We start from the raw sequence: 55,123 nt of genomic DNA on the forward strand, positions 1-55,123 counted from the left end.
GAGGGCCGACCAGCAGCACGCCGCGCGGAATGCGGCCGCCGAGACGCTGGAACTTGCCGGGGTCACGGAGGAATTCGACGATTTCCTGCAGATCCTGCTTGGCCTCGTCGACGCCGGCGACGTCCTCGAACGTCACGCGGCCATGCGCCTCGGTCAGCATCTTGGCGCGCGACTTGCCGAAGCCCATCGCCTTGCCGGCGCCGCCCTGCATCTGGCGCGACAGGAAGATCCACACGCCGATCAGCGCGATGAAGGGCAGCCAGGAGACCAGCAGCGACACGAACCACGGCACGTTGTCGCCGGGCGGCTTCGCGGTGATCTGGACCTTGCTGTCATAGAGGCGCTTGACCAGCGTCGGGTCGCTGGGCGCGTAGGTCTGGAAGCTCGAACCGTTGGTGAAGGTACCGTGGATCTCCGGGCCCTGGATCACGACGTCGCGGACGTTGCCGCGGTCGACCTCGCTCAGGAGCTGCGAGAAGGCGATATCCTGGGAGGAGGCGCGCTGACCTGGATTCTGGAAGAGCGTGAACAACGCCAATAGCAGCAAGACAATGATGACCCAGAGGGCGAAATTGCGCAGATTGGCGTTCATCGATCTTCCTTCGTGGTCGCGCGGATCGCGGCCCTGGTCCTTCGGACGTTACTTGGGCAGTTACTTGGGCAACGCGAGGAAATCCCCAAGGAATCCTCTCGGTTAGGTGCATACAATCTAGGTGCCGCCCGGGTCGCTGCCAAGGGAACGAGATGGGACTATTTATCCCATCTTAGGGCGATTCCGGCTGAAATAATGGCGACGGAATCGGGGTTTTTCCCGCCTGGTTAAGGTGGTCTGACGCCATCGTTCGAAGAGCCGGTGTCATGATCCGCCGCTTCGACCGCCCTTCATCCTTCCTTGCGCCGCCGGACCGGCGCCGGCACGACGTGGATACGCCCACCGGCAAGGCTGATCAAGGCTCCCGCAAGCGTCTGCTTCAGGACCGGCCGGCCATTCGCGGCCGCGCGCGCCCCCCGGGAAATGGCCTGGTCCACGGCCGCCAGCAGCGTTTCGACCTTGCCGAGTTCCGCCGGCCCTTCATGCCCGAGGGTGTTGACGGCCCGCAGCAGGATCCGCAACCGGACCTCCTCCGGAAGGGCCGCGAAGGCCGCGGCCTCGAAGCTTCGCGCAACCGGCCCATGCGGCGCATCGCCGCGATCACGCAGCCGCAGGAAGCGCTCGGCGCCGTCGGTCAGCACCTCGACCGCCGCATTGGCCCGCGCCAGCCGACCCGCCAGCCGCGCCAGATTGCGGGCATCGCCGCCCTCGGCCGCGAGCTGGGGCAGCAGCGCGCGCAGCCGCGGCCGCGTGAAGGCAGTGTCGCGGTTGGTGGGATCGTCGGCAAAGCCGATCCTGGCCCGCTTCAAGGTCGCCACGAGCTGCGACTTCGGAACATCCAGCAGCGGCCGCGCGAGGATGATCCCGTCGCGTTCGCTGACGCGCGCCATCGCCGCAAGGCCGGTCATCCCGCTCCCGCGCAGCAGGCGCATCAGCAAGGTCTCGGCCTGGTCATCGCGCGTATGCGCGGTCAGCACATGGCTCGCGCCCGCCGTCCGCGCGGCCTGCGCCAGCAGGCGATAGCGGGCCTCGCGCGCCGCAGCAGGCAATCCGGTGCTGGGCTTTGCGTCGCGCCAGCGCAGGGTGCGGTGCGTCAGTCCGAGTTCGGCGGCCAGACGCTTGACCTCGCGGGCCTCGCGCGCCGCCTCCGGCCGCAGGCCGTGATCGACGGTGACGACCACGAGCCGCGGGCCGCTCGCGAGGCTGCGCTGCCAGCGCGCGGCGAGCCACATCAGTGCAACGGAGTCGGGGCCACCGGAGACCGCGAGCACCAGCGCCGGCGTGGTCTTCAGGTCGGCAAAGAGGCGCTTCGCCTCGCGCGCCGAGATCGGCGCATTGTCGTCGTCGGACATGACGCTGCCCAGCAATCGTCAGCGGATGGTCCGACTGTTTAGCGCAATGCCGTCGACCTTGTCAGGCTCAAACGCCGCGTGGCGAACGCGATTTCGTCATCACAGCGCGCCCTGCGCGCAAACGCGTCGACGTGTTTGCCGTGACGGACGGCCGCCGCGCGCCTTGCGCGACGCGGCGCTTGGGGTCCGGAGAAGGTGCGCTAGCACTTCACCCGCTTCTGCTCGCGATCGACGGCGGCCTTGACGCCGGCCGAGGCGCGCGGAAATTTGCGGCCGACTTCGCCGAAGGCGGCGCAGGCGGCCTCCTTCTCCTTCAGCGCGGCGAGCGACTGGCCGAGCCGCAGCAGCGCGTCCGGCGCCTTGGCCGACTTGTCGTATTTGGTGGTGACGGCGAGGAAGGCCTCGGCGGAATCGCGATATTGCTGGCGCTGGAAATAGCTTTCGCCGAGCCAGTACTGCGCGTCGCCGAGCAGCGGGTCGTTGGGATATTTCTGCGCGAAATTCTTCATGGTCTGCTCGGCGAGCGCATAGTCCTTGCGCTGCATGTAGCCGATGCCGAGGTCGAACTCGTCGCGCGGCGATGCCGAGGGCGGCAGGGTCGTCAGGCCGGGACCGGCCGCCTGCGCCGGATTGCCGGGCTGCGCCTGGTAACCTGGCTGCGCCGCTTGCGGGGCGGCGGCCTGCGGATAGCGTCCGCCGGTGTTGGAGAGATCGAGCGGCTCGCCGGCGCCGCGGCCGCCGGGCGCACCGACGTTCGCGCCTGCCGACATCGGCTGCTGTCCGCCGCCGAGCGCGCGCGGCGCGCCGGGAGCATTCGGATTCTGGTTCGGGTCGAACGCATCGCCGCGGCGGCGAACACCGGGCGCGCCGGGGGCCGGTTGCTCCTGAACGATCGGCGCGGGCGCTGCGATCTGCGGCTCGTAGCCCTGCTGCGCGGGTTGCTGTTGCTGCTGACGATAGGCCGGCGCGGATTGCGCGGGCGGCACCGCAGCGACGCCGGGCGCGGCCTGCGCCTGTCCGGGCGCGCCTTGCGCGCCGCCTTCGAGCTGGCGGAGGCGATCCTCGAGCTGGCGGTTGCGATATTGCAGCTCTTCGTTCTGGCCGGTGAGCTGGCGCAGCTGATTTTCCAGCCGCTCGATCCGCATTTCGGGATCGCCGTCGTCCGACTGCGCGAAGACGGGCGAGCACAAAGAGAGCAGCGCGGCGGCTGCCACGATGCCGTTAATTGCCTTGAATTTCGATGACATCTTGCCCTGACGACGAAAACGACGCGGCACGCGGCGGATCATTCGCCGCGCCACACAATGAGGAAGGGAGTACGCCAAAAATGTGACTGCTACCAAGGGGTTTCTGTCACGGATCGCTGAAACGAAACCGGCGCCCGAGAGGGCGCCGGAACAATCCACTTCCGAAGATGAACAGCGCCTGACTGAACGTCAGGAGCTCGCGTTCAGCACGGTGACGGCACGACGATTCTGCGACCAGCAGGAGATGTCGTTACAGACGGCAACCGGACGTTCCTTGCCGTAGGAGATCGTGCGCATGCGGTTCGGATCGATGCCGCGCGACGCCAGGAACGAGCGCACCGACTGGGCACGGCGAGCGCCGAGCGCGATGTTGTATTCGCGGGTGCCGCGCTCGTCGGCGTGACCTTCGATGGTGAAGCTGTAGCGCGGATAGGTCTGCAGCCACTGCGCCTGCTTCTCCAGGGTCACGATCGCCTGCGGGGTCAGATCGGTCTGGTCGCTTTCGAAGAACACGCGGTCGCCCACGTTGACGACGAAATCCTGCTGGCTGCCAGGCGTCGCCGCGCTGGCCATCGCATCGGCACCCAGGTTCTTGTTGGCGCACGCGCCCATCGACAGAGCGACGGCAAGCACGGCGGCCAGCTTCAATCCCTGGAGGATACGCATAGGATGTTTCATTCCGGAGCCTCCACGCTCACGTTAGTCCACTGCTGTCCGGTCTACAGGGGGTTGGTTAAGCGAACGTTCCGTCAACCTTGATGGGACGTTGCCTCAGCCGGTCAAATGCCCCCTACCGACGAAAAGCGCCCACGATGGTTAATGGGTTGTAAATGTGGCGCGAGGGTGAAGGCAAGCCGCGTGAATGACCAAAAGGCAGGCTTTGCGGGGATTTATGGCCAAAAGCAGCGCCGGCCGCGGAGGCGGCCGGACGGAACTCCGATGTGCAGGCTGGATGAGATCAGGCCTGGGCCGCAACGCCCGCCACGAGAACCGGACGGGACGCAGCCTTCCGCTGGCTGCCGCGATCGAACAGCATCCGCCGCTCGAAGGCGCTGGAGCGCATGATCGGGAAACGCGTCAGGATCCTTTCGCGGACCTTGGGGTAATCCGACGCCATCAGGACGGCCTTCTTGGTCGGCCAGCCCGGGAACGAACGCGGCTCGGTGAGGGTCTCGGACAGGAACACGCGACGATAGAAGGCCTGATGATCGACGCGCACCATCGAGAGCCCGATATCGGCATTGAAGTGCTCGCAGGCAACGAAGGGGAGCCGCACCGTCAGGTAGGGCAGTTCCGGGAACCGCTGCTGCATTTCGGGATCGGCAACAAAACGACACGGATCGACGAACACCTCACCGCGGTCGAGACGCGGATGCAGGACATCGCCGAACACCTCGGTCGTGTACGACATCCTCCATTCGGACGTCAGGACGTGGATGCGGACGGCGCTGCAGAGTTCGTCGTCGACGAAGACACCGAAATTCCAGACGTTCGGCGCGTCGTCGAAGCGGTCTGACACGCGCAAGGACTCCGACGACGGGATCAAGCCGGCCTGCAGATAGGCCCGGTAGCGCATCAGGTAGAGGCGATCCCTGTCTTCCGGCGTTTCGATGAGGCGATAGTCGATGCGGTCAAACAACGCAGCCCCACGCGGAAGGAGCGCCGTCTGCGGTTCAGCTCCGGACTTCATCTGCTACCTCTGCTTCAAGCAACTTCCGCGAGTGGAAAGAGATTAATAGTTCCTTAACGAAAATGCAAAGCATTAGAAGCGTTAGGGTTAACCCTTGCGACCGGCGAGACCACGGAAAAACACGGGTATGGACGAGTATCGACGTGCTGGAGAATGTGCCGGAACGATCAGGCGATGGATCGCGAGGACACCACGGTGAGCTGGTCGTCGGGCATGCGGCGGCCATGGGAAGCGTTGAGCAACTGGCGGATCCGCACGGCTGGAACCGGGCGGCTGAACAGATAACCCTGCCCCTCTGACACGGTGCCGTCGGCGCTGATCAGCTCGAGTTGCTCGTTGGTTTCGATGCCCTCGACGACGACCGACATGCCGAGATCGGCGGACAACCGCGCGACGCCGCGCAGCAGCGTGAGCGGGCGGTCGGAGTCGATGCCTTCGAGGAACGAGCGATCGATCTTCACCTTCTGCATGGGGAAATTGTGCAGATAGCTCAGGCTCGAATAGCCGGTGCCGAAATCGTCGAGCGAGATCCGCACGCCGAGCGCGCGCAGCTGCGACAGGATATCGTGAGTGAGCTGCGTGTTGCGCAACAGCGAGGACTCCGTGATCTCGATGTCCAGCCGGTGCGCCGGAAGCCCCGAGACCTCGAGCGCATAACGGATTTCACTCAGCACGTCACGCTGGTGGAACTGATGCGGTGAGAAGTTGACGGCGACGCTGACGCCGTCCGGCCACTTCATGCATTCCATGCAGGCGCGGCGCAGGATCCAGCGGCCGAGATCGACGATCAGACCCATGTCCTCGGCGACGGGGATGATGTCGACAGGCGACACCGTGCCGCGCACGGGATGGTTCCAGCGCAGCAGCGCCTCGCAGGTCGTGATCTTGCCGGACTTCAGGTTGACCAGCGGCTGATAGAACAGCTCGAATTCCTCGTTGGCGAGCGCCTTGCGCAGGTCGAGTTCGAGGATGCGGCGGGCCTCGACGGTCGCGGCCATCTCGTCGCGGAAGAAGCAGTAGGTGCCGCGACCGTCGGCCTTGGCGCGGTAGAGCGCCATGTCGGCGTTCTTGAGCAGCGTGTCGGCGCTGACGTCGCCTTCGGGGGACGTCAGCGCGATGCCGACGCTCGCACCGATCTCGACCAGATGATTGTCGATGCGATATCGCTCGGAAAGCCGCTCGACGATGCGGCGGGCGAGCGCCGCGGCGTCCTCGGGCGCAGCGATGTTCTGCTGGAACACGACGAACTCGTCGCCGCCGAAGCGCGCGACGAAATCCTCCGGCCGCAGCATCTCGCGCAGGCGGTTGGCGACCGCGCACAGAAGCTGGTCGCCGCAGGGATGGCCGAGCGTGTCGTTGACCTGCTTGAACTGGTCGAGGTCGACGAACAAGAGCGCCGACAGGCGCTCCGTATGACGCGTGACCGCGAGCAGATGCTCGATCTCGTCGCGAAAGCTGACGCGGTTGGGCAGCGCCGTGAGGTCGTCATAACGCGCGAGGTGGCTGATCCTGGCCTCGGCGTTGCGGCGCTCGGTGACATCTTCGAGCAGCACCACCGCGCCGCCGTCGGCCATGGGCTGGACGGTCCACGACAGCGAACGATTTCTCTGCGTGTCGGGATCGGCGGTCACGATCTCCTTCGCCTGAAGGGTCTCGATGTCGGTGATGATCAACTCGCCGCTCGCGGCGGAAATCGATCCGGCTTCGACGCAGGCCGCGACGACGTCACGCGCGCTTGTGCTGCCCTGGGTGAGATCCTCGGGCAGGTTCATCATCGCGCTGAAGCGGTGGTTCATGACCGCGAGCTGGCCGTCGACGCGGAACATGCACAGCCCGTGCGGCATGTTGTTGAGCGCCGTGTCGAACTGGCCGGCCAGCGCGGCCTCGCGCTCGCGCGCGACGACCGCGCGCAGGAAGATCCTGTGCAGATTGGCGGAGAGCTGCATGACCGCGAACAGGAACGCGGCGCACACGATCGACATCGCCACGTAATACGGCGTGCGATGCAGCGCCAGCGCGATCACGGCCGGACCGAATATCAGGATGGCCTGCAGACGAAATATCGATTGCCGTCCATAGGCCCTGCCCGCGCCTCCCGCCACGATGCCGGTGGTGACGGACAAGGCGATCATGTGGGCGATGGCGTCGTCATTGCTCAACAGTGTCGTCGAGCACCACAGGCCGATCACCGCGGCCTGGATCAGCGCTCCGATCTGGTAGCGCATCTGCCAGCGTGCGGCTTGTTCCACGCTGAGGATCGATTTCTGGGCCATGTACCGGCTGAGATCGAAGGCCCGGATCGCTCCCGCGAGAATGAGAAGCGGGACGAAGGCCCAGATCAGGATCTGGCCGGTCTTGAGCGCGGTCAGGGACGCCGAGAAAGCCGAGAAGATGATGCCGGTCAGAACCGTGCCGGGAGCTTCGAACAGCGAATCGGTCAGGGCCGCCGAAATGGTCGGCGAGGCCTGCTTTTGATCCGACTCTGCGCTCTGGCTTTCGATCTGCATCTGGGTTGTACGCGGGTCCTGTCCAAGCGTACTTTTACCCAGCGCAGGTGAAGCCTTTCTGAGGGAACATCGTTAAAGTCGAGTTGTTCTCGACAGCAAACGATTGAAATATATCTGCAGTTTCAAGGCACTGGGAAAAGTCTGCCGAGCACAACCTAAAGGAATCCTTGACACGGCCAAACATCGCGCAAAGTTTTCCGAAAAATGCGCGATCGCCCCTTCTCCCCCGCCCGGGACCTCAGCCTGCCGTCGACGACAGGAGCGGCGACCATGCCGGATCGGATGCAAAGCCCGGCGTCGGCACCTTGAGTTCGTTGCGGCCGGAGATGTCGACGCTGAACAGCGACGGTCCGGAGTTGCCACCGGGATCGCGGAAGAACATCAGCACGCGGCCGTTCGGCGAGAAGGTCGGACCCTCATTGTGGTAGCCGGAGGTGAGAAGCCGCTCGCCGGAACCATCCGGCTTCATGACGCCGATCGAGAACTGCCCGCCGCCCTGCCTGGTGAAGGCGATGTAATCCCCGCGCGGCGACCAGACCGGCGTCGAATAGGTGGCGTTGTTGTCGTCCTTGGAGAAGGAGATGCGCTGCGCCTGCCCGCCGCTCGCCGCCATCACATAGATCTGCGACCTGCCGCCACGATCGGACTCGAAGCAGATGCGGGTGCCATCGGGAGAGTAGGACGGAGAGGTGTCGATCGCCGGCGTGTCGGTGAGGCGCGTGGTCGAACGCGAGCGCAGGTCCATCACGAACAGGTTGGAATTGCCGCCCTGTTGCAGGCTCATGATGACGCGCTGACCGTCGGGCGAGAACCTCGGGGCAAAGGTCATGCCCGGGAAGTTGCCGACGATTTCGCGCTGCCCGGTCTCGATGTTGTAGAGATAGACCTTCGGATCACCCTGGCCGAACTCCATGTAGGTGATTTCCTGCGAGTTCGGCGAGAAGCGCGGCGTCAGCACGAGATCGGAGCCGCGGGTCAGATAGCGCACATTGGCGCCGTCCTGGTCCATGATCGCGAGCCGCTTGACCCGGCGCTCCTTGGAGCCGGTCTCGTCCACGAAGACCACGCGGCTGTCGAAATAGCCCTTCTCGCCGGTCATCCGCTCGTAGATCTGGTCGGAGATGATGTGGGCGATGCGGCGCCAGTATTCCGGCGAGGTGAAATATTGCTGGCCGGCGAGCTGCTGGCCGGAGACCACGTCCCATAGACGGAATTCGGCCTTGAGCCGGCCGTCCGGCTGCCGCGTCATCCGGCCGGTGACCAGCGCCTGGGCGTTGATGGTCTTCCAGTTCTGGAATTGCGGCGCGACGTCGATGTTGTTGATGCGCTCGATGAAGGCGGCCTGGTCGATCGGCGCGAACAGGCCCGAGCGCTTCAGGTTGTTGGTGATCACCTGCGTGACGCCGTTGCCGACGTCGCCGTCGGACGGCGAGCCCGGCAGGAAGTTGGTGATCGCGATCGGCACCGGCTGGAATTCGGTCGGGTCGATGCGAAGGCGCGGCTGGCCCTGCGCGAAGGCGTGTCCGCCTCCGAGCATCGCGAGCGCCGACCCGGTGACGGTCATGAAGCGGCGGCGGGTAATCGATCGGGCGTCATTCATCGCAAAATTCTTTTGTTCGGATGTCACAACATATCTTTCAGGCCGAAAGTCATCGGAATGAGCTTCCAGCTCTCGTACTGCTGCTTCGGCATGAACGAATAGACCTGACACTGCACGATGGCCCGCTTAGCGCTCTCCGCCACCGCCTGCGCGATCGACCGCGAGGGTCCCCGCACCGCCACGACGACGGGTTCGGACGCCAGCGATCCGTCGATCTTCATGGGAATGTCGATGTCGGCCTCGTACTGGTCGGCGTCCTGTCCGTTGTAGGTCGGCGTGAAGCAGCGCTTGACCGCTCCCTGGAACGCGCCGCGCCAGGTCGCGACGTTGCTCACCGCGGTGCCGGTGTTCGATCCGAGCGAGGCGGACGCGTTCAGCGCCGCGCCGGTCAGCTCGTGCCGGGTCGGATCGCGCTTGTCGAGGTCGCGCTGGATCTGCGCGGGATCGAACGTGCGCTCCTTGGGCTTCGGCTGCTGCTGCGGCTGGACGGCCGCGACCTTGGGCTCCGGCGGCTTGGGCGGCGGCTTCTTGGTGTCGAGCTTCTTCTGCAGTTCGGCGATCGGATCTTCCTTGGCCGGATCAGGCTTCTTCTCCTGCGGCTTCTCCGGCTTCGGTTCTTCTTTCGGCTTGGCCTCGGCGACCGGCTTGGGCGGATCGGGCTTCTTCTCGACCGGCTTCTCAACGGGCTTCGGCGGCGGCTCCGGCGTCGAGTTGGTCTTGATCAGCTCTTTCTTCGTGGTGACCTTGCCGACGGCATCCTCGTCCGGCGGCGTGTCCGCGATCTTCTCGACCTTGGGCTTCGGCTCTTCCTTCTTGCCGGTCTTCTGCCCCGCGGTGATCTGCGCGAGCTGATCGGTGGTGATGATGTCGATCGGGAGCGACTCTTCCGGCGCGACGAAGGCTCTGCTGCTAAAGGTGATGAGCCCCCAGCCTATCACGAGGACATGGAGGGCAATCGACGCAACGAGTGTCTTGTCGACGTTCACCTTCACCGGTTAGGACCCCTGCTCCACTTCCGTGACGAGCGCCAGCTTCTTGAATCCAGCACCCGACAGCAGGCCCATCACCTTGGCGACGGTCCCGTAATCCGCCTTCTTGTCGGCGCGCAGATAGATGCGCTCCTCGAGCCCGCCGCGCGCGTCCGTGATCGCCTTCAGCTTCGGGATCAGGTCGTTCAGCGCCACCTCGGTATCGTTGATGAACACCTTGCCCTTGATGTCGACCGACATCTGCAGCGGCTTCTGGTCGTTCTGGTCGAGGCTCTTGGCCTGGGTCTGCGGCAGGTCGAGCGGCACGCCCACCGTGAGCAGCGGCGCCGACACCATGAAGATGATGAGCAGCACCAGCATCACGTCGACCATCGGCGTGACGTTGATCTCGGCCATGACCGGCTTGCGCCGGCTGCGACGGCCGCCGCCTCCGGACGAACTGGCAACGTTCATGCCCATGGCTTGGTGCCCAATCTCGCCTTCACACTATACATGCCGTCCGTCAGCCCCGCTCGTCGATCTGACGGGACAGAATGGCTGAAAATTCATCAGCGAAGCCTTCGAGCCTTTGGGCCTGCCGGTTCACCTCGGAGGTGAACTTATTGTAGAAAATAGTGGCAGGAATGGCGGCGATAAGGCCGACCGCGGTCGCAAACAGCGCCTCCGCGATGCCCGGCGCCACCACCGCCAGGGAGGTATTTTTCGACGCCGCGATCGACTGGAAGCTCGACATGATGCCCCAGACCGTGCCGAACAGGCCGATGAACGGGCCGGCGGAGCCGACGGTCGCGAGCACCAGGAGCCGGCGTTCCAGCCGTTCCACCTCGCGCGAGATCGAGACGTTCATCACCTTGTCGATGCGCATCTGCAGGCCCGCGACCGAGCGCGCGTGGCTCTCGAACGAGCGCTTCCATTCGCGCATCGCCGCCACGAAGCAGGCCGCCATGGAATGAGTCGGCTTGGCCGAGAGCGTGCGATAGAGTTCCTCGATCGACTCGCCCGACCAGAACGCCTGCTCGAAACGGTCCATCGAGCGGCGGGTCCGCGCATAGAGGAAGATCTTGTCGATCGCGATCGCCCAGACCCACACCGAGCAGGACAGAAGTCCCAGCATGACCCCCTTCACGATCCAGTGAGCCTGCCAGAACAGCGCGATCAGCGACACGTCGGCGGAAGCGGCAACCGGAAGGGCTGACTGAGCCACGTCGGCCGGATTCATAAGCAGTACCCTCTCAAGGCGATCATCATTCGTGTCCCCCGGCCAGCTAATGGCTGCCGGTTCCCCAGCAGGCGCGCAAACCGGCGCGGCCGGCAAGCCCGCTCAAAGCCTTGTCTTTCTGGGGTGCAGGGGCTCGTCCAAAGCCGGCCGTCTGCATTCCCTGCCAAGATGTCAAAACTAAGGGCCTCGACCCCGGCTTGGGGGGCGCGACTGTCCAGCATTACCAGAGCCCGGCGATAGTTAATGCCGGGTTACCGGGGACGAATTTGGCTCCGGGAAAGGCAGGCGGCGCAAGGCGATGGGCGCGATGGGGACAGGCCATGGCGGCCGCGCGGCGCCGCCGGATGGTCCCGGTCAAGGGACGTTCATTCGTCCGCCGGACGACGGGTAAGGCAGTCCGAGCCATGGGTGGGGAACCGCAAGTGCAGGGGTCAGGGACATCGGGGCGTGTGGGCGCGCGCCTACCACTTCTCCTTCGAGGTCCGGACATCGACCTCGAACGACCAGGCCCGCTCCGGCTGCCGGTAGAGGAAGGCGAAGGCATCGACGATGCCCTCGATGTCGATCAGGCTGTCTTCGCGCGAGGCCGCGTCCGGGAACCGCGTGAAGATCTTGTCGCCGGCAATCGCGCCGTCGACCACGACATGGCCGACATGGATGCCGTCTCCCGCATATTCCTTGGCCATGGCCTGCGCCAGCGTGCGCAGGCCGGCCTTGGACGAGTTGAATGCACCATAGCCGGAGCGCCCGCGCAGCGAGGCGCTCGCGCCGGTGAAAAGCAGCGTGCCGGCCTTCTTCGGCGCCATGCGGCGCACCGCCTCCCGCCCGAACAGGAATCCGCCGAAGCACACCACGCGCCAGGCCTGCTCGAAATAGTCGGCCTCCATCTCGATGATCCTGCCGGGCGTATTGTTGCCGGCGTTGTAGATGGCAAGATCGAGATCGTCGCCGGCGGCGTCGAACAGGGCGGCGATGTCGCGCTCGCTGGTTGCATCGGCGACGAAGGGGACGGCCGCTCCGCCCGCCCTGTCGATATCGGCGGCAACCGATTGCAATGCCGACAGCGTCCGGCCGGCGACGATCACCTTCATGCCCTCGGCCGCAAAGCGCTTGCAGAGCCGCGCCCCAAGTCCACGATCCGGACCGACGCCGATCACGATTGCGGTCTTCATCTGCATGTCTCCTCGAGATCGATTGACGGCTCAGGCCGGGGCGGGTTCGGGACAATTGGCGAGCCGGGCGGGATTGCCGATCGCGGTGCAGCCGCCGGGAACGTCGTCGGTCACGACGGTGCCCGCGCCGATCTTGGCGAAATCACCGATGCTGACGTCGCCGAGGATGGTCGCGCCGGCGCCGATGAACACGCCACGGCCGATGCGCGGCGAGCGCGTCGGCAGTTCGCCGCTGCGGCCGATGCTGACATTCTGAAGGATGGTGACGTCGTCGCCGATCGTCACGTTCGCGCCGATCACGATGCCCGTGGCGTGATCGAGATAGACGGACGAACCGATGCTCGCGGCTGGATGGATGCTGACCTGCAGGACGTTCGACGCCTCGTTCTGAAGCAGCAGCGCCGCATCGACGTGGCCGTGGTGCCAGAGCCAGTTCGAGACGCGCCAGGCCTGGAGCGCGACGTAACCCTTGAAATTCAGCAGTGGTGCCAACAGGCCGGTGATGGCGGGATCGCGGTCGACGATCGCGCGCAAGTCACGGCCCGCGGCCTCGACCAGATCGGGCGCGTGGCGAAACGCATCGCGCGCAAAGGCTCGAAGTCGCGCGCGCTCGGAAGCATTGCCGCCCATCCGGCGACCGATGAGATCGGCCAAGACGGCGGCAAGATCGTCATGGATGAGGACGGCATCGGCAAGCGCCTGGCCGAAGGCCGGATCGGCCGCGGCCGCGCGCAACGCTTCGGAGCGAACCTCCTGCCACAGGCCATCGCTTGCCATGATCGCAGCATCCGCCATCGCCGCCCCCGATCCTTCCGCGCTCGTGCCGGCAGATATAGTCGGTCCGGGTCGCGGCGCCAGTCGGGGCGGCAGAACGTGCGCAAATTGCGGGCCGTCGGCTGGTCTGCCAGCATCCACACCGTCATGGCCGGGCTTGTTGTGCTGTCGCTCTCAAGACCAAAGCCGTCCAAAAACCAAACCGCCCGCCTGCGGGTTGCGCAGGCGGGCGGCTCGGGGCCATCAGGACTTTGGGGGCATGCGCCTGAAGGCTTTGAGAGAAGCCGGCAGATCAGTTCTGCGGCTGATCGTTCGGCGGAGTCGGGCGCGTCTTGTGCTGCGCCATGAACTGGTCGAACTCTTCCTTGTCCTTGGCGTGACGCAGGCGGTCGAGGAAGTTCTTGAACTCCACCTGCTCTTCCTCGAGCCGGCGCAGCGTCTCGGAGCGATACTCGTCGAAGGCGCGGTTGCCGGAGGACGGCGGGCCGAAACCGAAGCCGAAGCCGCGGCGCTCCATGCGGTCACGCATGCGATCCATCTTGTACTGCATCCGCTCCATCTTGTTCTGCCAGCGATCCTGGTTGCTCCAGCACGACATTCTTCTGCTCCCGAGTGTGAAAAAGAGAAGGGCAAGTCCGACCGGCCACCAGATGATGAAGCCGAGGATGGTCACGGCAATCCAGCCGGGATGCCAGGGTGTCTCGAGCATGCGGGGGCGCTCATAGGGCTGGTCCGAAGGACCGCGCCATCGATTGACATCAGCGGTGTAGGACATTTCCCGTCTCCATCACGGCACCAGCGCCGTTGTGAATGTAAATAACATTTACATAGCTAGACCATCCCGCGACTTTGTCAAGCCGGCCGCCAGACAGGGCGGGCGAATTATTTGCGCAACTTTATTTCGGTTTGCCCCAGGGGCCGCCCGGCGGCACGCCAGAACCGGAGGATGCCTCCGGTGGCACGGGCGGCGGCTCGGCGCTCTTGCCCGCGGGACGGCGATCGGTCGGGAAGCCGAGGCCGCGCAGATAGATCAGCACCTCGGCTTCGAGCAGTTCGTCGGGCGACATCGGCAGTTTCCGCCGCGCGGCGTCTCCGCGTGAAAACAGCGAGGCCACGCCATGCGACATCGACCAGATGTGCAGCGCCATCATCATCGCCGGCGGCCGCGGCGTGCCGGGCGGCGCGAGCGCAGCCAGCCGCTCCGCGGCGGCACGAATGATGTTGAAGGCGCGCTCGCTCGCAGCCTGCAGCGCCGGATTGGCGTCGACGGGCAGACCGGATTCGAACATCGCGGCATAAAACGCCGGCTCCTCGCGGGCGAAGGCCAGATAGGCCCTGCCGACGCGCTCGAACGCCGTGACCGTGTCGGGCCGGCCGTCGTCCCAGGCCGCGGTCAGGCGCGCCTCGAACTGCTCGAAGCCGCGCTGCGCGATCGAGGACAGGAGTTCATCGCGATCGCGGAAATGCCGGTACGGTGCCGCAGCACTGACACCGGCCATGCGCGCGGCATCGGCAAAGGTGAAGCCGGCCGCGCCCTTCTCGGCGATCAATCCGAGGGCGGCCTGCAACAGCGCTTCCTTCAGATTGCCGTGGTGATAGCCGCGCTCGGCGCGGCGCTGCTCCTTGCGCCAGCTCATGTGAACGGCTTTTACATGAGCCGGCGATGAAGGTCACTAGCAGCGATGCGACGCGGTGAACCGTACTTCCACGGTCCGCGCCGCGGGCGACAGGCCCCGCCCGGATGGCGGAGCGCCGTCCTAACCGCCTGGAATCGGCAGGACCGGCATGATCTCGATGGTCTCGCCCGGGAAGATCGCAAAGTGCGGGTGGTTCTCGAACATCCGGGCGGCCGCGTCATGCGAGGCGGCGCGGACGACGGTGAAGGCACCCATCTGGTTGGCGATGTCGGCGACGCCGCTCGCGTCGACCTTCTTGGTCTTGCCGAGCGGACCGCCCATGGCCTGGATCGCGCCCTGGTGTTTCTCGACCCAGGCTTTCCAGGCCGCCATGCCCTCTCTCTCCCTGGTCTTGCGCTCGGCTTCGGGCAGCGCATTCCAGGCGGCCATCTTCGGGCTGGTCTTGCTGCCGAGGAAAACGGCGAGATAGGTGTCGGTGCTCATCGGTTCTCTCCCTGATTGACGATCGGCCCCGAAGGGCCGTGCATTCGGCTGCGAGCAGCCGGCTAGTTCGACTTCAAGTCCGCGAAGCCGGCGGCCGCCTCCTGAACCTCCGGCGAAAAGTCGGCCATCTCCTGCACCTGCCGGATCTCGATCATTTCGTTGGCCGAGGCCGGGCACTTCTTGGCCCAGGCGATCGCCTCCGCCCGCGAGGCAACATCGATCATCCAGTAGCCGCCCAGGACTTCCTTGGCTTCGGCGAACGGCCCGTCGGTGACGACCGGTTCGCCGGTCGCGAACGAGACGCGCGCGCCCGACGACGGCGGGTGCAGTCCGTCGAGCGTGATCAGCACGCCGGCATCCCTGAGCGCCTCGTTGTAGCGCATCATCGCTGCGACCCGCTCCGGGTCGAGTTGCACGTCCGGCGGCGCGGTTTCGTAACCGAGCGGGATCATCAGCATCATGAATCGCATGGGGTATCCCTGGTTTTCGACAGGCCGCGACATCAGCGGGATCTGGCCTGCCTGCTTGCCCTTGTAAGACGAACGGCCCCGGCCGGAACCGACATCGGCGCGAAAATTATTTGAGACCACCACGGGCCGCCGGCGCCGGAGACGAGCTACCGCGACTACGGCAACAACCGGCCATCCCGGAAGGCCGCGCCGAAATAGACATCGATGCGGCCGACCTTGTCGCCCGCGAACGTGACAAACTAGGTGTTGCGAAAGCTCCTGCCGTCGCTTGCGAGACAATGGTAGGTGACGAAGGCCTCGTCGCCGTCGACGAATATCCGCTCGATGTCCTGGCGCGCGATCCAGCCGGTGTCCTTCCAGCACCGCGCGAAATACGTCGTCTTGTCGATGGCGTCGTCGAACGGGCTCGTGAAGCAAAAATCATCGGTCAGCGCGTCGCTGACCCGCGGCCGGTCGTCGGCGAGGTAGGCGGCGAAGAGGTTTCGGATGACGTGCTCGCGGCGGTCGGGCATCGATCGATCTCCAGGGAAGACTGTCCGATGGAAGACGATGCCGGCGCGACCGTGCCGACATCCGGGTCACGGCAACGCCGTTCGCGGGGCGGAAAATTTTCCGAAATCGAATTCCGTAGAAGTACGTAAATCAGCGGAACCCATATGAACTCCGCCGTGCATATGGAGCCGATCTCTTCGCGAACAGAGTGAGATGGGCTGATCACGCGAAGAAATATGGAGGTAAGCCAATTTTATGCCGTGGTTTACGGTTGCTCAAGGAGCGCATGCAACTTTTACGCTATAGCGAGACGGTTCGGCGATCCCGCCAATCCGCCGCCGGATCATTGCCCGGAGCGTCACGTGTTCAATTTCAACAGCAATGCCAAAGTCCAACATGCGCTTGCCGAAATCGACGCGATCGACCGGTCGCAGGCGGTGATCGAGTTCAACCTCGACGGCACCATCATCAATGCCAACGAGCATTTCCTGAAATTGACGGGCTACTCGCTGGCGGAGATCAAGGGCAAGCACCACAGCATGTTCGTCGGCGCGGAGGAGCGCGAGAGCGCCCGCTACCGGGAATTCTGGGCGAGCCTGAACCGCGGCGAATATCAGGCCGCGCAATACAAGCGCTACGGCAAGGGCGGAGCGGAGGTGTGGATCCAGGCCTCCTACAATCCGCTGCGCGACCGCAACGGCAAGGTCGTGAGCTGCATCAAGTTCGCCACCGACATCACCGCGCAGACGATCAGGAGCATGGAGGACACCGGCAAGATCGCCGCGATCGGCCGCGCCCAGGCCGTGATCGAATTCAACATGGACGGCACCATCATCAGCGCCAACGAGAACTTCCTGAAGACGGTTGGCTATTCGCTCGACGAGATCAAGGGCAAGCACCACAGCATGTTCGTGACGCCGGAAGATCGCGGCAGCTCCGCCTATGCTGATTTCTGGGCGCGGCTGAACCGGGGCGAGTTCGAGGCGGCCGAATACAAGCGGCTCGGCAAGGGCGCCAGGGAGATCTGGATTCTCGCGACCTACAACCCGATCCTGAGCGAGACCGGCAAGCCGTTCAAGGTGGTGAAGTTCGCGACCGACGTCACCCAGCAGAAGCTCAAGACCAGCGACAATGACGGACAGATCGCCGCGATCTGGAAGTCGCAGGCGGTGATCGAGTTCAACATGGACGGGACGATCCGCACCGCCAACGAGAACTTCCAGGGCGCGTTGGGTTATTCGCTCGCCGAGATCAAGGGCCGGCACCACAGCATGTTCGTCGAGCCGGCGGAGCGGGATTCCGCGGCCTACCGCCAGTTCTGGGAAGCTCTCAACCGCGGCGAATACCAGGCGGCCGAGTACAAGCGGATCGCCAAGGGCGGCCGTGAGATCTGGATCCAGGCATCCTACAACCCGATCTTCGATCTCAACGGCAAGCCCTACAAGGTGGTGAAATACGCGACCGACATCACCGCCCAGGCGATCGGGCGAAAGAAGGCCGACAATGCGCGCGGACTGATCGAGGCGGTCGCGGCCGGCAGCGAGGAGATGAGCGCGTCGATCCGCGAGATTTCCGAGACCATGGCGAAGTCGCGCGAGAACTCCAAGGCCGCGACCAACCGGATCGAGGCCGCCGACGGCCAGGCACAGCGGCTGAATGCGGCGGCGCAGGCGATGAGCGGCATCGTCGAGATGATCGCCGGCATCACCGGGCAGATCAACCTGCTCGCGCTCAACGCGACGATCGAATCAGCGCGCGCAGGCGAAGCCGGCCGCGGTTTCGCCGTGGTCGCCTCCGAGGTGAAGAACCTCGCGAGCCAGGCCAAGCAGGCGACCGACACGATCTCCTCGGAGATCGATGCGCTCAACACCATCGCGGGCGACGTCGCGACCTCGCTGACCGCGATCAAGGCCGCGATCGCCGGCGTCAACGAATTCATCGCCACGACCGCCGCTGCGGTCGAGGAGCAGACCATCGTGACCGCGGACATGTCCGCCAACATGCAGCGCGCCTCGGCCGAATTGGCTTAAACGCCGTCCACGTCCATCTTTCCGCCCTTCGCGCGCGTCGCGGCCGCCACCCGGCGGCCACGGTGCGCATTTGCCTGACCGGACCGGCCGGGCCTTTCTCATCGGATTGAAAGCGAAGTAAAAGGAGCCGGCGCTCACGCGCGCCCGATCCCTTGGACAGGACAGATCAGCAGATGCAGCAGGCCCCGCAGAAAGTCGCCCTCGTCACCGGAGCCGCGCGCGGCATCGGGCTTGCGACCGCCAAAAAGTTCCTGAGCGAGGGCTGGCGCGTCGCGCTGCTCGATATCGAGAGTGAATTGCTCGGCCGGGCGTTCGCCGAGATCGGCCACGACGATGCCACGCTGGCGTTGACCTGCGACGTCTCCGACGCGGCCGCGGTCGGCGCCGTGGTAACGGCGATCGAACGGCGATTCGGCCGGCTCGATGCGCTCGTCAACAATGCCGGGATTGCCGTGTTCGCGCCGTTGATGGAGACGTCGGATGCCGACTGGAGCCGTGTGCTCGAGGTCAACCTGACCGGCCCGTTCCTGTGCACCAAGGCCGCCGTGCCGTTGATGCGCGACGGCGGAGGAGGTGCCATCGTCAACATCACCTCGATCTCCGCGGTGCGCGCCTCGACGCTGCGCTCGGCCTACGGCACCAGCAAGGCGGGGCTCGCGCACCTGACCAAACAGCTCGCGGTCGAGCTTGCCGCCCTCAACATCCGCGTCAACGCAGTCGCTCCGGGACCGGTCGACACCGCGATGGCAAAGCAGGTGCACACCAAGGAGATCCGTGCCGATTATCACGACGCCATTCCGCTCAACCGCTATGGCCTGGAAGAGGAACTCGCGGAAGCGATCTTCTTCCTGTGCTCGGAACGTGCGAGCTACATCACCGGCCAAATTTTGGCCGTTGATGGCGGCTTCGATGCGGCGGGTATCGGCCTGCCGACATTGCGCGGGGAACGCCGCAACGGCTAGGCACGAAAATTGTAGGAACGGGATCGCAGACCGAATTCGGCTTGCGGCAACGCGAGGCACGGTGTGCTTCGCGTTGCTAGAAAAGTCTATCCGGTCGAAAACTGAAATGGTGGGTCACGCGTCGCAGTCGTCCCATCCGACGAAGTCGAACTCGTGGAGCGCCCATGCATCGCACGATGATCGTCATGGCCTGGATGCTGGCGGCAGCGGTCTTCACCGCCGCGCCTGCGTTCGCCGAGATCCGCATCATCCAGAGCCCGGGCGGCCAGGTCGGAACGTTCCTCGACCTGTTCGAGAAGGTCCGCGAGAGTGGCGAGCGCGTGGTGATCGACGGGCCCTGCCTGTCCGCCTGCACGCTGGTGCTGAGCATCGTGCCCGGCGAACGCATCTGCGTCACGCGCCGCGCCGTGCTCGGTTTCCATGCGGCGCGCTCCGTCGACAGGCGTGGTCGGTTCTATGCGGAGCCCGAGGCGTCCGAAGCGGTGCTGGAAGCCTATCCCGATCCGGTGCGCGGCTGGATCAGCCGCCACGGCGGCCTCACCTCGCGATTGCTCTTGCTCAGGGGGCGAGAGCTCGCGGCGATCTACCCGCGCTGCCGATGATACGTCGCCTGCGCACCCGTCTTGCGAATGGGCCGCTCGCCCTAACCGGCCATCGATGATTGTGATCGCAAGCGCTGGTTTTACAGGCTCATCTGTTCGCGCGCCCACACGCTGACGAAGAATCTGCGTCGCATCCGCGATTGCGTAAGGGTTCCTAGAAGGAACCCTGGATCAACTGCGCCAACTCGAGACTCGCGCAGACAAGCATTCCCCAAAGTGCAAAATTGATCTGCAGCGCCGCCACCATCGGCCGCTCCCCTTCCAAGCCACGCCCGCCCCAGTTTGTAAATTTTGTGAAGGAATCATTAACGATTCTGGCGGAAGTTCACAGCCCATTATTGCGCCAGTTGTTGTGCGATGCGGTCCGGATCATTTCACGAAGCGGCCGCACTGCTTTCGCAAAGTGATGCGAACTGATTCTCGACACTAACCTACTGTGCTGGTCACGCGTTTCCCGTGGGTTCCATTCAGCCGACGCGCTGCAGTCCCGTTCTCTTTCGGGTCTTGCGCGCTGCGTACCGAACAGAAAGTCCAGCGAAATGCGACACGGCTTCGCTTTGCTCAGTTTTTGCGCAATCCTGATGGGATGTGCGGTTGCGCCGGCGCAGGAACACCGCCCGATCGCATGGGACGGTCTCGGCCAGGATCCCAATCGTCCCGTTGCCCCAAAGCGGCGCGCCGCGAGCCACACGCCCGCGCAGAGCGATCCCAACAAGGAGCGGGAGAGAGTGCTCGGAACCTTGCGTCCCTATTCCGATGCGTGGTGGGCGGTGCACGACGAGATCGAGGCGGAGCACGACAGACAGCTCGGCGCAAAGCTCAAGATCTGCCGCGACTGCGTTCCATCGCAACCTCCGAGCGACGACGTGACCGGATCGATCCGCTGACGCGGATGGTTGCCGGGGATTGCCGCATCCCCTCTCCCGTACCGACAGAGAGAGGGGACCGCGGCTCAATGCATCATCGCAGCCGTCGCGCTCACATCCCTTCCGCCGGGCAATTCACCATCCAGGGAGTGCCGAACTTGTCGACGCACATGCCGAAGCCCTTGGCCCAGAACGTCTTGCTGAAGGGCATGGTGACCGTGCCGCCGTCGGCGAGCGCGTTGAACTTGCGTTCGGCTTCCGCCGGGTCCGTCAGCGTGACCGAGATCGCAAAGCCCTGCGCCTTGTGAAAATGCTCCGGCGGAGAGTCGGAAGCCATCAGCACGCTGCCGCCGGGCAGCGACATCCGCGCATGCATGATCGTCTTCTCGCGGCCGGCCGCACCCGGCATGTCCTCCGGCGCCTCCGACACGCGCATCATGGCTTCGATCTTGCCGCCGAGAACCTTGGCGTAGAAGTTGAATGCCGCTTCGCAGGTGTCTTGATAGAACAAATAGGGATTGAGCATGTTTCTCTCCTTGGCGTGTGAAGACACTACGTCTCGGTCAGCTTCTTCAGGCTGGCGAGCCCGGCCTCGAAATCCTTGCCGATCATGCTGTCCATGTTGACGAAGACCTGCATGACCTTGGACAGGAACGGGGCCGGACCGTACATTGTCCATGTGACCAGCGTGGCATCGCCTTGCGGCACAAAGGTGAATTCCGCGGTGTTGTGTCCCTCGAAGGGGCGCTCGAAATCGAGCTTGATCCGCAGCTTCGACGGCGCATTCGCCTCGAGGATCTCCATGTGGCCGGCGCCGACATTGTTGTTGCCGTCCCAGGCATAGGTCGCGCCCGTGCCCTGCGCGGCTCCTCCGAAAGTTCGCTTCATGGCGGGATCCCGCCCCTCATAGGGGGACCAGCCGGTCCAGCGCTGGAAATCGGCGACCAGCGGATAGATCGCATCGGCCCGCGTCTTCATGACGAGCGAGCGTTCGACACGGAACGTGTCGGGCTTGGTGAGGGCAAAGGCGAGGACCCCGGCAATTCCGACCGCGAGTACGACGGCGACGATGGCAATGGCTTTCAGCATGAATGGCTCCGTGAACACAGGCAAAGGACGAACGAGAAGGGCTGGGACCGACAAACGAAAAAAGAAATCTTTGGCACATTGGCCGCTCCGCGTCATGGCCAAGCTGGTCCCGGCCATGCACGCTCTGAACGCTGGAGACAGAGGTGGATGCCGGGTCAGGCCCGGGCATGACGATGCGAAGACAGCCGGCCCTATTTCGCCTTTGCGCCCTGCCTGGCGTCGCCATTGGCGCCCTTCGGCTGGCTGTCCCGGATCAGGCGATCGATATGCATGCGGATGTGGGCGGCTTCCGCCGAGGTGTTGGCGAGCGCGATGGCACGATCGAAGGCGACACGAGCCTCGTCGTTGCGGCCGAGCTGCATCAGGAAGGCACCGCGCACGCCGTGGAAATGGAAGTAATTGGCGAGTTTTTGCGCCAGCGGCTCGATCAGCTCGAGCGCGGCCTGTGGTCCGCGCACCTTGGAAACCGCGACGGCGCGGTTGAGCGTCACGACCGGCGAAGGCTGCACCACCTCCAGCGCGCCGTAGAGCAGGTCGATCTGCGCCCAGTCGGTCTCGTCCGGCGTCGAGGCGCGCGCATGCAAGGCGGCAATCGCAGCCTGGATCTGGTAGGCTCCGCTGCGGCGATGGCGCATCGCCTTGTCGATCAGCGCAAGACCTTCCGCGATCATGGTGCCGTTCCACAGCGAACGGTCCTGGTCGTCCAGCAGGATCAACGAGCCGTCAGCGGCGAAGCGCGCGGCGCTGCGCGCATGCTGCAGCAGGATGAGCGCGGTCAGTCCCATGATCTCCGGCTCCCCCTGGAACAGCCGCAGCAGCAGCCGCGCCAGCCGGATCGCCTCCTCGCACAGCGGCTTGCGGAGTTCGGCGGTCTCTCCGCTCGCCGAATAGCCCTCGTTGAAGATCAGGTAGATCATCGCGGCGACGCCGGCGAGCCGCTCGGAACGTTCGATCGCGCCGGGGGTCTCGAAGGGCACGCCTGCATCCGCGATCTTCGCCTTGGCGCGCGTGATACGCTGCTCCATCGCCGCTTCCGAGACCAGGAAGGCGCGCGCGATCTGCTTCACCGTGAGGCCGGAGACGATCCGCAGCGCCAGCGCGATCTGCTGCGTCGCCGGCAGCTGCGGATGGCAGCAGATGAACATCAGCCGCAAGATGTCGTCACGATAATGCGAGCCGTCGAGCCGCTCGGCGAGCGCGCCCTCGGCATCCTCGATATCCGAGATCGCCTGGTCGTCCTCGGGCAGCGGCTGCTGCCTGCGGTTGCGACGCACCTCGTCGATCGCGACATTGCGGCCGACCATGATCAGCCAGGCTGCCGGATCGCGCGGCGGCCCGTTCTGGGGCCAGGTCTTCAGTGCACGCAAGGATGCATTCTGAAACGCTTCCTCCGCGGTATCGAGGTCGCGGAAATAGCGCAGCAGCGCACCGACCGCCTGCGGCCGCGCCGAGGTCAGCGCGGTTTCGATCCAGGCGGCATCGGTCTCGCTCACGTCTGGGTTTCTCCGGGCCTGAACACGCCGACGGGACGCACCTCATAGGCGCCGCCGGGATTGGCCGCGCCGAGGTCGCGCGCGACGTCGAGCGCGTCGTCGAGATTCTTGCAATCGACGATGTAGAAGCCGAGCAACTGCTCCTTGGTCTCGGCATAGGGGCCGTCGAGCACCAGCGGCGGATCCTCCTTGCGGAGCGTCGCCGCGGCCGTGGTCGGCAGCAGCCGCGCCACGGGACCGAGCCGGCCCTGCTTTGCGAGCTTGTCCTGCACCACGGCGAGCTTCTTCATCACGGCCTCGTCCTGGTCCTTGCTCCAGGAACCGACGAAGTCCTCATCGTGATAGCAAAGAATGGCATAGAGCATCGGCTGCGTTTCCTCATCCTGTTCTGAAGACGGTTCACTATGCCCCACCCCGACATCGATGCGGGAAAAATTTGCGAGAAAAATCCGCCCGTTCGTGCCAAGGAGAGCCTTCGAGAACGGAACCCGACGAGGCACCTGGAATGACCAAAGGCACACTGGCCGTCCTGATCAACAGCACACAGCAGAATTGGCTGCCCGAGCGTTGGAAGGCGCGGTTCGACGCGGTCTGCGGCGGCCGCCGCGTGGTGCTGCTGCCCGATGCCGGGCTCGATCCGGCCGAGGTGCACTATGCCGCGGTGTGGAAGCCGGTGCCCGGCGACCTCGGCGCCTTTCCCAATCTGCGCGCCATCTTCAATCTGGGCGCGGGCGTCGATGCCCTGATGGCGGACAAGAGCCTGCCCGACGTGCCGCTGGTCCGTGTCGCCGTGCCCGACCTGACCAACCGCATGACCGAATATGTCGTGCTGCACGTGCTGATGCATCACCGCCAGGAGATTTACCTGCGTCAATCGCAACGCGAGACCCGCTGGCAGCCGAAATACCAGTGGCCGGCAAGCGCGATCACGGTCGGCGTCATGGGACTCGGAACGCTCGGCGCGGATGCCGCCGACGTATTGCGGCGGCTCGGCTTTCGCGTCGCGGGCTGGAGCCGCAGCCCGCGCACGATCGAAGGCGTCGAGTGCTTCCACGGTGCAGCGCAGATCGATGCGTTCCTCCGCACGACCGACATTCTCGTCTGCCTGCTGCCGCTCACGCCGGACACGCACGGCATTCTCAACCGCGACGTCTTCGCGAAACTCAACCGCACCAGCCCGATGGGCGCACCCGTGCTGATCAATGCCGGCCGTGGCGGCCTCCAGAACGAGGCCGACATCCTCGCCTGCCTCGACGACGGCACATTGGGCGCCGCCTCGCTCGACGTCTTCGTACAGGAGCCGCAGCCGGCCGACAGCCGGTTCTGGACCCATCCGAAGGTGGTGCTGACCCCGCACAACGCAGCCGACACCGACGCCGACGCGATCTCCGCCTATGTCGCCGAGCAGATCGCCCGGTTCGAAGCGGGAGGCGCGCTGGAGAATGTCGTGGACCGCAGGCGCGGGTATTAGGGCTTCACTGTTCTGTATAGAGGCGCCGTCGCACCGCATTCTCGATGTCGTCCTGGCGGAAGCCGGGACCCATACTCCCAGGGAGGAGTTGCGGCGCGAGGATCTAACTCCGAGCCTTCGCCAATCCACATCTTGTGGTTACGGTCTTGGCTTCGCCAGGACGACGTTGAGGGCATTGCGCGTACCACACCCGTCGTGTCTTCCGGCTCGCGCCCGGACGACGGCCTATCCATGAGGCCCCACCATCACGTCGATCGCGCCCTTCACGATCGCCTCCAACTCCTTGCGCGCGACGCGGGCGCGGGAGCGGATCGCGATGGTATGGACAGTGGCGGAGGCGATCTGTGCCAGCGCGACTGGATCGGCGCTGGCGGGCAATTCGCCGTTCTCCCTGGCGCGGCGGAAGCAGTTCGCAAACGCCTTGTCGAGTTCGTTCAGGCCTTCGAGCACCATGCCGCGGATCTCGGGATCGCTGACCGCTTCCGAGCCTGCCGTGACGACCGTGAAGCAGCCGCGCGGGCCGTTCTCGCCGGAGAGATAGATGTTCAGCGCGGCTGCATAGATGCGCTCCAGCCGCCGGCGCACGGGCATCTCCTGGCGGAAGATCTCGACCATCGCGGCGCGCGCCTCCTCGCGATAGCGCCGGTAGCTCTTGATGTAGAGCTCGCGCTTGTCGCCGAAGGCGCCGTACAGGCTCGGCCGGTTCATGCCTGTGGCCTCGCTGAGGTCGTCGAGCGAGGTGGCGGCAAATCCCTGCCTACGGAAGAGGTCGAGGGCCTTGCCGAGCGCGACGTCCGGCTCGTAGGCGCGCGGACGGCCGCGACGCTTGGGCTCACTGGCAGCAGATGGCGGCTTTTGTTTTTGTACCATTTCGCAAATTAATCCTTGACCGCCGATATACTATGCAAGACAGTACAAAAATCAATCTGGCCAGGTTGAGCGACATTCCAGCGATCACCAAGAGGAATTGCCCAAGGAGGCCCAAGATGGATCTTTATTTCTCGCCGCTCGCCTGTTCGATGGCGACCCGCGTCGCCCTCTACGAAGCCGGCGCCGCGGCGAATTATCTCGAAGTCGATCCGCCGACCAAGAAGGTGCTCGGCGACGGCTCCGACTTCCGTACCGTGAACCCGATCGGCCTCGTGCCGACGCTGCGCACCGACGAGGGCGTGGTGCTGACCGAGAACGCGGCGATCCTGCAATATGTCGCGGATCGCTTCCCGCAATCCGGTCTCGGCGCGACCCAGGGCATCGATCGCACGCGCCTGCATCAATGGCTGTGCTTCATCGGCACCGAGCTGCACAAGGGCCTGTTCGTGCCGCTGCTCGACCGCAAGGCATCGCAGGATGTGAAGGCCTATGTGCTCGAGAAGAACCTGTCGCGGCTCGACTATCTCGACGGATATCTCGAAGGACGCAGCTTCCTGCTCGACCATTTCAGCGTCGCCGACGCCTACCTCGTCACGGTCATCAACTGGACCATGGCGACGCCGCCGATCGAGCTTGCGAAATGGCCGAATGTGAAGGCCTATCACGACCGCCTGCGCCAGCGGCCGTCGATCGCACGCGCGATCGCGGAGGAATTCGAGTTGTACAAGGCGGAGCAGGCGCGGAAGAAGGCGGCGGCTTAGGACCGCATCGACAAGGGCATCGTCCCGGCGGATGCGGCCGGGACGATGCGTCGCAACCGCGTCAGCGCGCGTAGCCGTAGACCGCGGTCGCGTTGTCCGCTGACACGAGCCCGCTCTCGACGTCGTCCTTGACCGCGGCGCGCTCGCGCTCCGTCGGCGCGCCGATACCGGCGCCGCCGGGTGTCATCACCACCAGCCGATCATCGGGCGGTACGGTCTGAAAACCCTTGCCGCGCATCTTCTGCCCCGACTTCAGGCCGACATAGCCGGCCTCGCCATCACGGCCGCCGTCTCGACCGCGCGGCGGATGATCGATGCGGTCGAACGCCGCCAGGATATCGAAGGGCGCGTCGATGCCGCTGCCGACCTCGATGATCTGGCCGAGGCCGCCACGGGTGCGTCCCGCCCCGCCGGAATCCGGTCGCAACTCCTTGCGCCAGAAGATCAGCGGCGTCTGCGTCTCCGCGATCTCGACCGGGGTGCCGCGCACGCCGCTGGGATAGGCGGTGGCCGACAATCCGTCCTTGCCGAAGCGCGCGCCGGTGCCGCCATTGCTGGTCACCGCCATCGAGAATCCGTAATTGCCGCCGGCGCCCGAACGCGTCTGTCCGCGCACGTTGAGATTCCACAGGCACGAGGTACCTTCCGCGGGCACACGCTCCGGAATGATCTGGCGCAGGCAACCGAACACGACGTCCGGCAGCATCTGGCCGATGATGTGACGCGAGGCGACCGGCGCCGGCTTCGGCGCGTTGAGGATCGCGCCCGCGGGCGCCGCCACCGTCAGCGGCGAGAGCGATCCGGCGTTGTTCGGGATCTGTGAGGCGACGACGCAGCCGAGGCCGAACACGGTATAGGCCGTGGTGTAGGACAGGGGCACGTTGATGCCGAACTTCGAAGCCGCCGACGTGCCGTCGAAATCGACATGGATGCCGTCGTCCGAAATCGTCAGCGTCGCGGCCAGCGTGACCGGCGCGTCATAGCCGTCGACGACCATGCTGTTGCGCCAGGTGCCCTTCGGCAACTTGGCGATCTCGGCCAGCACAGCCTCGCGCGAGCGATCGCAGATGTAGTCGCCGAGGTCGTCGAGCGTGTCGATGTCGAACTCGGTCATCATCTCGACCAGGCGCTCGCAGCCGACGTCGTTGCAGCCGGCGAGCGAATAGGTGTCGCCCTCGGTGTCGATCGGCAGCCGGGTGTTGGTGCGGATCATCGCCATCAGCGTCTCGTTGACGACGCCCCGGTCGATCAGCTTCAGCATGGGGATGTAGAGCCCCTCCATGAAGACGTCCGTGGCGTCGGGGCCGAAGCCGATGCCGCCGATGTCCATGAGATGGCTGGTGCAGGAGAACAGCGCAACGACCTTGCCGTCCTTGAAGCAGGGCGTGGTGACGACGAAGTCGTTGAGGTGGCCGGTGCCCATCCAGGGATCGTTGGTGATGTAGGCGTCGCCCTCGTTCATGGTCTCGAGCGGGAAATGCGCGATGAAGTGCTTGACCGATTCCGCCATCGAGTTGACGTGTCCCGGCGTGCCGGTCACCGCCTGCGCCAGCATTCGCCCCCTCAGATCGAACACGCCGGCGGAGAGATCTCCGCATTCGCGCACGATCGGGCTGAAGGCGGTGCGGAGCAGCACCTGCGCCTGTTCCTCGACCACGGCGATCAGCCGGTGCCACATGATCTGGAGGTCGATCAGGCTCGCGCCGCTTGCCTTGCTCATGATCAGGCCGCCTTCCGTTCCATGACGATGCTGCCGGCCCCGTCGATATGCGCGTCGAAACTCGTGGAGACGAACGTGGACGTCTCGTCTTCGGCGATGACGGCGGGGCCGGCGATGGTCGCGCCGGGCGTCATGTCCTCGCGGCGATAGAGCGGGATCTCGATCACTTCACCGGCGCGGCCGTCGAAGAACTTGCGGCTTCCCGAGGCCTTGGCCGCCGGCTGGCGCGCGACGGATGCGACCACCGGCGGATTGCGGGCCTCGGTGGTCGCGAGCACGGACCAGCTCAGCACCTCGATCGCCGCACCCGGGATCGGCCGCTCGAACATCGCGGAATAGTCCGCCTCGAACTTCCGGCGCAGGCCGGCGAGATCGTCTCCCGTCAACCGCCGGTTCGGCAGCTCGACCGTGATCTCGTGACCCTGGCCGACATAGCGCATGAAGGCGGCGCGTCGCTCGCGCACCGGCGCGCCGGCTGCGCCAGGCTCGACCAGAGCGCGCGCTTCGCTCACCATCTCCTGCAGCAGATCGGAGACGGCCTCGGTGTCGAAATCGTCGAGCCGGACGTGACGGCTGCGCACCAGCTCATAGGCGATCGGGGCTGCGAGGAAGCCGACCGCCGATCCGACGCCCGCATTCGACGGCACGATCACGCGGGACACGCCGATCTTCTCCGCGACGCGCGCCGCGTGCAGCGGCGCGGCGCCGCCGAAGGCGATCAGCGTGTGCTGGCCGACGATCTCGCCGCGCTCGACCGCATGCACGCGCGCGGCGCTCGCCATGTTCTCGCAGACCACCTCGTGCACGGCATAGGCCGCGGTTTCCGCCGACAGACCGAGCGGCGTACCGACGTCGCGGAGCAGCGCCTGTTTGGAAAGCTCCGGGCTGAGCCTGATGGTACCGCCCGCGAAGGCGTCGGGATCGATCATGCCGAGCGCGACGTCCGCATCCGTCACGGCCGGACGCTCACCGCCGCGGCCATAGCATGCAGGCCCCGGCTCCGACGATGCGCTCTCGGGACCGACGGTGACGCGCTTCATGGCGTCGACATGCGCGATCGAACCGCCGCCGGCGCCGATCTCGACCATCTCGATCACGGGAATGCGCACCGGCAGGCCGGAGCCCTTCAGGAAACGCGCGGCGCGATCGACCTCGAACACGCGCGAGGTCTCTGGCTGGTACTTCTCGATCAGGCAGATCTTCGCGGTCGTGCCGCCCATGTCGAAGGACAGCACCTTGCTCTCGCCGAGCCTTGCCGCGATCTGCGCCGCGAAGATGGCACCGCCGGCCGGCCCGGACTCGACGAGACGCACGGGAAAGCGCCGCGCCGTCTCGATCGAGGTGACGCCGCCGCCGGAGGTGACGAGATAGATGGCACCGCGGAACTGCTCGACCTGCAAGGCGTCGGCCATGCGCGCGAGGTAGCCGTCGATCAGCGGTTGCACGTAGGCATTCGCGACCGCGGTCGAGGTGCGCTCGTATTCGCGGATCTCCGGACAGACCGCCGACGATATCGTCACGGACACGCCGGGCATCTCGTCCGCGAGGATCGCGGCCGCGCGCCGCTCGTGTTCGGGATTGGCGTAGGAGTGAAGGAATGCGATCGCGACGCTTTCGACGTTCAACGCACGCAGTTTCGGCACGAGCGCGCGCACCGCGTCTTCATCGAGCGGGAGACGGACGGCGCCGTGCGCGTCGATGCGCTCGGGAACGGTGAAGCGCAGGGATCGCGGCGCCAACGGCTTCGGCTTGTCGATGCCGAGATCGTACTGGTCGTAACGGCTCTCGGTGCCGATATCCAGCACATCGCGAAAGCCTTCCGTCGCGACCAACGCCGTCCTGGCGCCACGCCGTTCGATGATGGCATTGGTCGCCAGCGTCGTGCCGTGGATGAAGACGTCGATGTCGCTGATATGCGCATGCGCGTCGGTGAGAATGAGACGCATTCCGTCCAGTACAGCCTGTTCGGGCCGCTGCGGCGTCGTCAGCACCTTGCGCGTCTTGCGATCCGGACCCACGTCCAGCACGATGTCGGTGAAGGTGCCACCGATATCGACGGCAAGCCGCACTTCGGCTCCCTCAAGCATTCGAAATTCTCCGTGCTGATCGTCAAACCTGGAGCCGAAAACGCAGCAACTTCCATGCCAGAAACCGGGCTCGGCATCACCGCGCCGAGCCATTCTGCTCGGCTGCCATCCGATAGGCAAGGCGTGTTCGCCGACCGCGCGATCAGAGCAGGAATGCAAGCGCCGCTTCGCAGCGCTCCTCGACTTTCAGGGTCAGCAGATCGTCGGCGCGGGTGCGTCCGAGATTGATCGCCGCGATCGGAATCTGCCGGCGCGCCGCCGCCTGCACGAAGCGGAAGCCGGAATAGACCATCAGCGAAGAGCCGACGATCAGCATCGCGTCGGCCTGCGCCAGATGATCATGCACGGTGGCGACGACGTCGCGAGGAACGTTCTCACCGAAGAAGACGACGTCGGGCTTGAGGATGCCGCCGCAAGCCCCGCAGGACGGCACGACGAACGAGGAAAAATCCGCATGCTCCAGATCGGCATCGCCATCCGGCGCGTCGGCGGCGTCCAGCGTCAGCCACTCCGCGTTCGCGCGACCGAGCGCATCCTGGAATTCAGCGCGCGGCGTCTTGCGGCCGCATCCCATGCAGCGGACGAGGTCGAGCCGGCCGTGCAGGTCGATCACCTGCCGGTGGCCCGCGGATTGATGCAGCCGGTCGACATTCTGGGTCAGCAGCAGTTCGCAACGCCCGTTCGCCTCCAAGCGGGCGAGCGCATGATGCGCGTCGTTCGGGCGGGCCTGGCCGAACCGCCGCCATCCGATCAGGCTGCGCGCCCAATAGCGCTGGCGAGTGCGCTCCTCGGTCATGAAGGCCTGATAGTTGACCGGTTGGGTCCGCTTCCAGTTGCCGTGACTGTCACGATAGTCGGGAATGCCCGAATTCGTGCTGCAGCCGGCACCGGTCAGCACGAACAGGCGTTCGTGCCGGTCGACGAAATCCTGGAGCGGGCGGGTTGCCACCGGGGGAATTGCCATGGCGCAGATGTAGTCTGCGCCATGGGGTTTTGCCAGATCACGGCCGTTCCGATGGCCCGAAGCCGGCGATCAGCTTGACGAGTTCGCTCTGCCGCGCGGTGTCGGTTTTCCTGAAGACATTGTGGAGATGGGTCTTGACCGTCGCTTGCGTCAGACCCAGAGCCTCGGCCAGCGCCTTCACTCCGCTCACCCGCATGACGGCATCGACCAGGCGAACCTCGCTCGCCGTGAGCTTGTACAGCTTCGCGAGCACCTCCAGCGGCGGCGGGCTGGCCAGCGAAGTCTTGCGCACGAAGACGGCGGCAACCGCGGAATGCAGTGCGCCCGCGTGCTGGCGGTCGCCGGATGTCAGCGGCAGCACGCTGGCAAACCATTGGCCCGGCAACGCCGTCGACAGCGAAATCGGACCGCTGCCGTCAGCCGCGATGTTGCCGTTCTCGGCCGCCACGAGCGCCTCGCGCAGCGCCCGCTGCGCGTCAGGCGCGGTCGCGGACAACAAGCCGTTCCTCTCGGTCAGCAGCGAGGCTTCGTCCAGCAAGGTGCGGCCCGGCGCGTTGGTGAAGACGAGACGGCCGTTCGGGCCGACCAGAAAGACACTGGCGGACACGTTGTCGAGCGTCTGGGTCAGCACCGCCTGGGCCGACTTGCTCTGGTCGAACAACCGGCCGATCGAGACGGCGCGCTGGAAATGCGGAACGATGAGCGCGAGCCGGCGGCGATCGTCGGCATCGGCAAGCCCGTCCTTCTCGTGCATGCGGACGGCGAGAATCGAGGCGCTCGTCGCGGTCTTCTCCAGATTGGCCGCGAGCGCGTCGATGATGCCCTGCGGCTTCATCCACTCCGCGTAGAAGCGCGTCTCGACGATCTCGTCGAACGGGATGAGGTCGGTGGAACCGCAGACGACACCGGCCTCGACGAACGTCGCCGCCGGAAAACAGGGGTTCAGTGGAAGATATTTATCGAAATAGAGCTTCGTGTAGTGCGGATCTTCGTTGAAGATATGCATCACCACGGATTGCTCTGTCGCGGCATCATGCCAAAACAGGCTGCCGGAGGAACCGCCGACGAACAGGCAGGCTTGCTCGAGGGCACGCGGCCACAGGGTGGGATCGAGCGCGGCGTCATAAACGAGGCCGATCAGCTCCGACAGCAGAGCGGCTTCAGACGGCACGGTGAACTTTCATCATTACAAACAACATGCGGGGCATTTGCGCCTTCAGTCACACAATATCACAATGTGCATGACGACTGTAAAACTTCAACAGCGATGCGGAGCTCCATGCGCGAAAAGCTGGTGCGACTCGCGAGCAGCCCATCGCGTCATCGCCCTGCTGTTTCGTTGAGCAGCAATTCCCAAAACGGAACAACCACCGATTATTTCGGAGCCGTGTTCGGCTTGGGTGAGGCAACCTGCTTCTGCGAGACCACCGCCTTGCCGGGCGGCGTTTCCGGCGCAGCATCGCGGCGGCGGTCGCAACCGCCACCGCGCCGATGCCATCGGAGCCGGGCAAGACGACCTGGCAAATGCGAGGCTCGGTCTATCGCGGCGAAGGCGGCCTCGGTTTCGCTCGTCGCCTCAACGCCGCTGAGCGTGGGCGGCGGCTACGGCAATGGCGGCGGCACGGAACACACCGCGTATCTCGGCATCGGCGGCGAGTTCTAGCTCGCCCAATTGTCGCGAAACTCCGGGAAGAGCGTCAAGCCGCCGCAAGCGTAGATGGTCTGCCCCGTGATGTAGCTGGCATCATCGGAGGCGAGGAAGGCGAACACGGCGGCGATCTCTTCCGGCGTGCCGACACGGCCCAGCGGAATGTGGCTGGTGACGACGCCGCGCTTTTCGGGGTCGCCGGTCCAGGCCGCGTTGATCGGCGTATCGATCGCGCCAGGCCCGACCGCGTTGACACGGATGCCCCGGCCGGCGAATTCCAGCGCCAGCGTACGCGTCAGATTGGCCATGCCGCCCTTGCTGATCGAATAAGCGAGATAGCCGGGCTTCGGAATGATCTGGTGGACGCTCGAGCAGTTGATGATGCTGCCGCCTCCGCCGCGCGCGACGAAATGCGCGAGCGCCTTCTGAGCGCAAAGCACGGCACCGTTGAGATTGACGTCGATGATGCGGCGGTAGGTTTCGACGTCGAGCGCCTCGCTCAGCGACTCCCGCTGGAAGCCGGCATTGTTGACGAGGCAGTCGAGACGCTTCCAGCGTGCCAGGATCGTCTCGAACATCGCGTCGATCTCCGGCTGCTTGCCGACATCGGCCTTGACGATGACATGATCGAGCTTGCCGTGACCGCGATCGCCCGACGCGGTCCGCGCGAGCGCGAGCGTTTCCTCGGCCTTGTCGGGATGGCCGAAATAATTGATGGCGACGGTCGCCCCTTCCTGGGCGAGGCGGATGGCGACGGCCCGCCCGATGCCCTGGGACGCACCGGTCACCAGCGCATATTGGCCGACGAGGCGCGACGGAAACGACGTTGAACGATCGGTTTGCGGCATGGGTTCTCTCCAGAATGCCTGATCATCGGCGGAACCTGGATTTTGTTCCATCCCTCAATGCAACCCTGGGACTCATTCCGCACGGCGCGCCAGCGGCGAGGTCAGGATCTGGTAAAGGATGATCGCGCCGAAGGTCGCGGTGCCGATCCCGCCGATCGTGAACGCTCCGAACTTGAGCGTGAGATCGCCGGCACCCGCGGTCAGCGCCACGGCGACGGTGATCAGGTTCGCGGGGTCCGCAAAGTCGACCTTGTTCTCGACCCAGATGCGGCCGGCCATCGCCGCGATCAATCCGAACAGCACGATCGAGAGGCCGCCGATGACGGGACCGGGGATCGACAGGATCAGCGCACCGAATTTCGGCGAGAAGCCGAGCAGGACCGAGACCGCGGCCGCGAAGGCGAACAGCAAGGTCGAATAGACCTTCGTCGCGGCCATGACGCCGATGTTCTCGGCATAGGTGGTGACGCCGGTGCCGCCACCGCTGGCCGCCACGATCGTCGCGAGGCTGTCGGCAAGCAAAGCGCGACCGAGATAGCGGTCGAGGCTCCGGCCCGTCATGGCGCCGACGGCCTTGATGTGACCGAGGTTCTCGGCAACGAGAATGACCGCCACCGGCGCGATCAGGAAGATCGCATCGGCCTGGAAAGTCGGGGTGCTGAAGTTCGGCAGGCCGAGCCACGGCGCGGCCGAGAGCCGCGCGAAATCGATCGGCTTGCCGAAGCCGAGACCATTCGCGAACAGCAGGTACAGGAGATATCCACCGATCGCGCCGAGGATGACCGGCAGGCGGCGCCACAGGCCCGGGGCGGCAACGGCAACCACGCCGATGATCAGCACGGTCGCGAGCCCGATCCAGGTATCGAACGCGCCGGCGCTCACGGCCTTGACCGCCACGGGCGCGAGATTGAGGCCGATCGCGGCGACCACGGCACCGGTGACGGCCGGCGGCAGCAGCCTCTCGACCCAGCCGACTCCCGACCACATCACGATCAATGCAATGACACCGTAGAGCACACCCGCCCCGACGATGCCGCCGAGCGCAACGGACAGGTTCGGATTCGGCCCGTGCCCGGCATAGCCGGTGGCGGCGATGACGACGGCGATGAAGGCGAAGCTCGAGCCGAGATAGCTCGGCACGCGTCCCGCGACGATGACGAAGAAGATCAGCGTGCCGATGCCGGAGAACAGGACCGCGACATTGGGATCGAACCCCATCAGCAGCGGTGCGATGATCGTCGAGCCCGACATCGCGACGCAGTGCTGGAGACCGGAGACGACTGTCTGGCTCCATGGCAGCCGCTCCTCCGGCATGATCACGCCCGAGGTCTTAAGTTTCCAGTGCGGAAAATAACCCCGTGCCTGCTCTTCCGAACCCTTTGCGATCGTCATGTTCCCCCCGTTGCGGTGCAGCGATCGATCTCGCGCGGATCGACAAAAATGTGATTGCCGTTTCTGCAGCGGTCATCACATGATGTAAATCATGCACGTTCGATGCGTTCCGGGGCACACATTATGACACCAGTTGCGATCCAGCCAGCCGTCCGTCGCCGTCATCAGCCCTGGTACAAGATCCTCTACATTCAGGTCCTGATCGCGATCGCGCTCGGCGTGCTGGTCGGCTATTTCTATCCCGACCTCGGCAAGGCGTTGAAGCCGCTCGGCGACGCCTTCATCGCGCTGATCAAGATGATGATCGCGCCGGTGATCTTCTGCACCGTGGTGCACGGCATCTCGTCGATGGGCGACCTCAAGCGTGTCGGCCGGGTCGGACTGAAGTCGCTGATCTATTTCGAGACGGTCTCCACCGTTGCGCTCGCGATGGGCCTGCTCGTCGGCGAGTTGCTCCAGCCCGGGCACGGCTTCAACATCGACCCCGCGACGATCGATCCGAAGTCGGTGGCGACCTACGTGACCAAGGCCAAGGAGGACGGCATCGTCGCCCACCTCATGGCGATCATCCCCGACAGCTATCTGGGCGCGATCGCGCGCGGCGACCTCCTGCAGGTGCTGCTGATCTCGATCCTTTCCGGCTTCGCCATCGCCTTCCTCGGCAAGGCCGGCGAGCCGATCGCGGAAGCGATCGACAAGGCCGCGAAGATGTTCTTCGGCATCATCCGCATCATCGTGCGTGTCGCGCCCATCGGTGCCTTCGGCGCGATGGCGTTCACCGTGGGTGCCTACGGCCTCGGCTCGCTGCTCAATCTCGCCGCCCTGATCGGCACGTTCTACCTGACCAGCATCCTGTTCGTGCTGATCGTGCTCGGCGCGATCGCCCGGCTCGCCGGCTTCTCGATCTTGCGCTTCATCGCCTACATCAAGGACGAACTGCTGATCGTGCTCGGCACGTCGTCGTCCGAAACGGTGCTGCCGCAGATGATCCAGAAGATGGAGCACCTCGGCGCCTCGCGCTCGGTGGTCGGCCTCGTCATCCCAACGGGCTACAGCTTCAACCTCGACGGCACCAACATCTACATGACGCTCGCGACGCTGTTCCTGGCGCAAGCCACCAACACGCACCTGACCATCTGGCAGGAGCTCGGCATCCTGGGCATCGCCATGATCACCTCGAAGGGGGCCTCGGGCGTGACCGGCGCCGGCTTCATCACACTCGCGGCGACGCTCTCGATCGTGCCCGACATCCCGATCCAGTCGATCGCGATCCTCGTCGGCATCGACAAGTTCATGAGCGAGTGCCGTGCGCTGACCAATCTGATCGGCAACGGCGTCGCCTGCATCGTGATCAGCATCTCCGAGGGCGAGCTCGATCGCAACGCGCTGCACGAGACGATGGCCCATCCGCTGGAGATGGGCGAAGCGCTGGAGCCCGGCGGCGGAACGGCGTGAGGCCGCGTGCGCCGGCAGCCATCAGGCCGGAGCTGCCGGATGGCCATCGAGATCCAGGCGGCGGGTGACGCCGATCGCCTGCAGAAACGCTTCGTCGTGACTGACGACGAGAAGTGCGCCGTCATAGGCGCTCAAGCCTGCCTCGACCGCTTCGATGGACTCGATGTCCAGATGATTGGTCGGCTCGTCCAGGATCAGCAGGCACGGCGGCGCCGGGCCGCCCAGCACGCAGGCGAGACCGGCGCGGAACATTTGCCCGCCGCTCAGGCCTGAGACGACCTGCAGGGCGGCGTCGGCGCGGAACATGAACCGGGCGAGCGCGGCATGGCAGGCATTCTGCTCCGCCTTCGGATTGAGACGCTGAAAATTCTCCAGAACCGAGATCGAGGGATCGAGCAGGCTGACCTTCTGATCGAACATGGCGAAGTCGGGCTTGACCCGGACGATGCCCGCGAGCGGACGCAACTCGCCCGTGACGAGCTTCAGCAGGGTCGTCTTGCCGGAGCCGTTCGGTCCGGCGACGGCAACCCGCTCCGGCCCGACGATGGCGAGCGACAGATCGCGCAGGATCATCCGCTCCGGCTGGTAGCCGGCGCTGACACGGTCGAGCCGGAGCACCTCGCGCCCGGCCGGCAGATGCGTCGAAGGCAGCTTGACGGAGAGCGGTTGAAGAATTTCGATGCGCCGGCGCGCCGCCTCGACCGCACCAAGCGCTTCCGCACGCCGCCGCTCGGCCATTTGCGTGCCCTTTCCGCCGCTGTCCTCGCTGCGATCCTTGCGCGCGCCCGCCAGGATCCGCGGCATGTCCCCCTTGCTCCGCTTCTTCCTGCCGCCGCTGTCCTTGCGCGCCTTTCGCTCGGCCGCTTCCTGCGCCTTGCCGTCGATCTCGGACAGATGCTTCTCGGCATGCGCAAGATCATGCCTGACGGCAGCGAGTTCGACGGCCTTCTGCTCGCGGTAGCTGCTCCAGTTGCCGCCATATCGCTTGGCCCCAAGCGAGGTCAGCTCGACGACCGCGTCCATGGTCTCGAGCAGGCTCCGGTCGTGGCTGACGACGATCGCGCCGCCACGCCAGGCCGCCATCAGCTCGACCACAGCCTTCCGGCCATCCCGGTCGAGATTGTTGGTGGGCTCGTCGAGCAGCAGGAAATCCGGCTCGGCGAACAGCAGCGCGGCGAGACGAACCCGCGTCACCTGCCCGCCCGACAGGCAGTCCAGTTCCGTGTCGGGAGCGGCATCGAATCCGACACGGGCCAGAGCGGAGGCGAGCCGCGCATCGAGGGTCCAGTCGACGTCGGCGATGTCGTCGGCGGACGCGTCGCCGCGTTCCGCGCGACGCAGCAGCTCCAGCGCGCGTCGCGCGCCGAACAGATCGATCACTTCCGCGCCCGCAGGAAGCCGGACGTGCTGGCGCAGAAGGCCTATTGTCCCGGTCACGACGACGCGTCCGGAGTGCGGACCGTGCTCGTTCGCGATCGCGGCGAGCAACGTCGTTTTTCCAACGCCGTTGCGGCCGACGAGTCCGGCCCGTTCGGCGCCGAAGGTCAGATCGATATCGGTAAGGAGTGCGCGTCCGTCAGGCGTGGACAGCGAAAGACGTGACAGGATGATCGAAGCAGGCATGGAAGTCCCCGTGGGCAAGGCAGATCGGCTTTGCGGTCGGGGTCATGTCCATGGCTGCGAATATCCTGATGAGTAGACGGTCATAGCCCCGGCTCGGGGCGAGATCAAGGCACGCTCCACGCGACGTCGTCTGGCCGCAGCCGAAGCCTCACAAGGCTTTTTGATGGACGCCGCGAGGCGAACGCGGTAAGTGCGGACAAAATCGTCGTGTCTCGCATGAAGAGGCCATCTCGTGAGCGGCAAGCCAAACAACGCCCTCGCCCAGCTGCTTCAGCAGGCCTTTTTCGCGTTGCGGGCGAAGCAGTTCGACGTCGCGGCGCGCCTCGCCGCCGAAGCCCTGAAATCCAATCGCACGGACCGCAATGCGGCGATGATCCTGGCCCACGCCCTGCTCGGCCAGAACCGTGCAGGCGAGGCGATCCCGCCGCTGGACAAGGTCGCTCGCCGCAGCAACGATCCGGAAGTGGAGACGCTGCTCGGCCACGCGCTCTGCGGCGCGCATCGTGAGAGCGAGGGGATCGCGCAACTGCGCCGGACTGCTGCGCGCCGCCCACCCTACTTGCCCGCGTTTCAGGAGCTGGCCGGCCAGCTCGCGAAGGCCGGTCAACTCGACGAAGCCGTGAAGGTCATCGAGGATGCGGTCGCCCTGTCGCCGTCAAGCATCGAGCTGAAGGTCGATCTCGGACGGCTGAGCCTTCAGAACAACGACCGCGCGAAGGCACTCGCCGTGCTGACGTCCGTGCGCGACGCAGCGCCCGGACGCGCCGATGTTCTGGTCGAGCTCGCCAAGGCTCTCCTCCTCGACGGCAAATATGCGGAGGCGGCCGAGCTCTATCGTCATGTGCTCGCGCAGCGCCCGGACGACATCCTGTCCCAGGCCAATCGCGCGATCTGCCTGATGGAGATGGGCAAGCGCGATTGCGGCGAGGCCGCGCTGCGCAACGTGCTTCGTGGAAGGCCCCAGATGCTTGGCCGTGCGGCCTTTGCGCTTGCGAGCACCACGCATGGGCGGTTCTTCTTCCGCCCGAGCGCCGCGGCAAAGTTCCTCGAGCGCGAGCTGGCGCCTACGCCCTGAACTTCCGTCTGTACAAGCCCGTCTCGCGCCTGAGTTCGGCACGGAGCGCCTGAACCTTCTGCGTTTCTTCGATGGTGAAGGACGAGGTCTGCCTGGTCCAGTTTTCCCGCTTCACCGGAATGCATTGCGCGATCGGCGTGCCCCTGGGCAGGACGCCGCTGAACCTGGTGTCGTGCCAATGCGCGGGAAAGTGGATCCAGGCATCCTTGTAGCGATCGCAATCGACGAGACCACTCAGCGTCGTGAACGGCAGATCGAAGCGATTGACCGGATGCGTGAAGAACAGCGCATAGCCTTCCGGCGCTTCGATGGTCCAGAGATTGTGGAATTTGATCAGGAAGCGGTCGGATTCGAACAGCGGCGATCCCGTCACCTGACCGGGATCGTGGAAGCTGATCGGCGAGCGCGGAAACTCGGTTTCGCCGCCCGGCGGGATGTCGTTGTCCCAGACGATCTCACCATCCTCGATCCTGAGATCGCAGATCAGCGGAATCAGGAAACCGCACGTCATCGCATCGACGAAGGGCGGACAGCGCTTGATGGTCTGTTCGTCCTGCTGGTTGAGGGCGCTGAAGGCCGTCGGCGGCATCGTCTTCAGCCAGTCCGGAACGCCTTGGCTCGCCGGAATCGGCGGTGGCAATAGACCCTCGAGCTCCTTGGGGCAGCGAAATCTGAGCGCGAGCTTGTTATTATTGTTCTGCAAGGACATCGGGCATTTCCAGCCATATCCTCTACCGATAAATGGAAATGGCTCCGGGTAGAAGTCCCGCAGCATAGCCCTACTATTACAACTTTGTCATGTTCGAGCTGATGCCCGGGCCGCGTCAGTCCAACGTTCTGTTCTTCGGTTGCGCTGCACAAGCTTCAGCGCGGTCACGGTCCGGCGAAGGCCGCCGAAGGCGATCGCATCCACACTCCTTCATCCGCGCACCACCGCCCTGATATCGGCCTCGCTCTTCGGGACGGAGGCGAGTTCGGCAAGCGTGATCGGCTTGACCGGCGCGCGCAGACGGTAATAGCCGATCTCCTCTGGCGTCTTGTCCCGCGCCTGCGCCATCATCTCGGTGACCGTGAGGCCGCAGAGCCGGCCCTGGCACGGGCCCATGCCGGCGCGGCGATACGCCTTGAGCTGGTTCGGCCCGGTCGCGCCGATCGCGACGGCATCGAGCACGTCCTTCGCCGAGACTTCCTCGCAGCGGCAGACAATGGTGTCGCCCGTGGGGATGCGGAATTGCGGCGCGGGACGGAAGAGCACATCGAGGAACGTCCTCCCGCGCTCGGCTTTGGCGAGATCGGCGCGCAGTGCCGCCATCGGGACGAGCTTCGCCACGGCCGCGGGCGCGAGCGCTTCCACTGCGGCCCGCGCCGCGATGCGGCCGCGCACGACGGCCGCATTCGCACCGCCGATGCCGGCGCCGTCGCCGGCTATCGCGATGCCGGCAACCGAGGAATTGCCGTTCGCATCGAGCACGGGCGACCAGCACAATTGCAGATCGTCCCAGCGATGCGCGATGCCCGCGGACATCGCGAGGTTGACGTTGGGTACGACGCCCTGATGCAGCAGCAGAAGGTCGGCAGCAATGGTCTCGCGCGTGCCGCCCGCGACGTAGCTGACGCCGGCGAGCTCACCATTACCGGACGCCGCAAGCTCGGTGACGCCGGATACGACCTGCACCTTCGCCTTCACCTCGCGCATCATCGCGAGGCCCTTGGCGAAGTACGGCGAGGTCAGGAACGCAAAGGCATGGGGCAGCGCCGCGAAGTAACTGCCGCGCGCGGTGGTGTCGAGGATGCGATCAATGCGACCGCCCAGCCTCAGGATCTGCGCGGCGAGCAGCCAAAGCAGCGGCCCCTGCCCCGCGATCACGGTGCGGCCGTCGGGCAGGAGGGCCGACGATTTCAGCATGGTCTGCGCCGCGCCCGCGCTCATCACGCCGGGCAGCGTCCAGCCCGGAATCGGAAACGGCCGCTCCAGCGCGCCGGTCGCGAGGATGACGCGCTTCGCCTTGATGAAGGCGGATGCGCCGCTAACGGAGACGGCGATCTCCAGATTTTGGTCGAGGCTCCAGACCGTCGCGCGCTGCACGACTTCCGCACCGCTCGCGCGTAGCGCCTGCACGAGATCGGCGCCGGCCCAGTAGTCGGCGCCGAGATGGTCGCGCTCGGTGACGGGTGTCGTGGCGATGGCGCGGAACACCTGGCCGCCGGGACCGGCATTCTCGTCGAGCAGCAACGTCGACAGACCGGCTTCGGCGGACATTGTCGCGGCCGCAAGGCCCGCGGGCCCCGCGCCGATCACCACGACATCATAGGTTTCGCGCCCGGGAGCGATGCTCATCGGCCGACCTCCCGCCTGCCCTTCTGGATCTCGACCTGCATGCCTTCGGCGACGGGCACGAGACAGCCCTGGCGATTGCCGACGCCGTCGATGGTGACGAGACAGTCGAAGCACACGCCCATCATGCAATAGGGCAACCGCGGCGCACCGCTGACCGCGGTCGCACGCCGCACATCGCCGCCGGAAGCCAGCAGCGCGGCTGAGACGGTGTCGCCCTGGCGCGCCGTGACGGCGATGCCGTCCACGAAGATCTGGACCGGCGCTCGCTTGTCCTGTTCGGATCGTTTGAACATGGGATGCCTCTTTGGCTCCTTCCCTGAAATCGCTAATAGCCGCTGTTGTTCACCGCGCCCGCGCCGCTGAAGCGGCTGGCCGAGAACACACCGACCAGCTCCGGCTCGAGCGCGCCGGCAGCGACCATGCGCGCGATCTCGAAGGCGTGGTTGGAGGCGAGCGTCACACCGGAATGGCAACAGGCCACGAAGGCGCCGGGATGCGTCTCCGACTGGTCATAGATCGGAAAGCCGTCCTGCGGCATGACACGGATTCCGGCCCAGCTCCGGACCACGTTGAGCCGCGCCAGATGCGGGAACATGCGCTGCGCGCGCTCGGCCATCACCGCGCTGATCGGGAGCTTGAGCGCGCGGTCGTCGAGCTCGTCCTCCATACTGTCGCCGATCATCACCGTGCCCTCGTCGGTCTGGCGCAGCGTGGTCAGCGGATGCGGCAGGAACGGCATGGTGCGCTCGGTCACCACGATCTGGCCGCGGGTCGGGCCCATCGGCGCATGCAGGCCGACCATCGGAGCAAGTGTCTGGTTGGCATTGCCGGCGGCGAGCACGACCTTGGCCGCGCGAAATTCGCCCTGCGGCGTGGTCAGCCGGAATTCTCCGCCGCTCTTGCTGATCGCCGAGATCGGGTGACCCGGAAAATAGTCGATGCCAAACGCCTTGAAGCCGGTATGGAATGCACGGAACGTGCGCAGCGAATTGACGTGACCATCGAGCGGACAATAGCTGCCGCCGGCGACGTCCGGCCCGATCAGCGGCAGCGACTTCTGCACCTCGGATGCGGAGAGCATCTCCATCCTGTAGTCGGCGGCTCCGGCCTGGTTGTGCATGCGCTTGACGAAATCGGAGCGCCGGCCGAATTCGGCCTCGCCGAGCGCCAGGTGAAAACCGCCATTCTGCTGCAGGCTGACGTCGAGGCCGGTCTGTTGCTTCAGCTCCGAGGCGAGCCGGCCCCAGGCTTCGGACGCGCGCACGGTCCAGAGCGTGTAGGCCGGCATGCCGAGCCCTTTGCTCTGAACCCAGATCAGCGCGAAATTGGCCCGCGAGGCGCGTTTGGTGATGTCGCCTTCGTCGAACACGGCCACGCGCTTGCCGAGCCGGCCGAGGCCCCAGGCGATGGCCGAGCCGAGCAATCCGCCGCCGACGACCGCGACCTCGTATTCCCCTGACATGGTTCTCCTATCGTCCCGCGTCGCGCTTGCCGGCGAAAAGGGGTTCTGCCCACGCCGTGCTTGCACGGATGCTCCCGATCTCCTACCTCAGACTTGCATGGCACGCATCACCATCATTGAGGCCGGGCAGGTCCCGCAGAAATATCGGGATCGGCACGGTTCGTTTCCCAGCATGTTCAAGCGCATGGTCCATGCCGAGGACCCCACCGCCACGGTCGAGGTCGTCAGCATCCCGAATGGCGATCCGCTTCCCGATCCGCGCGGGCTCGAGGCGATCCTGATCACCGGATCGGCCGCAGGCGTCTATGACGGCCTCGACTGGATCGGGCCGCTGGAGGATTTCGTGCGCGCGGCCCACGACAACCGAACGCCGATGGTCGGCGTCTGCTTCGGCCACCAACTGATCGCGCAGGCACTCGGCGGCACCGTGCGCAAATCGGACAGGGGCTGGGGCATCGGCCGCCACGTCTATCGCGTGCTGCCGGACAACGGCGTCGTCGACGGCGCTCAGCTGGCCGTTGCCTGTTCGCATCAGGACCAGGTGATCGAGGCGCCGCACGATGCGCGCACCTTCCTCGCATCCGACTTCACGCCGCATGCCGGCCTGCTCTATGCCAACGGCACGACGATGTCCGTGCAGCCGCATCCGGAGTTCGACGTCGGGTTCGCGGAAGTGTGCTGCGAGCTGCGCGACGGGAAAGCCCCGGACGATGTCGTCGCGACCGCACGGGCGTCGCTTGCAGAGCCCATGGACAGTGCCAAGCTCGGCGGAGCGATCGCGCGATTTCTCTCACGCGGGCCCGTTCCCTCGTCCTGAGGATCGCGCCCTGCGTCTCGAAAGACGGGGGCCGGGCAGCAGCGGGGCTCGCATGGTTCGATACGCCGGTCTGGCGGTTCCTCACCATGAGGATGGAGCGTGGTGCCTCTCTCAGAACGGATCGCTTCCCAATCCCGCGACATCGGCAGGCCGCGGTCCCGGCGCCGGCCAGTGAAACCGGCGGTCCTTTTCGGCGATCGCGATGTCGTTGATCGACGCCTCGCGACGTTTCATCAGCCCGTGCTCGTCGAATTCCCACTGCTCGTTGCCATAGGAGCGGTACCACTGGCCGCCGGCATCGTGCCATTCGTATTGGAAGCGGACCGCGATACGGTTGCCATCGAAGGCCCAGAGATCCTTGATCAGGCGGTACTCCTGCTCCTTCTCCCATTTGCGGGTCAGGAACGCCACGATGGCCTCTCGGCCCTGGAACACTTCGGAGCGATTGCGCCAGCGGCTGTCCTCGGTGTAGGCGAGCGCGACGCGCTGCGGGTCGCGTGAATTCCAGGCATCCTCCGCCATGCGCGCCTTTTGCGCGGCGGTCTCGCGGGTGAAGGGCGGAAGCGGCGGGCGCGACATGATGGCCTCATCGGGGTGACGGGTGCGCAAATCTATCGCCGCCCACCACGGAGTCGAGAGGCCACTCCCTATCGCCCGATCACGAAATCACATCGGCCTTCATCAGCGTCCGGATCGATTTCGGGATCGGCTGGGCACGGCCGCCGCTGATGAAGGCGACGCGGACCTCAGCCTTCACCAGCACGTCATCGCCGCGCCGCACCTCCTGCGCCAGCATGATGGAGGCCCCCTTCACCGCGATCGGCCAGGTCACGACGTCGAGCACGTCGTCCATCCGCGCGGGCTTGAGGAAATCCAAATGCATCGAGCGCACCACGAAGGCGAAGCCGGCATCGTCCGTCGCGGGCTGTTCGAACAGCGCCTGCTGCTCGGCGCCCATCAGCCGCAGATGATTGGTCCGCCCGCGCTCCATGAAGCGCAGGTAGTTGGCGTGATAGACGATGCCGGAGAACTCTGACTTGACTATATCGCAAAAGACCAACCGACTGATTTCATTGGGTCGCTTGGGAGTAGAAGCGTGAACGATGGCAAGTTTACGCACGCTTTTCCATAGCGAGCCGTAAGTCTTTGGGGATGCGTTGCGCTTTTCCACCTGAGATAAACGCGACGCGTATACGAGCCGATACCAAGAGATCGCTCCCGCGCCTGCACTCCTGTAGCAAGACTATCGACGCGCCTCTCACGTCTAGCGGGACCGTGACGACTTCAAGCAAATCGTCCAAAATTGCCGGCTTCAGAAAATCGATTGTCATGGAACGGACAACAAAGGCGAAGCCCGGTGCATCCTTTTTTGCTTCCTCTAGCAGGGCCTGCTGATTGGTACCGAGCAGGCGCAAGTAATTCGTTCTGCCGCGTTCCATAAAGCGCAAGAAATTTGCGTGATAAACAATTTGGCCAGAATCGGTGTCCTCGAAATACACTCGGACCTGCATACAGTGCCGTCCATCTCGAATTTCGCCGTCAAGAGAGAGTGGCACAATGGGTTTCCCTTGTTGCTCGAGAAAGACCTCTTCGCACGGAGCCGGTTTTCGGAGCAAGCACCAAATCTTGAGCTTAGACACATCGTACTAAACTGGATGCTCAAGCGAGCAAGAGGAAAAAGCGGACTGAGTTTTAAGCACTGCTCGCTCGAGTTGTCGATCTATTGGCTTGGAAGGTCTCTCGAAAGTAAGCAGGAAAGCGTGCTGGAGCGCGGTAATGGAGGTCCAGCCTGGATCTGAATCAGGATCGAGGCGTTGCATCGCTCTCGCGTCGCCATCCGCCACCGGACCGAATACAGCCTTCTCTTTTGCGGCGTGCGTTACAAGTCGACGGGAACGTTAACATTGACGCTCGACGGCGTAGCGAGATGCCCGCTTTGGCACGTTTCTGGCCAGAAGATTGCGCGGGGGGACCGGCGCGGCGGCTCCCGGTCCAAGCTCGGCCTAGACCACCAGACCTTGGAGAACCAACCCGGGCCGGCGCGCGATGTCCTTTAAAGCGTGCCGACCCTGCTTGCCACGAAAGTCAGCAATTCGGGGGTCGAAATTCGCTGCTGCGATTGCAACGCGCCGGTCGTCGGCTATTAGGAACACCACTAAACCGACCCTAGGCGCAAGGATATGTGGGCTTGACTAGACGAGATTTGGCACTCATTACGCCAGTCTTGATCGTGCTAAGCGTTGCGGGCGTAGTCATGTTTCTTCTGTGATGAACGCTATCACTTGCAGCGACACTGATCCGCTTTGCCGGCAAGGTGGGTTGCAATCAGGCCAGTCGAGATAAGCTTCGCTAACATCCGATTGGGTCAAGGTGAAGAAACGCGCGCATCCCGCCTTCCGCCGTTTCTCTAATCAACTCGGCTGGATTTTCGGGCACAAAAAAGCCCCGAAACCCTTTCGGCGCGGAGTGGAGGTCCATGTAGGGATGACGCTCGCGCATCGCCCCGGTCTGCCGGCACCGAAGGAAGCCGGCAGTATTCTACGGCGCGGGCATGCGCCGCATTTAGTCCAATAGATCTGTCAGGTGATCAGGAATGAACGGCATGTCGACGGTGTCGCGGCGACGATGAAAGGTGTTGCTGCAGAAATTGATGCGGCCGCCCGTGACGATGTAGTGGCAGATCCGGCGCTGCCTCTCCCCGCGGCCACAGTTTGTCACCTCGTCGACGCCGCCAGTCAAATGAACGAAGGACTGTTCGAAACTCGGTGAGAAGGTCGACCGCTCGATGTTCCCGCCGAAGGTCCGACTGAACGGAAGAGAATGCATATCCTCGCACGCCGGACACGAGTGAAAGAACGCAGTCTCGCGTCTCCGCATCACGGCGCTGGCCTGGCTCACGGCGTTTCCGAGAGGTGACTGCTGTGGAGGCAGACATGCCACTTCAGCGCCTGGATTGACCCGGCGCCAGCTGCACAACTGTGGCCAACTTTGTCGACGTGAAGGTTGCCGTCTTCGGGCCGCCCGTGGCGTACCCAGCAATGATGCGTGTTCTCTTCGTTCATCGTGCAATTAAATGCACGCTGGTCAATCATCCATTCGTGGCCGTCGGCACACTTTACGACGAGCGACCGTCCGTCATCGCCAACCAGGTATGCGCATCCGGTCTTGCCGACGGTGTCCTTTCGTCTTGACCATTCGCCGACCCACCATGTCCTAGCAGGCGCCAGGCGGGGCATCGCGCAATATGAAACGCGCGCCTGTGTCGGGCCGAACATAGATCTGCTTGCCGCGAGGAAGAACATTGCATGGATGTTGACCTCGAACGTCATCCGCCATTCCTCGTCACTGATGTCGGCCAAGTCCTTGAACCTCGCTTGAGGCGCCGCGTTGTTGACGAGGATGTCAACGCTGCCGAGTTCGCTCACCGCCCGCTCGACGACGCTCCGGCAATGGTCCGCTGACCGAAGGTCGCCTTCGACCAGAACGACCTTGCATCCCTGCGCCTGCACGAGATCGGCGACCTCCTTGGCGTCTTCATTCTTCTCGAGATATGCGATCAGGAGGTCGGCGCCCTCGCGCGCGAATGCGATGGCAACCGTCCGTCCTATTCCGCTGTCGCCGCCGGTGATGATGGCCCGCTTGCCCTACAGGCGGCCAGAGCCCTTGTAGCTCATCTCACCGTGGTCGGGCTGCGGGTTGATCTTGGCCGTAGGCAGCGCTCGATGTACTGGCGCTCGAGGTCCGAGAGCCGCGTCTCGAGCAGGTTGCGGTAGCGGTGGATGTTGTTGCGGTGGGCGGCGGATGCGGGCAAGGTTCTCGTCGAGCATCTTCCCCTCAGCCTCAGGCCGCCACGCGATCGACCGGCCGCAGCCGCGTGGGCTTGCCGCCAGGCGGATGCCGGGAGCCGTCGTCCAGCGCGAAGAGCGCACTCCAGGATGTCGTCGATGGAGACCGGCGCTTTCAGGCCCTCGGGCGCGCGCAGCGAGGGGCACGATGCGATCGCGGAGACGTCAGATGCCCACGAAGCCAGAATGACGCGCTTCTCGGAGAGACCGAGGGCTGGATGAGAGACCACGTCCCGGGGATGTTCGAACACCGTACCGGGGTGGATGATGGGGTTGAGATCGACAATGTTGTCGCGGAGAGCGGTCGTCGGCCGCATGGCATCCTCCATTGCCAAGACGAGTTCAGGTGATAGCCGCGCGGGTATTCCCGCGCGGCCTGGTCATTGAGCTGCGGGATGGCCTCAGGCCGCCCTGGATTCGATCTGCGTGACATTGCTCGGCGCCGTGCCGTTGATCGCGATGCGCCGCGGCTTCATGGCTTCCGGAATCTCACGCTGAAGGTCGATGACGAGCAGGCCCTTATCGAACGTCGCGCCCTTGACCTCGACGTGGTCGGCCAGCGTGAACTGCCGCTTGAAGTTGCGGGCCGAGATGCCGCGGTGCAGGAAGGTCTTGCCGTCCTTCTCGCTCTTGTGGCCTTCCAGCGTCAGGACGTTCTGCTCGACCGTCAGCGCGACCTCGTCCGGCGTGAAGCCGGCGAGCGCGACCGAGATCTGGAAGCGGTTCTCGTCGAGGCGTTCGATGTTGTAGGGGGGATAGGTCTCCTCGCCCGCGCGCTGGGCGGCTTCGGCGAGGTCGAACAGACGGTCAAAGCCGATGGCTGACCGGAAGAGGGGCGAAAAATCAACAGTGCGCATAGCCAGATCCTCCTGGGAGCAAAATGGTTACAAGCGGTACCGGACACGACCGATGCCCGTCTCAAGTGGCGGGACCCTTACGGCATCCCGATCGTCGTATGACGACGACGAAAAAATTCAGCAGTCCGGGGAAAGATTCAAGTCCCGCCGCAAAAATTTTTTGCGCAAGGAATTGCGATGGTAAACCCTGGCGGTCGGCAGCTACTCGAGCGGGCCGTTGACGAGCTTTGCCAAGCTCTGGGCGGGCAGCCTACGGAGCCGAGTCACCTTAACGCCGACGCGCGAACCAGACGCCGAGCACAAACGCCGCGAGCAGCGACCGCAGCGGCGCTTTCGCCGTCACGTCGCGCAGATGATCGGCCCAGCGCATGACGTCGTCTTGCGTGGGCGTCGCCAGCGGGCGAGCCCCCGCCGTCTTCCCAGAGTTGGCGCAGCCGGCCAGCTCCACACCTTCGTGGTCGCTCACCAGGCCGGAGGCTTCGGTCATCGCGGAGGATTTCTTCATGTCCATTGTTGCGTCTCCTTCCACTGTGCAACAGAGAACCGGTCGTGACGCGCGCCGGTTCCTCGCGGCATCTTTTGACGGCTAACGAATGCATCAGCGACCCCTTTGCCCGCAAAGTGGTTCGCTTGCCGAAGTTCTAACTCGCGGAACAGATGGACGAATTCCAGCCGACCTGCTGGGAATCCCCTGCCCCGTGCTAATCCGCCGGAACCAAAAGGTGGGCGGAAGGATTCGTCCAGATGGGAGCGATCTCGATGCTGAGGACGAAGGAGCGACGACCGGCGATCCGCACGCTGCGGGTATGGGCGACTAAGGTGCTGCAGGAATCCGGCGCCATCCACGAGTGCGAAGAACACGGCTGGGCGAAGGACCGGGCCGACCCGCACGCCCGCGAACGAGCATTCGCCATCGCTCGCCAGCATCCGCCGCAAGGCGTCACCCCAGACGCAGCCGTCGTCGAGATGCGCGACGTCCTCGACAGCGTCGGCGACACCTGCCCGGAGTGTCTTCCGGACGACATCTGACCAGGCGGATGGCACCGGTGTTCCCGGCCTTCCACGAAAGTCGCAGACCGCATGTTGGCTGCGCACAACCCAAGTTAATGCAACTATCGGCCGAGATGGATCAAAAATGATGCCGCCGTTTCGGACGGGGTGCCCATGCAAGCCGAAATCGTCCGCGAGACTTTGCGCGAGATGCTCGAGCATGCTCTGGCAATCTGGGCGGTCGCGCGACGCCCGCAGCGCCCGGGCCGCGAAAAGCTTCCGTCGCCTCGTCGCCACCGCAGACCAGGTCGAAACCGAAATCCTCTCCGCTTACGCCGAACTTTGGGAAGGCGAAGCGGATAGGACTGCTCATCGGAAGCTTCTGGCATCCGTGGGTTACGGATTCTTTCCCCTCTCGGCATCCGAGTTCGTCATTCGCTTCATCGCAGAGCGCACTGGCGGAGCGTAACTTTCGTCCGATGATCGTCTGACTCAGGCGCCTGCACGAGTAGGATCACCGCATGAAATGGCGGCTATTCCCGAGCGCGGCGCAGCGCCTCCTTCAACTTCTCCCGCTCGCTGCCCCATCGGGTGTCCTCAGCCTCAATCCGCTTCTCGAGGTCGCGCCGCTCCTCATCAAAGGTCTGGGCTCGCCGCTCGTGCTTTTCCTTGGCTTCGTCGAGAGCCGCTTGAGCGTTTGCAACCAGCTTCTCGCGCTTGGCCCGCTCCTTCTCGCGCGCCGCCTCCTCCTTGCGGCGTTCGGCATCGCGACGCTTCCGCTCGCGATCGAATTCCGCAGCTGCCTTGCGGGCATCCTCGGCGCTAATCTTTGGGCCCGCACGCTTCTTGCGCTCAGTCCTGCGGCCCTTCTTCGGGGTGCCGGCCCTTTCCAGGACGGGCAATTCGGCATGCTCGCCGAACCGACCGCTCGATCCGGCCGGGCGCTTCAGCACGACGCCGGGCTTCGCCATCGTCGCAGCGACGACGTCAGGATCTTCGGTCTCCTTGGCGAATCCCTGATGGAAAAGATTGCTGCCCGCGTCCCATGCCTCCAACGCCGCCTTCATCGATGGCGCGGCGATCGCGAGATCGTAGAAGCCGAGCGAGGTCTGGTAGGTCTTCAGCCTGCGGGGCATGGCTGGCGCCTACCCCCGAGCGACGAGGCCTGAGCGTGCCACGCAGTGTACGGCGTGTTCTTCGCCATGTGGCGATTGTAGTCCGGAGCGCCGCCCTTCCACCAGGCAGGACCACGCTCGCCGAGCGCACGTTTGGCCCGATCGACCGCGCGATGCGCGGCAGCTTCGGCATCCGGATCGTTCGCGGCCTTCGCGTCCCGGACCGCTCGCCTGGCCGTCATCAGGCCCTTCACGAGTCCATCTCGCTCGTCTGTTCGAGATCGGGGTTTGCCATCCGCCAAAGGCGACCGCGCACTACGAAGTAGCGACCGTCCGGTGTCACGGGATACTTCACGCCGACTTCCGCCGGGCCCCCGCCGCCGGCTTCTTCGCAGCGGCCTCCTTCACGGGCTTTTTGCCGGCGATGGACATCAGCATTTCCTTCTGGCCGGCGGCTGCCTTCTTCGTCTTTTTGGCGGGCTTCATCGGAGCCTTGCTTTCGGCCGCAGCGCCTCGGACGCTCTTACGAAGCGCCTCCATCAGGTCGACCACGTTCTCGCCCTTCGGCCGCTCATTAGGCCGGATGACCTTGCCGGCGCGCTTCTGGTTGATGAGGTCGACGAGCGCGGTCTCGTAATGGGTCCTCGAACTTGTCGGGCTCGAAACTGCCCGCCTTCTGATTCACGATGTGCTTGGCCAGGTCGAGCATATCCTTGGTGACCTTCACGTCCTGGATGTCGTCGAAATATTCGGCCGGATCCCGCACCTCGTAGGGATAGCGCAGCAGCGTGCCGATCAGGCCTTTGTCGCGCGCTTCGAGCGCGATGATGTGCTCGCGGTTCGTCAGCACCACGCGCCCGATCGCGAACTTGTCCATCTCTCTGATGGTCTCGCGGATCACGGCGAAGGCGTCGTGCCCGACCTTGCCATCCGGACGCAGATAGTAGGGCCGGATCAAATAGCGGGGATCGATGTCGTTGCGGTCGACGAACTCGTCGATCTCGATGGTCCGCGTCGATTCCAGGGCGACCTCCACGAGCTCCTCCTTCGTCACCTCAATGTATTGGCCCTTCTCAACCTCGTACCCTTTCACGATGTCCTCGTTCGGCACCTCGTCGCCCGTGTCGGCATCGACCTTGAGGTACTTGACCCGGTGGCCGGTCTGCTTGTTCAGCTGGTTGAAGCTGATCTTCTCGGACTCGGACGTGGCCGGATAGAGCGCCACGGGATAGGTGACGAGGGATAGTCGCAGGAAGCCTTTCCAATTGGCGCGCGGGGCCATGTATGCAGAACTCCGGTTCGGTGCGGCTCGGATTCAAGACGAACGTCGACTGCCGGTTCCGACACGCTGGGGCAGTCCACGAGATTCATTTGGCGGCCTCCGCTGCGCCAAGGGAATTTGGAGGTGGCCCCCTTGACTATAAAGAACATAAAGGGAACATAATCTTGGTGAACGCTATTCCGTTTCTAGTCGAACCGATCGCCGAGCTAGACGCTGCAGCCGACCGGGCCATCGGCCGCCAAAGGCGCGCGAATGCAAGGACGAGGAAGATGACTGACGTGACGTACTACGTGGCTCTACCGTTCGTTTTCTCCGACGACGGCGTGGCCGCCGGAGAGGCGACCGAGTACTTGAGCGCCAACGCCGCGATGATGCGGGCCGAGTCCTTGTCCCGAAAGGCCAAGCCATGCCGGGACCATCGCCTTCTCGCGGACAGGCGATCCGTCAGCGGCGACTTCAGCGACCCCCGGCTGATTTGCAAATTCGGGGACGTGCCTGAGGACCTCAGCACGCTGTGAAGCTTGACTGGGTCCGCAACGAGATCACCCGCATGCGCGGCTCGATCCGCGCGCAAGAGCGAGAGATTCGGATGCTGCAGCGGGCCGGCGTACCGACGGCGTCCGCAGGACTCCTGCTCTCGCGCATGCGAGCGAGAGTCGACGACCTCTGCCGCGAGCGGGATGCCTTGGCCGCAGAGGTCAATAGTTGCTCCACGCAACTTCCGGGCAATTGAGGACGTCGACCGAAGAGCGTAGGTGCTGAGAAAAGATCTCGGCGGCGGAGGATGCAGCGCGTTGCAAGATGGGAAAACGGAACCTGCGCCGGCGGTGACGAAGGTGTGTTCTCGCTGCGGTCGCGCGTTCGAGCTCGTTCGCATCCTGCTCAATCCACAGGACGGACGCACGGTGCGCATGTTCGAGTGCAAGTGCGGCGAGCGGACCTGGGTTGATTGACGCTCCGCGCCGGTTCCAGAGTTGCAACCCGCGGCGATATCCTCGGAGGACGGCGCCAAAGCGTCCGGCTTTGTTGGCGCCTACGCCGTCGGCGCGGCCTCCGCCATTGATCGTGCCGAAGGCTACAATGTGCGGCGACCAAGCTTTCTGGCTCAGGGATTCACGTGCGTTATAGCAGGCGAAAGCATACCTCTGGTATCCCGTCACCATGGATGACGCACCTAAAAAGCGGCGCCGACGGTTCAAGCAGACGACGTCGCTCTCCGAGCGCCTTCAGACATTGGCCGACATGGCGCGCCGGCGAGCCGAGAGCAGCGCGGAAGGCGACCAGCGCGCAGCCCTCCTGAGACAGGCGAAGGCCGCGGAAAACGTCGTGGCTTTGGACAACTTTCTCGAGGCGCCGAGTTCGCAGACGAAGTTCTCTTCCTCGCCGCGCGCCAAGGAATCCTAGGCTGCAAGAACTATCGGCCTGACGCGGCTGGAAACACGCTGGAACGAAAACCGGCACGGTGGCAGGATGCCCCCGCTGTTCACCACTTTAGGTCCGCCATGCGCGCGCACATACAGCTTCCGGATCCGGTCGCTGCCGTGTTCATCACCGACCGGCTCGCCGACCGCCGGGTTTCCGCGCCCGACTTCCTGCGCGAGAAGCTCGCGATCCAGGATCTCGCCCAAGTGATCTCCGACCACCCCGACCAGGTGCTCGCGCACCTCGTCAAGCTCGGCATGGAGATCTGCGGCGCTCGCTCCGCCGGCATCAGCATCCTCGAACCGGAGAACGGGCAATTCCGATGGTTCGCGCTGGCCGGCGAGTTGTCCACCTTCGAGGGCGCGACCACGCCGCGCAACTTCAGCCCCTGCGGCATCTGTCTCGACTTCGCAGAGCCGATCCTGATGGAGCGGCCGGAGCGCGCGTACGACTGGATCCGCGATGCCGGCATCACGGTGCCCGAAGTCCTCCTGGTCCCCCTCACAGTCAAGGGCGGCGATGCGATCGGAACCTTGTGGCTGGTCGCCGAAGATGCCGGCCACTTCGACAAGGAGCACGCCCGGGTCATGGGCGAGCTGTCGGCATTCGCCAGCATGGCGCTGCGCATGATCCAGACCGAACAGCGCCTCAATCTCGCCCTGCAGCAGCAGGAGACGCTGATGCGCGAGATGAGTCACCGCATCAAGAACCTGTTCAGCGTCGCCGACAGCATGGTCCGGATGACCGCCCGCAATTCCGCGACGAAGGAGGAACTGGCCGAGACCCTGTCGGGCCGCCTGCACGCGCTGTCGCAAGCCAACGGTCTGATCCGGCGCTCCTTCGGCACGGAGACCGCTTCCGTCACGAGTTTCGGCCAGCTTTTGGCGCAAATTCTCAGTCCGCACGAACGGGGGAAGGCCCCGAACTCGCGATCGGCGAGCAGGCGACCATCTGGCGCTCGTCTTCCATGAACTCGCAACAAATGCGGCAAAGTACGGTGCGCTCGGATGCGACGGCGGCGGCCTCGCCGTCACGTGGACAGTCGACAAGGACGTACTCCGGATCGACTGGTGCGAGCACGGCGCCGACGTGATCGAAGCGTCCTCCGCCACCGGCTTCGGTTCGCTGCTGGTGAACACCACGATCGAGCGGCTCGGCGGCAGCATCGCTCACGACTGGAAACCTGTAGGACTTCACGTGCGGATCGATATGCCCTCTCCTGTCCTCAAGGTCTGAGCTTCGGGCGCCTCCCGATTAACCTATGTGAATTTTTTCGGAACTGCTCAACGTTTGGGCTGTTTCTGCTTTTTGCGGGGACATCGAAGCGTTGAGGTCGCAAGTGCGCATACTCGTCGTCGAGGACGATCCCCTCATCCGTCAATTCGTGGTCGACGCCTTGCGCGACGAAGGCTACGACGTGATCCATGCCGCCGACGGCGAAGAGGCGCTCGCATGGTGCAAGCGCCGGATCGCGCAGGTGCTCATCACCGACATTGGGCCTGCCCGGAAAAGATCGACGGCTGGCAGATCGCCGAGAGCTGCCGGGAGCACGATCCGCACCTGCCGGTGATCTGCGCTACAGGCTTCTCTCCGGTCAAACCGCGCCCGGTCGCCGGCAGCCTGATGCTGCAGAAGCCGTATCATCCGGACGACATCGTCAAGGCCGTGAAGGACGTCACTGCTGCGAAGCGGGGCGTGAACTAGGTGTCTACTCCGGCGGTTGCAGACCCGGCGAGCGAAGCCATTCGCTCATGTGCGATCCGGTCTCCGCCTGCCGGGCTTTGCGCAGCAGTTGCTCGCGCTCGAGACCCGGCG

At 64.9% G+C, this 55,123-nt stretch carries 56 protein-coding genes and 6 pseudogenes (1 of these 62 cut by a window edge); 17 read left to right on the forward strand and 45 right to left on the reverse strand.

Annotation, left to right across the window (positions count from 1 at the left end; translation table 11 throughout):
* From QM712_RS15220 to QM712_RS15300, 17 genes and pseudogenes are all read right to left on the reverse strand, one after another.
* Window positions 1-592, reverse strand: a 592-nt coding sequence (locus QM712_RS15220) for an ATP-dependent metallopeptidase FtsH/Yme1/Tma family protein (RefSeq protein ID WP_415023937.1), incomplete at its 3' end; no start/stop codon positions are given.
* Window positions 593-882: 290 nt separating this feature from the next.
* Entirely contained in the window at window positions 883-1,944 is a 1,062-nt protein-coding gene (tilS, locus tag QM712_RS15225; protein WP_415023938.1) for a tRNA lysidine(34) synthetase TilS, read from the reverse strand.
* Between the two features lie 200 nt (window positions 1,945-2,144).
* The gene (gene ybgF, locus QM712_RS15230) at window positions 2,145-3,191 is read right to left on the reverse strand and encodes a tol-pal system protein YbgF (protein ID WP_415023939.1); all 1,047 of its coding nucleotides are present in this window, start codon (window positions 3,189-3,191) and stop codon (window positions 2,145-2,147) included.
* Between the two features lie 189 nt (window positions 3,192-3,380).
* Window positions 3,381-3,869 carry a peptidoglycan-associated lipoprotein Pal gene (pal, locus tag QM712_RS15235; RefSeq protein WP_074121319.1) on the reverse strand — a complete coding sequence of 163 codons (489 nt, stop codon included), beginning with the start codon at window positions 3,867-3,869 and terminating at the stop codon, window positions 3,381-3,383.
* Between the two features lie 280 nt (window positions 3,870-4,149).
* Window positions 4,150-4,881: an N-acyl amino acid synthase FeeM domain-containing protein gene (locus tag QM712_RS15240; RefSeq protein WP_415023940.1), complete on the reverse strand. Its 732-nt coding sequence runs from the start codon at window positions 4,879-4,881 to the stop codon at window positions 4,150-4,152.
* A gap of 167 nt (window positions 4,882-5,048) precedes the next feature.
* Window positions 5,049-7,388 carry a putative bifunctional diguanylate cyclase/phosphodiesterase gene (locus QM712_RS15245; protein ID WP_415023941.1) on the reverse strand — a complete coding sequence of 780 codons (2,340 nt, stop codon included), beginning with the start codon at window positions 7,386-7,388 and terminating at the stop codon, window positions 5,049-5,051.
* Between the two features lie 238 nt (window positions 7,389-7,626).
* A complete protein-coding gene (tolB, locus tag QM712_RS15250; RefSeq protein WP_415023942.1) occupies window positions 7,627-8,988 on the reverse strand; it encodes a Tol-Pal system beta propeller repeat protein TolB in 1,362 nt (453 codons plus the stop codon).
* Between the two features lie 23 nt (window positions 8,989-9,011).
* Complete coding sequence (locus QM712_RS15255; RefSeq protein WP_415023943.1) at window positions 9,012-9,980, reverse strand: protein TolA; 969 nt, start codon at window positions 9,978-9,980, stop codon at window positions 9,012-9,014.
* 3 nt (window positions 9,981-9,983) lie between these two features.
* Complete coding sequence (gene tolR, locus QM712_RS15260; protein ID WP_415023944.1) at window positions 9,984-10,436, reverse strand: protein TolR; 453 nt, start codon at window positions 10,434-10,436, stop codon at window positions 9,984-9,986.
* Window positions 10,437-10,479: 43 nt separating this feature from the next.
* On the reverse strand, window positions 10,480-11,196 hold the full coding sequence (gene tolQ, locus QM712_RS15265) for a protein TolQ (protein WP_415024042.1): 717 nt from the start codon (window positions 11,194-11,196) through the stop codon (window positions 10,480-10,482).
* A 461-nt stretch (window positions 11,197-11,657) separates the two neighbouring features.
* Entirely contained in the window at window positions 11,658-12,368 is a 711-nt protein-coding gene (locus QM712_RS15270) for an SDR family NAD(P)-dependent oxidoreductase (protein ID WP_415023945.1), read from the reverse strand.
* Between the two features lie 30 nt (window positions 12,369-12,398).
* Window positions 12,399-13,163, reverse strand: a complete 765-nt coding sequence (locus tag QM712_RS15275) for a serine O-acetyltransferase (RefSeq protein ID WP_415024043.1) — start codon at window positions 13,161-13,163, stop codon at window positions 12,399-12,401.
* 271 nt (window positions 13,164-13,434) lie between these two features.
* Window positions 13,435-13,917, reverse strand: a complete 483-nt coding sequence (locus QM712_RS15280) for a DUF2852 domain-containing protein (RefSeq protein ID WP_415023946.1) — start codon at window positions 13,915-13,917, stop codon at window positions 13,435-13,437.
* 121 nt (window positions 13,918-14,038) lie between these two features.
* On the reverse strand, window positions 14,039-14,779 hold the full coding sequence (locus tag QM712_RS15285; RefSeq protein WP_415023947.1) for a TetR/AcrR family transcriptional regulator: 741 nt from the start codon (window positions 14,777-14,779) through the stop codon (window positions 14,039-14,041).
* A gap of 120 nt (window positions 14,780-14,899) precedes the next feature.
* Complete coding sequence (locus QM712_RS15290) at window positions 14,900-15,262, reverse strand: hypothetical protein (protein ID WP_415023948.1); 363 nt, start codon at window positions 15,260-15,262, stop codon at window positions 14,900-14,902.
* A 62-nt stretch (window positions 15,263-15,324) separates the two neighbouring features.
* Window positions 15,325-15,732: a YciI family protein gene (locus QM712_RS15295; RefSeq protein ID WP_415023949.1), complete on the reverse strand. Its 408-nt coding sequence runs from the start codon at window positions 15,730-15,732 to the stop codon at window positions 15,325-15,327.
* Between the two features lie 155 nt (window positions 15,733-15,887).
* Window positions 15,888-16,244, reverse strand: a pseudogene (locus QM712_RS15300) (nuclear transport factor 2 family protein).
* 342 nt (window positions 16,245-16,586) lie between these two features.
* Here QM712_RS15300 and QM712_RS15305 point away from each other — a divergent pair.
* The 4 genes from QM712_RS15305 to QM712_RS15320 all read left to right on the forward strand — a co-directional run bounded on the left by QM712_RS15305 (window position 16,587) and on the right by QM712_RS15320 (window position 20,705).
* Window positions 16,587-18,254, forward strand: a complete 1,668-nt coding sequence (locus QM712_RS15305) for a methyl-accepting chemotaxis protein (RefSeq protein ID WP_415023950.1) — start codon at window positions 16,587-16,589, stop codon at window positions 18,252-18,254.
* A 173-nt stretch (window positions 18,255-18,427) separates the two neighbouring features.
* The gene (locus QM712_RS15310; protein ID WP_415023951.1) at window positions 18,428-19,216 is read left to right on the forward strand and encodes an SDR family NAD(P)-dependent oxidoreductase; all 789 of its coding nucleotides are present in this window, start codon (window positions 18,428-18,430) and stop codon (window positions 19,214-19,216) included.
* A gap of 185 nt (window positions 19,217-19,401) precedes the next feature.
* A complete protein-coding gene (locus QM712_RS15315; RefSeq protein WP_415024044.1) occupies window positions 19,402-19,818 on the forward strand; it encodes a hypothetical protein in 417 nt (138 codons plus the stop codon).
* Window positions 19,819-20,399: 581 nt separating this feature from the next.
* A complete protein-coding gene (locus QM712_RS15320; RefSeq protein WP_415023952.1) occupies window positions 20,400-20,705 on the forward strand; it encodes a hypothetical protein in 306 nt (101 codons plus the stop codon).
* Window positions 20,706-20,796: 91 nt separating this feature from the next.
* On the opposite strand, the gene QM712_RS15325 is transcribed toward QM712_RS15320, so the two are convergent.
* The 4 genes from QM712_RS15325 to QM712_RS15340 all read right to left on the reverse strand — a co-directional run bounded on the left by QM712_RS15325 (window position 20,797) and on the right by QM712_RS15340 (window position 23,631).
* Entirely contained in the window at window positions 20,797-21,210 is a 414-nt protein-coding gene (locus QM712_RS15325; protein WP_415023953.1) for a VOC family protein, read from the reverse strand.
* A gap of 26 nt (window positions 21,211-21,236) precedes the next feature.
* Complete coding sequence (locus QM712_RS15330; RefSeq protein WP_415023954.1) at window positions 21,237-21,773, reverse strand: SRPBCC family protein; 537 nt, start codon at window positions 21,771-21,773, stop codon at window positions 21,237-21,239.
* Window positions 21,774-21,964: 191 nt separating this feature from the next.
* Window positions 21,965-23,266: an RNA polymerase sigma factor gene (locus tag QM712_RS15335; RefSeq protein ID WP_415023955.1), complete on the reverse strand. Its 1,302-nt coding sequence runs from the start codon at window positions 23,264-23,266 to the stop codon at window positions 21,965-21,967.
* Window positions 23,263-23,631 (reverse strand): YciI family protein, encoded by a 369-nt coding sequence (locus QM712_RS15340; RefSeq protein WP_415023956.1) that lies wholly within the window; start codon window positions 23,629-23,631, stop codon window positions 23,263-23,265. The genes QM712_RS15335 and QM712_RS15340 overlap by 4 nt, the downstream gene beginning before the upstream one ends.
* Window positions 23,632-23,771: 140 nt before the next feature.
* Between QM712_RS15340 and QM712_RS15345 the strand changes: the two genes are divergently transcribed.
* Window positions 23,772-24,737 carry a 2-hydroxyacid dehydrogenase gene (locus QM712_RS15345; RefSeq protein ID WP_415023957.1) on the forward strand — a complete coding sequence of 322 codons (966 nt, stop codon included), beginning with the start codon at window positions 23,772-23,774 and terminating at the stop codon, window positions 24,735-24,737.
* A gap of 225 nt (window positions 24,738-24,962) precedes the next feature.
* Here QM712_RS15345 and QM712_RS15350 read toward each other — a convergent pair whose 3' ends face one another.
* The gene (locus QM712_RS15350) at window positions 24,963-25,607 is read right to left on the reverse strand and encodes a TetR/AcrR family transcriptional regulator (RefSeq protein WP_415023958.1); all 645 of its coding nucleotides are present in this window, start codon (window positions 25,605-25,607) and stop codon (window positions 24,963-24,965) included.
* Window positions 25,608-25,723: 116 nt separating this feature from the next.
* Between QM712_RS15350 and QM712_RS15355 the strand changes: the two genes are divergently transcribed.
* Entirely contained in the window at window positions 25,724-26,368 is a 645-nt protein-coding gene (locus QM712_RS15355; RefSeq protein WP_415023959.1) for a glutathione binding-like protein, read from the forward strand.
* 61 nt (window positions 26,369-26,429) lie between these two features.
* Here QM712_RS15355 and QM712_RS15360 read toward each other — a convergent pair whose 3' ends face one another.
* From QM712_RS15360 to QM712_RS15375, 4 genes are all read right to left on the reverse strand, one after another.
* Window positions 26,430-28,088 (reverse strand): hydantoinase B/oxoprolinase family protein, encoded by a 1,659-nt coding sequence (locus QM712_RS15360; protein ID WP_415023960.1) that lies wholly within the window; start codon window positions 28,086-28,088, stop codon window positions 26,430-26,432.
* A 2-nt stretch (window positions 28,089-28,090) separates the two neighbouring features.
* A complete protein-coding gene (locus QM712_RS15365) occupies window positions 28,091-30,175 on the reverse strand; it encodes a hydantoinase/oxoprolinase family protein (protein WP_415023961.1) in 2,085 nt (694 codons plus the stop codon).
* Window positions 30,176-30,317: 142 nt separating this feature from the next.
* Window positions 30,318-31,139 carry an NAD-dependent protein deacetylase gene (locus tag QM712_RS15370; protein ID WP_415023962.1) on the reverse strand — a complete coding sequence of 274 codons (822 nt, stop codon included), beginning with the start codon at window positions 31,137-31,139 and terminating at the stop codon, window positions 30,318-30,320.
* Window positions 31,140-31,176: 37 nt separating this feature from the next.
* A complete protein-coding gene (locus QM712_RS15375) occupies window positions 31,177-32,310 on the reverse strand; it encodes a helix-turn-helix transcriptional regulator (RefSeq protein WP_415023963.1) in 1,134 nt (377 codons plus the stop codon).
* A 108-nt stretch (window positions 32,311-32,418) separates the two neighbouring features.
* On the opposite strand from QM712_RS15375, the gene QM712_RS15380 reads away from it, so the two are divergent.
* Window positions 32,419-32,802, forward strand: coding sequence for a hypothetical protein (locus tag QM712_RS15380; protein ID WP_415023964.1), 384 nt, complete (start codon window positions 32,419-32,421; stop codon window positions 32,800-32,802).
* On the opposite strand, the gene QM712_RS15385 is transcribed toward QM712_RS15380, so the two are convergent.
* Together QM712_RS15385 and QM712_RS15390 are read right to left on the reverse strand one after the other, a co-directional pair.
* A complete protein-coding gene (locus tag QM712_RS15385) occupies window positions 32,799-33,635 on the reverse strand; it encodes an SDR family oxidoreductase (protein ID WP_415023965.1) in 837 nt (278 codons plus the stop codon). The two genes, QM712_RS15380 and QM712_RS15385, sit on opposite strands and share 4 nt — an antisense overlap.
* Before the next feature lie 72 nt (window positions 33,636-33,707).
* Window positions 33,708-35,027: a solute carrier family 23 protein gene (locus tag QM712_RS15390; RefSeq protein ID WP_415023966.1), complete on the reverse strand. Its 1,320-nt coding sequence runs from the start codon at window positions 35,025-35,027 to the stop codon at window positions 33,708-33,710.
* 123 nt (window positions 35,028-35,150) lie between these two features.
* On the opposite strand from QM712_RS15390, the gene QM712_RS15395 reads away from it, so the two are divergent.
* Window positions 35,151-36,482: a dicarboxylate/amino acid:cation symporter gene (locus tag QM712_RS15395; RefSeq protein WP_415023967.1), complete on the forward strand. Its 1,332-nt coding sequence runs from the start codon at window positions 35,151-35,153 to the stop codon at window positions 36,480-36,482.
* A gap of 21 nt (window positions 36,483-36,503) precedes the next feature.
* On the opposite strand, the gene QM712_RS15400 is transcribed toward QM712_RS15395, so the two are convergent.
* A complete protein-coding gene (locus tag QM712_RS15400; protein ID WP_415023968.1) occupies window positions 36,504-38,105 on the reverse strand; it encodes an ABC-F family ATP-binding cassette domain-containing protein in 1,602 nt (533 codons plus the stop codon).
* A gap of 232 nt (window positions 38,106-38,337) precedes the next feature.
* Here QM712_RS15400 and QM712_RS15405 point away from each other — a divergent pair, with 232 nt between their 5' ends.
* Complete coding sequence (locus QM712_RS15405) at window positions 38,338-39,180, forward strand: tetratricopeptide repeat protein (protein WP_415023969.1); 843 nt, start codon at window positions 38,338-38,340, stop codon at window positions 39,178-39,180.
* Here the strand turns inward: QM712_RS15405 and QM712_RS15410 are convergent.
* The 4 genes from QM712_RS15410 to QM712_RS15425 all read right to left on the reverse strand — a co-directional run bounded on the left by QM712_RS15410 (window position 39,170) and on the right by QM712_RS15425 (window position 42,980).
* Window positions 39,170-39,889 (reverse strand): hypothetical protein, encoded by a 720-nt coding sequence (locus QM712_RS15410; protein WP_415023970.1) that lies wholly within the window; start codon window positions 39,887-39,889, stop codon window positions 39,170-39,172. The two genes, QM712_RS15405 and QM712_RS15410, sit on opposite strands and share 11 nt — an antisense overlap.
* 210 nt (window positions 39,890-40,099) lie before the next feature.
* Window positions 40,100-41,518 carry an NAD(P)/FAD-dependent oxidoreductase gene (locus QM712_RS15415; RefSeq protein ID WP_415023971.1) on the reverse strand — a complete coding sequence of 473 codons (1,419 nt, stop codon included), beginning with the start codon at window positions 41,516-41,518 and terminating at the stop codon, window positions 40,100-40,102.
* Complete coding sequence (locus QM712_RS15420) at window positions 41,515-41,811, reverse strand: (2Fe-2S)-binding protein (protein ID WP_415023972.1); 297 nt, start codon at window positions 41,809-41,811, stop codon at window positions 41,515-41,517. The genes QM712_RS15415 and QM712_RS15420 overlap by 4 nt, the downstream gene beginning before the upstream one ends.
* Before the next feature lie 32 nt (window positions 41,812-41,843).
* Entirely contained in the window at window positions 41,844-42,980 is a 1,137-nt protein-coding gene (locus tag QM712_RS15425; protein WP_415023973.1) for an NAD(P)/FAD-dependent oxidoreductase, read from the reverse strand.
* A 97-nt stretch (window positions 42,981-43,077) separates the two neighbouring features.
* Here QM712_RS15425 and QM712_RS15430 point away from each other — a divergent pair, with 97 nt between their 5' ends.
* Window positions 43,078-43,797 carry a type 1 glutamine amidotransferase gene (locus QM712_RS15430; RefSeq protein ID WP_415023974.1) on the forward strand — a complete coding sequence of 240 codons (720 nt, stop codon included), beginning with the start codon at window positions 43,078-43,080 and terminating at the stop codon, window positions 43,795-43,797.
* A 111-nt stretch (window positions 43,798-43,908) separates the two neighbouring features.
* Here QM712_RS15430 and QM712_RS15435 read toward each other — a convergent pair whose 3' ends face one another.
* The 8 genes and pseudogenes from QM712_RS15435 to QM712_RS15470 form a co-directional block, all read right to left on the reverse strand.
* Window positions 43,909-44,376 carry a DUF1348 family protein gene (locus QM712_RS15435; RefSeq protein WP_415023975.1) on the reverse strand — a complete coding sequence of 156 codons (468 nt, stop codon included), beginning with the start codon at window positions 44,374-44,376 and terminating at the stop codon, window positions 43,909-43,911.
* Between the two features lie 79 nt (window positions 44,377-44,455).
* Window positions 44,456-44,866, reverse strand: a complete 411-nt coding sequence (locus tag QM712_RS15440; RefSeq protein ID WP_415024045.1) for a YbgC/FadM family acyl-CoA thioesterase — start codon at window positions 44,864-44,866, stop codon at window positions 44,456-44,458.
* A 43-nt stretch (window positions 44,867-44,909) separates the two neighbouring features.
* Entirely contained in the window at window positions 44,910-45,308 is a 399-nt protein-coding gene (locus QM712_RS15445; protein ID WP_415023976.1) for a YbgC/FadM family acyl-CoA thioesterase, read from the reverse strand.
* Window positions 45,309-46,359: 1,051 nt separating this feature from the next.
* Complete coding sequence (locus QM712_RS15450) at window positions 46,360-46,695, reverse strand: hypothetical protein (RefSeq protein WP_415023977.1); 336 nt, start codon at window positions 46,693-46,695, stop codon at window positions 46,360-46,362.
* Window positions 46,696-47,087: 392 nt separating this feature from the next.
* Window positions 47,088-47,471: pseudogene (locus QM712_RS15455) on the reverse strand (SDR family NAD(P)-dependent oxidoreductase); the annotation flags it as partial.
* A gap of 166 nt (window positions 47,472-47,637) precedes the next feature.
* Window positions 47,638-47,959: pseudogene (locus QM712_RS15460) on the reverse strand (hypothetical protein).
* Window positions 47,960-48,043: 84 nt separating this feature from the next.
* Window positions 48,044-48,499: an Hsp20 family protein gene (locus tag QM712_RS15465; RefSeq protein ID WP_415023978.1), complete on the reverse strand. Its 456-nt coding sequence runs from the start codon at window positions 48,497-48,499 to the stop codon at window positions 48,044-48,046.
* Between the two features lie 268 nt (window positions 48,500-48,767).
* A complete protein-coding gene (locus QM712_RS15470) occupies window positions 48,768-49,010 on the reverse strand; it encodes a hypothetical protein (protein WP_415023979.1) in 243 nt (80 codons plus the stop codon).
* A 248-nt stretch (window positions 49,011-49,258) separates the two neighbouring features.
* Between QM712_RS15470 and QM712_RS15475 the strand changes: the two genes are divergently transcribed.
* Both QM712_RS15475 and QM712_RS15480 read left to right on the forward strand, forming a co-directional pair.
* Window positions 49,259-49,528: a hypothetical protein gene (locus tag QM712_RS15475; protein WP_415024046.1), complete on the forward strand. Its 270-nt coding sequence runs from the start codon at window positions 49,259-49,261 to the stop codon at window positions 49,526-49,528.
* Between the two features lie 181 nt (window positions 49,529-49,709).
* Entirely contained in the window at window positions 49,710-49,958 is a 249-nt protein-coding gene (locus QM712_RS15480; protein WP_415023980.1) for a hypothetical protein, read from the forward strand.
* A 64-nt stretch (window positions 49,959-50,022) separates the two neighbouring features.
* Here the strand turns inward: QM712_RS15480 and QM712_RS15485 are convergent, their stop codons facing one another.
* From QM712_RS15485 to QM712_RS15495, 3 genes and pseudogenes are all read right to left on the reverse strand, one after another.
* Window positions 50,023-50,625, reverse strand: a complete 603-nt coding sequence (locus QM712_RS15485) for a cell envelope biogenesis protein TolA (RefSeq protein WP_415023981.1) — start codon at window positions 50,623-50,625, stop codon at window positions 50,023-50,025.
* Complete coding sequence (locus QM712_RS15490) at window positions 50,610-50,846, reverse strand: hypothetical protein (RefSeq protein ID WP_415023982.1); 237 nt, start codon at window positions 50,844-50,846, stop codon at window positions 50,610-50,612. Before QM712_RS15490 ends, QM712_RS15485 begins: the two co-directional genes overlap by 16 nt.
* Window positions 50,847-50,955: 109 nt before the next feature.
* Window positions 50,956-51,886 (reverse strand): annotated as a pseudogene (locus QM712_RS15495) (Ku protein).
* A 269-nt stretch (window positions 51,887-52,155) separates the two neighbouring features.
* Here QM712_RS15495 and QM712_RS15500 point away from each other — a divergent pair.
* From QM712_RS15500 to QM712_RS15520, 5 genes and pseudogenes are all read left to right on the forward strand, one after another.
* Window positions 52,156-52,404: pseudogene (locus tag QM712_RS15500) on the forward strand (hypothetical protein).
* Between the two features lie 984 nt (window positions 52,405-53,388).
* Complete coding sequence (locus QM712_RS15505; RefSeq protein WP_415023983.1) at window positions 53,389-54,279, forward strand: HWE histidine kinase domain-containing protein; 891 nt, start codon at window positions 53,389-53,391, stop codon at window positions 54,277-54,279.
* 118 nt (window positions 54,280-54,397) lie between these two features.
* A complete protein-coding gene (locus QM712_RS15510; RefSeq protein ID WP_415023984.1) occupies window positions 54,398-54,544 on the forward strand; it encodes a hypothetical protein in 147 nt (48 codons plus the stop codon).
* Window positions 54,545-54,692: 148 nt separating this feature from the next.
* Window positions 54,693-54,743: pseudogene (locus QM712_RS15515) on the forward strand (hypothetical protein); the annotation flags it as partial.
* 17 nt (window positions 54,744-54,760) lie between these two features.
* Window positions 54,761-55,012: a hypothetical protein gene (locus QM712_RS15520; RefSeq protein WP_415024050.1), complete on the forward strand. Its 252-nt coding sequence runs from the start codon at window positions 54,761-54,763 to the stop codon at window positions 55,010-55,012.
* 4 nt (window positions 55,013-55,016) lie between these two features.
* Here QM712_RS15520 and QM712_RS15525 read toward each other — a convergent pair whose 3' ends face one another.
* A protein-coding gene (locus QM712_RS15525) for a hypothetical protein (RefSeq protein ID WP_415023985.1) crosses the window boundary here: on the reverse strand, window positions 55,017-55,123 show its 3' portion. 94 nt of this gene lie beyond the right edge of the window; the window shows 107 of its 201 coding nt (coding positions 95-201); its start codon lies beyond the right edge, outside the window; it ends in the stop codon at window positions 55,017-55,019.

Origin of the sequence: Bradyrhizobium sp., from assembly GCF_047605465.1 — a bacterium.
In the GTDB taxonomy this organism is placed as follows: Bacteria; Pseudomonadota; Alphaproteobacteria; order Rhizobiales; family Xanthobacteraceae; genus Bradyrhizobium.

Bases quoted from the DNA above. Each gene is read 5' to 3' on its own strand.
- QM712_RS15445 (WP_415023976.1), bottom strand. From the start codon at position 45,308: ATGCAGGTCCGAGTGTATTTCGAGGACACCGATTCTGGCCAAATTGTT.
- QM712_RS15310 (WP_415023951.1), top strand. From the start codon at position 18,428: ATGCAGCAGGCCCCGCAGAAAGTCGCCCTCGTCACCGGAGCCGCGCGC.
- QM712_RS15245 (WP_415023941.1), bottom strand. From the start codon at position 7,388: ATGCAGATCGAAAGCCAGAGCGCAGAGTCGGATCAAAAGCAGGCCTCG.
- tolR (WP_415023944.1), bottom strand. From the start codon at position 10,436: ATGGGCATGAACGTTGCCAGTTCGTCCGGAGGCGGCGGCCGTCGCAGC.
- QM712_RS15390 (WP_415023966.1), bottom strand. From the start codon at position 35,027: ATGACGATCGCAAAGGGTTCGGAAGAGCAGGCACGGGGTTATTTTCCG.
- QM712_RS15365 (WP_415023961.1), bottom strand. From the start codon at position 30,175: ATGCTTGAGGGAGCCGAAGTGCGGCTTGCCGTCGATATCGGTGGCACC.
- tolQ (WP_415024042.1), bottom strand. From the start codon at position 11,196: ATGAATCCGGCCGACGTGGCTCAGTCAGCCCTTCCGGTTGCCGCTTCC.
- QM712_RS15470 (WP_415023979.1), bottom strand. From the start codon at position 49,010: ATGGACATGAAGAAATCCTCCGCGATGACCGAAGCCTCCGGCCTGGTG.
- QM712_RS15490 (WP_415023982.1), bottom strand. From the start codon at position 50,846: ATGACGGCCAGGCGAGCGGTCCGGGACGCGAAGGCCGCGAACGATCCG.
- QM712_RS15465 (WP_415023978.1), bottom strand. From the start codon at position 48,499: ATGCGCACTGTTGATTTTTCGCCCCTCTTCCGGTCAGCCATCGGCTTT.
- QM712_RS15270 (WP_415023945.1), bottom strand. From the start codon at position 12,368: ATGAAGACCGCAATCGTGATCGGCGTCGGTCCGGATCGTGGACTTGGG.
- QM712_RS15370 (WP_415023962.1), bottom strand. From the start codon at position 31,139: ATGGCAATTCCCCCGGTGGCAACCCGCCCGCTCCAGGATTTCGTCGAC.
- QM712_RS15505 (WP_415023983.1), top strand. From the start codon at position 53,389: ATGCGCGCGCACATACAGCTTCCGGATCCGGTCGCTGCCGTGTTCATC.
- QM712_RS15345 (WP_415023957.1), top strand. From the start codon at position 23,772: ATGACCAAAGGCACACTGGCCGTCCTGATCAACAGCACACAGCAGAAT.
- QM712_RS15280 (WP_415023946.1), bottom strand. From the start codon at position 13,917: ATGTCCTACACCGCTGATGTCAATCGATGGCGCGGTCCTTCGGACCAG.
- QM712_RS15520 (WP_415024050.1), top strand. From the start codon at position 54,761: ATGGTGCAAGCGCCGGATCGCGCAGGTGCTCATCACCGACATTGGGCC.
- QM712_RS15425 (WP_415023973.1), bottom strand. From the start codon at position 42,980: ATGTCAGGGGAATACGAGGTCGCGGTCGTCGGCGGCGGATTGCTCGGC.
- QM712_RS15315 (WP_415024044.1), top strand. From the start codon at position 19,402: ATGGCCTGGATGCTGGCGGCAGCGGTCTTCACCGCCGCGCCTGCGTTC.
- QM712_RS15330 (WP_415023954.1), bottom strand. From the start codon at position 21,773: ATGCTGAAAGCCATTGCCATCGTCGCCGTCGTACTCGCGGTCGGAATT.
- ybgF (WP_415023939.1), bottom strand. From the start codon at position 3,191: ATGTCATCGAAATTCAAGGCAATTAACGGCATCGTGGCAGCCGCCGCG.
- QM712_RS15355 (WP_415023959.1), top strand. From the start codon at position 25,724: ATGGATCTTTATTTCTCGCCGCTCGCCTGTTCGATGGCGACCCGCGTC.
- pal (WP_074121319.1), bottom strand. From the start codon at position 3,869: ATGAAACATCCTATGCGTATCCTCCAGGGATTGAAGCTGGCCGCCGTG.
- QM712_RS15240 (WP_415023940.1), bottom strand. From the start codon at position 4,881: ATGAAGTCCGGAGCTGAACCGCAGACGGCGCTCCTTCCGCGTGGGGCT.
- QM712_RS15320 (WP_415023952.1), top strand. From the start codon at position 20,400: ATGGGATGTGCGGTTGCGCCGGCGCAGGAACACCGCCCGATCGCATGG.
- QM712_RS15480 (WP_415023980.1), top strand. From the start codon at position 49,710: ATGCTCTGGCAATCTGGGCGGTCGCGCGACGCCCGCAGCGCCCGGGCC.
- QM712_RS15380 (WP_415023964.1), top strand. From the start codon at position 32,419: ATGCGCGAAAAGCTGGTGCGACTCGCGAGCAGCCCATCGCGTCATCGC.
- QM712_RS15410 (WP_415023970.1), bottom strand. From the start codon at position 39,889: ATGTCCTTGCAGAACAATAATAACAAGCTCGCGCTCAGATTTCGCTGC.
- QM712_RS15360 (WP_415023960.1), bottom strand. From the start codon at position 28,088: ATGAGCAAGGCAAGCGGCGCGAGCCTGATCGACCTCCAGATCATGTGG.
- tolB (WP_415023942.1), bottom strand. From the start codon at position 8,988: ATGAATGACGCCCGATCGATTACCCGCCGCCGCTTCATGACCGTCACC.
- QM712_RS15275 (WP_415024043.1), bottom strand. From the start codon at position 13,163: ATGGCGGATGCTGCGATCATGGCAAGCGATGGCCTGTGGCAGGAGGTT.
- QM712_RS15420 (WP_415023972.1), bottom strand. From the start codon at position 41,811: ATGTTCAAACGATCCGAACAGGACAAGCGAGCGCCGGTCCAGATCTTC.
- QM712_RS15400 (WP_415023968.1), bottom strand. From the start codon at position 38,105: ATGCCTGCTTCGATCATCCTGTCACGTCTTTCGCTGTCCACGCCTGAC.
- QM712_RS15290 (WP_415023948.1), bottom strand. From the start codon at position 15,262: ATGAGCACCGACACCTATCTCGCCGTTTTCCTCGGCAGCAAGACCAGC.
- tilS (WP_415023938.1), bottom strand. From the start codon at position 1,944: ATGTCCGACGACGACAATGCGCCGATCTCGGCGCGCGAGGCGAAGCGC.
- QM712_RS15325 (WP_415023953.1), bottom strand. From the start codon at position 21,210: ATGCTCAATCCCTATTTGTTCTATCAAGACACCTGCGAAGCGGCATTC.
- QM712_RS15385 (WP_415023965.1), bottom strand. From the start codon at position 33,635: ATGCCGCAAACCGATCGTTCAACGTCGTTTCCGTCGCGCCTCGTCGGC.
- QM712_RS15350 (WP_415023958.1), bottom strand. From the start codon at position 25,607: ATGGTACAAAAACAAAAGCCGCCATCTGCTGCCAGTGAGCCCAAGCGT.
- QM712_RS15430 (WP_415023974.1), top strand. From the start codon at position 43,078: ATGGCACGCATCACCATCATTGAGGCCGGGCAGGTCCCGCAGAAATAT.
- QM712_RS15285 (WP_415023947.1), bottom strand. From the start codon at position 14,779: ATGAGCTGGCGCAAGGAGCAGCGCCGCGCCGAGCGCGGCTATCACCAC.
- QM712_RS15395 (WP_415023967.1), top strand. From the start codon at position 35,151: ATGACACCAGTTGCGATCCAGCCAGCCGTCCGTCGCCGTCATCAGCCC.
- QM712_RS15475 (WP_415024046.1), top strand. From the start codon at position 49,259: ATGCTGAGGACGAAGGAGCGACGACCGGCGATCCGCACGCTGCGGGTA.
- QM712_RS15435 (WP_415023975.1), bottom strand. From the start codon at position 44,376: ATGTCGCGCCCGCCGCTTCCGCCCTTCACCCGCGAGACCGCCGCGCAA.
- QM712_RS15485 (WP_415023981.1), bottom strand. From the start codon at position 50,625: ATGCCCCGCAGGCTGAAGACCTACCAGACCTCGCTCGGCTTCTACGAT.
- QM712_RS15295 (WP_415023949.1), bottom strand. From the start codon at position 15,732: ATGCGATTCATGATGCTGATGATCCCGCTCGGTTACGAAACCGCGCCG.
- QM712_RS15340 (WP_415023956.1), bottom strand. From the start codon at position 23,631: ATGCTCTATGCCATTCTTTGCTATCACGATGAGGACTTCGTCGGTTCC.
- QM712_RS15415 (WP_415023971.1), bottom strand. From the start codon at position 41,518: ATGAGCATCGCTCCCGGGCGCGAAACCTATGATGTCGTGGTGATCGGC.